The sequence below is a fragment of the Pseudomonas mendocina genome, assembly GCA_037482215.1.
Taxonomy (GTDB): domain Bacteria; phylum Pseudomonadota; class Gammaproteobacteria; order Pseudomonadales; family Pseudomonadaceae; genus Aquipseudomonas; species Aquipseudomonas mendocina_E.
In genome coordinates this window covers 2132198-2189868 of the sequence record CP148074.1, presented here as the reverse complement: position 1 = coordinate 2189868, position 57671 = coordinate 2132198, and the positions used below count along the sequence as shown (strand labels likewise).

50 protein-coding genes and 3 tRNA genes (2 of these 53 running past the window's edge) are annotated in these 57671 nt (G+C 53.3%); 23 read left to right on the top strand and 30 right to left on the bottom strand.

Going from position 1 to position 57671, the window contains the following annotated elements:
- Both WG219_09930 and WG219_09925 read right to left on the bottom strand, forming a co-directional pair.
- A protein-coding gene (locus WG219_09930) for a hypothetical protein (protein WXL27739.1) crosses the window boundary here: on the bottom strand, positions 1–382 show its 5' portion. Its footprint begins 212 nt before the window's first position; 382 of the gene's 594 nt are visible here — the first part of the coding sequence; it begins with the start codon at positions 380–382; its stop codon lies beyond the left edge, outside the window.
- An 11-nt stretch (positions 383–393) separates the two neighbouring features.
- Positions 394–600 carry a Cro/CI family transcriptional regulator gene (locus WG219_09925; GenBank protein WXL27738.1) on the bottom strand — a complete coding sequence of 69 codons (207 nt, stop codon included), beginning with the start codon at positions 598–600 and terminating at the stop codon, positions 394–396.
- A 103-nt stretch (positions 601–703) separates the two neighbouring features.
- Between WG219_09925 and WG219_09920 the strand changes: the two genes are divergently transcribed.
- From WG219_09920 to WG219_09910, 3 genes are read left to right on the top strand one after another with little or no spacing between them, the layout of a single operon-like run.
- On the top strand, positions 704–1417 hold the full coding sequence (locus WG219_09920) for a S24 family peptidase (protein ID WXL27737.1): 714 nt from the start codon (positions 704–706) through the stop codon (positions 1415–1417).
- A 42-nt stretch (positions 1418–1459) separates the two neighbouring features.
- A complete protein-coding gene (locus tag WG219_09915; protein ID WXL27736.1) occupies positions 1460–2434 on the top strand; it encodes a hypothetical protein in 975 nt (324 codons plus the stop codon).
- The gene (locus tag WG219_09910) at positions 2431–3126 is read left to right on the top strand and encodes an HIRAN domain-containing protein (GenBank protein ID WXL27735.1); all 696 of its coding nucleotides are present in this window, start codon (positions 2431–2433) and stop codon (positions 3124–3126) included. The genes WG219_09915 and WG219_09910 overlap by 4 nt, the downstream gene beginning before the upstream one ends.
- Positions 3127–4249: 1123 nt before the next feature.
- Here the strand turns inward: WG219_09910 and WG219_09905 are convergent.
- Positions 4250–4846 carry an ImmA/IrrE family metallo-endopeptidase gene (locus tag WG219_09905; protein WXL27734.1) on the bottom strand — a complete coding sequence of 199 codons (597 nt, stop codon included), beginning with the start codon at positions 4844–4846 and terminating at the stop codon, positions 4250–4252.
- Between the two features lie 3 nt (positions 4847–4849).
- Positions 4850–5176: a hypothetical protein gene (locus WG219_09900; GenBank protein WXL27733.1), complete on the bottom strand. Its 327-nt coding sequence runs from the start codon at positions 5174–5176 to the stop codon at positions 4850–4852.
- Positions 5177–6585: 1409 nt separating this feature from the next.
- Here WG219_09900 and WG219_09895 point away from each other — a divergent pair.
- The 9 genes from WG219_09895 to WG219_09855 all read left to right on the top strand — a co-directional run bounded on the left by WG219_09895 (position 6586) and on the right by WG219_09855 (position 13676).
- Positions 6586–6903, top strand: a complete 318-nt coding sequence (locus WG219_09895) for a hypothetical protein (protein WXL27732.1) — start codon at positions 6586–6588, stop codon at positions 6901–6903.
- Positions 6900–7040 carry a hypothetical protein gene (locus WG219_09890; protein ID WXL27731.1) on the top strand — a complete coding sequence of 47 codons (141 nt, stop codon included), beginning with the start codon at positions 6900–6902 and terminating at the stop codon, positions 7038–7040. Before WG219_09895 ends, WG219_09890 begins: the two co-directional genes overlap by 4 nt.
- Entirely contained in the window at positions 7037–7846 is an 810-nt protein-coding gene (locus WG219_09885) for a PD-(D/E)XK nuclease family protein (GenBank protein WXL27730.1), read from the top strand. Before WG219_09890 ends, WG219_09885 begins: the two co-directional genes overlap by 4 nt.
- A 21-nt stretch (positions 7847–7867) precedes the next feature.
- On the top strand, positions 7868–8833 hold the full coding sequence (gene recT / locus WG219_09880) for a recombination protein RecT (protein ID WXL27729.1): 966 nt from the start codon (positions 7868–7870) through the stop codon (positions 8831–8833).
- Between the two features lie 6 nt (positions 8834–8839).
- Complete coding sequence (locus WG219_09875; GenBank protein ID WXL27728.1) at positions 8840–9040, top strand: hypothetical protein; 201 nt, start codon at positions 8840–8842, stop codon at positions 9038–9040.
- Positions 9041–9049: 9 nt separating this feature from the next.
- Positions 9050–10105, top strand: a complete 1056-nt coding sequence (locus tag WG219_09870) for a DNA translocase FtsK (GenBank protein ID WXL27727.1) — start codon at positions 9050–9052, stop codon at positions 10103–10105.
- Between the two features lie 5 nt (positions 10106–10110).
- On the top strand, positions 10111–11871 hold the full coding sequence (locus WG219_09865) for an AAA family ATPase (GenBank protein WXL27726.1): 1761 nt from the start codon (positions 10111–10113) through the stop codon (positions 11869–11871).
- A 60-nt stretch (positions 11872–11931) separates the two neighbouring features.
- Entirely contained in the window at positions 11932–12549 is a 618-nt protein-coding gene (locus tag WG219_09860) for a 3'-5' exonuclease (protein ID WXL27725.1), read from the top strand.
- A 71-nt stretch (positions 12550–12620) separates the two neighbouring features.
- Positions 12621–13676 carry a site-specific DNA-methyltransferase gene (locus WG219_09855; protein WXL27984.1) on the top strand — a complete coding sequence of 352 codons (1056 nt, stop codon included), beginning with the start codon at positions 12621–12623 and terminating at the stop codon, positions 13674–13676.
- A gap of 75 nt (positions 13677–13751) precedes the next feature.
- On the opposite strand, the gene WG219_09850 is transcribed toward WG219_09855, so the two are convergent.
- Positions 13752–14111, bottom strand: a complete 360-nt coding sequence (locus WG219_09850; protein ID WXL27724.1) for a hypothetical protein — start codon at positions 14109–14111, stop codon at positions 13752–13754.
- 108 nt (positions 14112–14219) lie between these two features.
- On the opposite strand from WG219_09850, the gene WG219_09845 reads away from it, so the two are divergent.
- Positions 14220–15236 (top strand): DNA cytosine methyltransferase, encoded by a 1017-nt coding sequence (locus tag WG219_09845; GenBank protein ID WXL27723.1) that lies wholly within the window; start codon positions 14220–14222, stop codon positions 15234–15236.
- A gap of 539 nt (positions 15237–15775) precedes the next feature.
- Here WG219_09845 and WG219_09840 read toward each other — a convergent pair.
- Positions 15776–16744 carry a hypothetical protein gene (locus WG219_09840; GenBank protein ID WXL27722.1) on the bottom strand — a complete coding sequence of 323 codons (969 nt, stop codon included), beginning with the start codon at positions 16742–16744 and terminating at the stop codon, positions 15776–15778.
- A 727-nt stretch (positions 16745–17471) separates the two neighbouring features.
- On the opposite strand from WG219_09840, the gene WG219_09835 reads away from it, so the two are divergent.
- Both WG219_09835 and WG219_09830 read left to right on the top strand, forming a co-directional pair.
- A complete protein-coding gene (locus WG219_09835; GenBank protein ID WXL27721.1) occupies positions 17472–17684 on the top strand; it encodes a DUF4224 domain-containing protein in 213 nt (70 codons plus the stop codon).
- Complete coding sequence (locus WG219_09830; GenBank protein ID WXL27720.1) at positions 17685–18716, top strand: tyrosine-type recombinase/integrase; 1032 nt, start codon at positions 17685–17687, stop codon at positions 18714–18716.
- 70 nt (positions 18717–18786) lie between these two features.
- Here the strand turns inward: WG219_09830 and WG219_09825 are convergent.
- The 8 genes from WG219_09825 to WG219_09790 form a co-directional block, all read right to left on the bottom strand.
- Positions 18787–18873 (bottom strand) — tRNA-Leu (locus WG219_09825).
- A gap of 111 nt (positions 18874–18984) precedes the next feature.
- Positions 18985–19058, bottom strand: a tRNA-Cys gene (locus WG219_09820).
- A gap of 39 nt (positions 19059–19097) precedes the next feature.
- A tRNA-Gly gene (locus WG219_09815) sits at positions 19098–19173 on the bottom strand.
- A 66-nt stretch (positions 19174–19239) separates the two neighbouring features.
- Positions 19240–19800: a CDP-diacylglycerol--glycerol-3-phosphate 3-phosphatidyltransferase gene (gene pgsA, locus WG219_09810; protein WXL27719.1), complete on the bottom strand. Its 561-nt coding sequence runs from the start codon at positions 19798–19800 to the stop codon at positions 19240–19242.
- A gap of 33 nt (positions 19801–19833) precedes the next feature.
- Positions 19834–21675, bottom strand: coding sequence for an excinuclease ABC subunit UvrC (uvrC, locus tag WG219_09805; GenBank protein WXL27718.1), 1842 nt, complete (start codon positions 21673–21675; stop codon positions 19834–19836).
- Entirely contained in the window at positions 21662–22306 is a 645-nt protein-coding gene (gene uvrY, locus WG219_09800; GenBank protein WXL27717.1) for a UvrY/SirA/GacA family response regulator transcription factor, read from the bottom strand. Before uvrY ends, uvrC begins: the two co-directional genes overlap by 14 nt.
- 326 nt (positions 22307–22632) lie before the next feature.
- Positions 22633–23286 (bottom strand): response regulator transcription factor, encoded by a 654-nt coding sequence (locus WG219_09795; GenBank protein WXL27716.1) that lies wholly within the window; start codon positions 23284–23286, stop codon positions 22633–22635.
- Between the two features lie 327 nt (positions 23287–23613).
- Positions 23614–24627: a zinc-dependent alcohol dehydrogenase family protein gene (locus WG219_09790; GenBank protein ID WXL27715.1), complete on the bottom strand. Its 1014-nt coding sequence runs from the start codon at positions 24625–24627 to the stop codon at positions 23614–23616.
- Between the two features lie 232 nt (positions 24628–24859).
- On the opposite strand from WG219_09790, the gene WG219_09785 reads away from it, so the two are divergent.
- Positions 24860–25777, top strand: coding sequence for a LysR substrate-binding domain-containing protein (locus tag WG219_09785; GenBank protein ID WXL27714.1), 918 nt, complete (start codon positions 24860–24862; stop codon positions 25775–25777).
- 16 nt (positions 25778–25793) lie between these two features.
- On the opposite strand, the gene WG219_09780 is transcribed toward WG219_09785, so the two are convergent.
- The 4 genes from WG219_09780 to WG219_09765 form a co-directional block, all read right to left on the bottom strand.
- Positions 25794–26495 carry a lipopolysaccharide kinase InaA family protein gene (locus tag WG219_09780; GenBank protein ID WXL27713.1) on the bottom strand — a complete coding sequence of 234 codons (702 nt, stop codon included), beginning with the start codon at positions 26493–26495 and terminating at the stop codon, positions 25794–25796.
- 2 nt (positions 26496–26497) lie between these two features.
- Complete coding sequence (locus WG219_09775) at positions 26498–27187, bottom strand: class I SAM-dependent methyltransferase (protein ID WXL27712.1); 690 nt, start codon at positions 27185–27187, stop codon at positions 26498–26500.
- A gap of 92 nt (positions 27188–27279) precedes the next feature.
- Positions 27280–28569, bottom strand: coding sequence for a HAMP domain-containing sensor histidine kinase (locus tag WG219_09770; protein ID WXL27983.1), 1290 nt, complete (start codon positions 28567–28569; stop codon positions 27280–27282).
- Positions 28559–29242, bottom strand: a complete 684-nt coding sequence (locus tag WG219_09765; GenBank protein WXL27711.1) for a response regulator transcription factor — start codon at positions 29240–29242, stop codon at positions 28559–28561. The genes WG219_09770 and WG219_09765 overlap by 11 nt, the downstream gene beginning before the upstream one ends.
- Before the next feature lie 369 nt (positions 29243–29611).
- Here WG219_09765 and WG219_09760 point away from each other — a divergent pair, with 369 nt between their 5' ends.
- Positions 29612–30334, top strand: coding sequence for a phosphatase PAP2 family protein (locus WG219_09760; GenBank protein WXL27710.1), 723 nt, complete (start codon positions 29612–29614; stop codon positions 30332–30334).
- A 62-nt stretch (positions 30335–30396) separates the two neighbouring features.
- Here the strand turns inward: WG219_09760 and WG219_09755 are convergent, their stop codons facing one another.
- Together WG219_09755 and katG are read right to left on the bottom strand one after the other, a co-directional pair.
- Positions 30397–30921: an ATP-dependent zinc protease gene (locus tag WG219_09755; GenBank protein ID WXL27709.1), complete on the bottom strand. Its 525-nt coding sequence runs from the start codon at positions 30919–30921 to the stop codon at positions 30397–30399.
- A gap of 192 nt (positions 30922–31113) precedes the next feature.
- On the bottom strand, positions 31114–33312 hold the full coding sequence (gene katG, locus WG219_09750) for a catalase/peroxidase HPI (GenBank protein WXL27708.1): 2199 nt from the start codon (positions 33310–33312) through the stop codon (positions 31114–31116).
- 358 nt (positions 33313–33670) lie between these two features.
- On the opposite strand from katG, the gene WG219_09745 reads away from it, so the two are divergent.
- Entirely contained in the window at positions 33671–34174 is a 504-nt protein-coding gene (locus tag WG219_09745; GenBank protein ID WXL27707.1) for a disulfide bond formation protein B, read from the top strand.
- 25 nt (positions 34175–34199) lie between these two features.
- Here WG219_09745 and WG219_09740 read toward each other — a convergent pair whose 3' ends face one another.
- From WG219_09740 to WG219_09700, 9 genes are all read right to left on the bottom strand, one after another.
- Positions 34200–35609 (bottom strand): efflux transporter outer membrane subunit, encoded by a 1410-nt coding sequence (locus tag WG219_09740; GenBank protein WXL27706.1) that lies wholly within the window; start codon positions 35607–35609, stop codon positions 34200–34202.
- Between the two features lie 5 nt (positions 35610–35614).
- On the bottom strand, positions 35615–38722 hold the full coding sequence (locus WG219_09735) for an efflux RND transporter permease subunit (GenBank protein ID WXL27705.1): 3108 nt from the start codon (positions 38720–38722) through the stop codon (positions 35615–35617).
- On the bottom strand, positions 38719–41817 hold the full coding sequence (locus WG219_09730) for an MdtB/MuxB family multidrug efflux RND transporter permease subunit (GenBank protein ID WXL27704.1): 3099 nt from the start codon (positions 41815–41817) through the stop codon (positions 38719–38721). The genes WG219_09735 and WG219_09730 overlap by 4 nt, the downstream gene beginning before the upstream one ends.
- A complete protein-coding gene (locus WG219_09725) occupies positions 41817–43061 on the bottom strand; it encodes an MdtA/MuxA family multidrug efflux RND transporter periplasmic adaptor subunit (protein ID WXL27703.1) in 1245 nt (414 codons plus the stop codon). Before WG219_09725 ends, WG219_09730 begins: the two co-directional genes overlap by 1 nt.
- Positions 43062–43219: 158 nt before the next feature.
- Entirely contained in the window at positions 43220–43720 is a 501-nt protein-coding gene (gene tpx / locus WG219_09720; GenBank protein WXL27702.1) for a thiol peroxidase, read from the bottom strand.
- Positions 43721–43831: 111 nt separating this feature from the next.
- The gene (locus WG219_09715; GenBank protein WXL27701.1) at positions 43832–45175 is read right to left on the bottom strand and encodes a sodium:alanine symporter family protein; all 1344 of its coding nucleotides are present in this window, start codon (positions 45173–45175) and stop codon (positions 43832–43834) included.
- Positions 45176–45455: 280 nt separating this feature from the next.
- A complete protein-coding gene (locus WG219_09710) occupies positions 45456–49115 on the bottom strand; it encodes a translocation/assembly module TamB domain-containing protein (protein WXL27700.1) in 3660 nt (1219 codons plus the stop codon).
- Positions 49112–50839, bottom strand: coding sequence for an autotransporter assembly complex family protein (locus tag WG219_09705; protein WXL27699.1), 1728 nt, complete (start codon positions 50837–50839; stop codon positions 49112–49114). The genes WG219_09710 and WG219_09705 overlap by 4 nt, the downstream gene beginning before the upstream one ends.
- Positions 50840–50917: 78 nt before the next feature.
- Positions 50918–51556, bottom strand: a complete 639-nt coding sequence (locus WG219_09700) for a GNAT family N-acetyltransferase (GenBank protein WXL27698.1) — start codon at positions 51554–51556, stop codon at positions 50918–50920.
- 144 nt (positions 51557–51700) lie between these two features.
- On the opposite strand from WG219_09700, the gene xthA reads away from it, so the two are divergent.
- The 4 genes from xthA (at position 51701) to WG219_09680 (ending at position 55353) form a co-directional block, all read left to right on the top strand.
- Positions 51701–52513, top strand: coding sequence for an exodeoxyribonuclease III (gene xthA / locus WG219_09695; GenBank protein WXL27697.1), 813 nt, complete (start codon positions 51701–51703; stop codon positions 52511–52513).
- Positions 52514–52617: 104 nt separating this feature from the next.
- Positions 52618–54000 (top strand): phosphate ABC transporter substrate-binding/OmpA family protein, encoded by a 1383-nt coding sequence (locus WG219_09690; protein ID WXL27696.1) that lies wholly within the window; start codon positions 52618–52620, stop codon positions 53998–54000.
- Positions 54001–54198: 198 nt separating this feature from the next.
- A complete protein-coding gene (locus tag WG219_09685) occupies positions 54199–55176 on the top strand; it encodes a TerC family protein (protein WXL27695.1) in 978 nt (325 codons plus the stop codon).
- Between the two features lie 6 nt (positions 55177–55182).
- The gene (locus WG219_09680) at positions 55183–55353 is read left to right on the top strand and encodes a hypothetical protein (protein WXL27694.1); all 171 of its coding nucleotides are present in this window, start codon (positions 55183–55185) and stop codon (positions 55351–55353) included.
- Between the two features lie 51 nt (positions 55354–55404).
- Here the strand turns inward: WG219_09680 and WG219_09675 are convergent, their stop codons facing one another.
- A complete protein-coding gene (locus WG219_09675) occupies positions 55405–56634 on the bottom strand; it encodes an acyl-CoA dehydrogenase (GenBank protein WXL27693.1) in 1230 nt (409 codons plus the stop codon).
- Between the two features lie 154 nt (positions 56635–56788).
- Between WG219_09675 and WG219_09670 the strand changes: the two genes are divergently transcribed.
- Positions 56789–57671: the 5' portion of a LysR family transcriptional regulator gene (locus WG219_09670; GenBank protein ID WXL27692.1), read on the top strand. It continues 29 nt past the right edge of the window; 883 of the gene's 912 nt are visible here — the first part of the coding sequence; the start codon lies at positions 56789–56791; its stop codon lies off the right edge, out of view.

Sequence of the window (57671 nt, the reverse complement as noted above, 5' to 3'; positions counted from 1 at the left end):
TTCCGCCTGGTCCCGGAAAACCCTCGTCAGGACGAATGATCTCGCGCAGAGCAGCTACAAATGGCGGCACCTGTTCTGTCTGTTTGCTGATTTGTAACCCGTCGTCCTTGCTCAGCCGCCAAGCTGGCTGGTCAGCAGTAACCGCTGATCGGCCCCTGGCCACAAATTCATCCAGGCTGATCACTCGGTCGCTCTCAAGTGTCGCTTGTGCTTCGAGCCAAGCGGCCTTGTCCTCATGGCTCATCTCATCTGGCCACACAACAAATGGCGGCCGTTCGCCTCGCAGCACCGCCTCGGCTTCCAGCATTCGCTTGGCGTGGCCAGATGGATCGCTGCTGCGTCCTGCTGCCTCCAATGCAATTTCTTTTTCGCGGGGAGTCATTTGGATTCCTCCTAGGCTACTGATGCCTTGGCTAGTACCTGAGACGGAAATGGCCTTAGCTCATCGGCTGAAAATGTGCCGTCGTCATGCTGATTCACATGAATTTCGCGCTTCATGCGCAAGGCTTTGCTGATCGCACCCTGCGTGACTCCAAGCACTACAGCCGCGTTGATTTGGCCGCGCTCAGCAACAAACTCATTCAAAGGGGTACGTTTCATAGCCCTCTCCACTCTGTTAGTGGCAAAAGTATTACCCGCGGTCTTTATTAAATCAAGCCCTGCGGTATTAGACAGTTATTACCGGCGGGAATAGAGTCACAAGATGAATATGAACCCGAAAAAACGCCCACTGACCGACCTTGAGATTCGCGAATGCGCGGCGCTCAATGCCATCTATAAGTCGAAGAAGAAAAGTCTTGGAGTGACCCAGGAAAAAATCGCGATCGAGGGCTTAAAGGCAAAAACCCAGAGTGCGGCGAGCCACTACCTGACGGGCAAGAATGCTTTGAATGCTGAAGCAGCCTCAGTGTTTGCTCGCTATTTACAAGTCCCTGTTAGCGACTTCAGCCCTAGGTTGGCTGAAGAAATTGCTCGGATGGCTGATGCATCATCAACCGTCGAGCCAGGCCCACCAATTACCTCCCAATTTCGGGCAGTCAGGATCGTTGGCACTGCGCAAATGGGGCCAGAGGGGTACTGGTCAGGACTGGATGACTGCGAAGGAGTTGTGGACGTTCCGTCCAGCGATCCAGGCGCTTATGCACTTCGCCTAAGAGGCGACAGCATGGCCCCTGCTATCCGCTCAGGATGGATCGCAGTGATTGAGCCAAACCGCAGCGTTGTACCAGGTGAGTACGTCATGATTCGTCTTACTGATGGTGAAAACATGCTCAAGGAGCTGCTTTACGCAAACGACACCGAAATCAGCGTCATGTCGATCAATGATGCGTATGGTAGACGTACGATCCCAGCAGAGAAGTTAGAACACATTCACTACGTTGGGGCGATTGTGCCGCCGAGCAAAGCAAGAACATAGATCCATCAGATAATAATATTAGTCGTCATAGGGATATCACCATTGGTATCTACAATCAGAGTACAAGACGTCGTAATTGATATTAAAGACTGGCCTGAAGATGCGGAGTTCTCAGCTGCTTACCCTGAGGGCGCGCGCCCTAAAAGAACTGTTTTTTCACCTTTGGAGCCTGAGCAAGATTTTATTCAGCCCGATTGGCGACACATGTTTAAGCGCTCTGATAAAAAATACCCAGAACAATACTGGGCCGAAATAATAGCTTACCAAATTGCAGTATTACTTGAAGTTAACGCACCTCCTTGCTATGCAGCTATAGACTCTACAAAGAACCAAAGCGGCGCACTCAGCCCATGGTTTTATAGTGAAGGTAAAGAGTCATTTTTCTCTGCAGGTAATTTCTTATACAAGATAATTCCTGACTTTGACAGAGAAAAGGGCACACAGCACAACATAGTTGATGCCGATTCATTTAATAACCGCGTACTTGGGAGAAATCAAATATATGAATTCTGGAGCATGATGCTCTTCGACGCTCTCATAGGAAACACTGATCGCCACCAAGATAACTGGGGGCATATATTGAGAGCTGTTGAAGTTTCGAAAAGCGTCGCCAGGCGACGTGGAGAAAAATTTGATATCAAGTGGCGATTTGCCCCGTGGTTTGACAACGGAACCAGTCTAGCGCACGAGCTGCTCGCATCAAAATTCACAAAATGGGATCAGCCTGCACTAGACAGATACATCTACAGAGGTCGACACCACCTCCGGCACAATCGGAAGTCGTCCGACAGAATCGGGCATCTTAGTGGTTTTGACCTGCTTGAAAAGCTCCCTGAGGTCAAATCACTCCTGTTGAAGAAGCTTAAGAAATTTGACTTTTCTGCGCTTGAGGCGGCTCTCGATCAGATGGTTGCCATCCAGACGCTAGAAGGTGCTAATCTCACCCCAGAGCGTGCTGGTTTTATTCTTAAACTGACGAAAAGGCGCGCAGTGTTACTTATGGAAAAACTGGCATGAGCGTAATCGAACATATTTATGAGCCATCACGACTTTTGCTTGTTTGGCATCACTCTGATGAAACCAAACCTCGTCATCGGCGGGTGGTTGGTGAGCTAATTCGGAAAGGTGACGACGCCTTTTTTAGATACCTAAAAGGCACTGTCGACTTTGAGGCAGCCTTAAATGAAGGATTTCATGAGTTTCCTGCCTTCGAAGACGGCAAAGCAGAATCGCAGCCAAGGGCATTAGATGTTTTCTTGCGCCGAATACCGCCAAGAAAGCGAGAGGACTTCAACGAATATCTAGGGCAATACAATTTGCCAGAGAATTTCTCAGGCTCACCTTTCTCGCTATTGGGTTATACAGGGGCACGCCTCGCAAGCGATACATTCGAATTATGCCCGGACTTTACTGATGCCAAAGCACCCTTAGACTTCATTATCGAGTTGTCAGGTGCACATCACTACGTTAAACCACAGAACAATATTGCCGAAGGGGATGCGGTAGAATTCGTGCTGGATGAGAACAACGAGCATGATGAGAACGCAATCAAAGTTGAGCACAACAACGTGGTTATTGGTTATATCAATAAGGCAATGACTCCAGGATTCAAAAAACTTTTAAATGAAGGCACTGTGAAAGGCACCATCCTTAAAAAATACTTATTTAAGTCAAAGATCGGAATTATTCTTTTGGTTAAATATTTATAGCAGCCAGTACTGACGCCATATTAAATAGTCCCCAAAACAGATGCCAACCTGCAGGAGAGGAGCCTCCTTGCAGGTTTAGGCTCTAGCCCACCAAGCCGGCTATTGCGGGCTTTTTGAAATGGCTAGTGGTGCCCCTTCCGCTTGCATCCACACATCAAGCATTTACTGTAGCTGCCATATCTGCCTGTTAGGTGGCGCATTGTGCCTCCACAGCTATTGCAGCCACCAAGTGGCTCGCCATTGCTCCATCGAAACGCCAAGTAGGCACGCCACGCAGCCCATACCATCCCCGATAGGCACAGAAGAACTGAACCAATGAAACAGTACTTCATGACCGCACCGAGCGCCGCCTTAATCCCAGATGGGCTATGCCCCCAATAACCCGCCAAGCACATCCCAACTCCACCGAGTAGTACCAATAGTAATGGCTGGATATATAGTCGAAGGCTTCGCTCTATTGCTGAAATATGTATATACACTTGCATGCCTCTACAGGAATAAATGCGGGTGGTGTCTCAGCACCACCCGCAAGAATCAGAACAGATAAAGTTGTCCTGGATGTGACCGCCAATGCTGGCAAACGTCTTCCCACCTGCCAAAACGGAACCGGCGGTAACGACGAACCCACACGCTTTTCGAATAAGAACGAAACATGACACGTTCCTCACAAAAATGTGGAGGGGTTTTGGCTTGCCCTAATCCTGTGCGAGCACTACACTGCAGAAGTCTTCCCCAAGACATCTGAGTATGATCAGGGTGGTTCGGTAGACCCCTGTTCACCTCACCAAGGCTCAGAAGTGTTAGCCGCACTCCTGGGCTTTTTTATTGCCTCTCGATCTAGGCTTTAACCAAGAAGCACCAAGCTTCATGGCCATAGTCCCAAGCGTCGAGCATGCGATCGGAGTTTTTCACTCGGCGATAGCGGCAACATACCCAACGAAAGCCTTTAGGGGCCGGTTTTTTGGTCATAGCTCATTTTCACCTCCTTACGAGAGCATTTTTTCTTGCTTTCTGCGAGGAAATGGCTAACCTTTCCGCCGCAGCCACACTGCAAGGGTAAGCAGCTCTCATTGTGCCTACCTTCGTAAATTGAAGCGCCAACTTCAATTACACACACTTCAAGTCATTGCCAGAACAGATGCCGCTGTCCCGCAACTCTTCCATTCCTAACGAGGTTATCCAGCCGGAACGTTGCACTCTGCACACTAGTTCCACACATTTCTGCAAGCACAGCAGGCTTTCCAGCTGCCTCTCTACATGCCTGAATTGGCATCATAATCGCTGCTGTCAACGCTTTAGCCTGCCACTCGGAATCTTCATAAAATTTGTGTTTGCCGAGCTGCGCTCCACGACTGAGCGTTACGGCATGCTTCAGTACAATGTGGGCCATTTCGTGCACAACAGTACTGCGCCCAAAGACGTTATCTCTTTGGAGCATTTCGTAGATATCCTCACGAAACACTACCAACTCCATTTCTGGAATCGTGAAAGCCGCACATTCATCTAGGTCTACACTCTCCACAATTTTGTAGTTAAACCCAGCCTGAGGTAGCGTCTTTTCGAGGATACGTTTGCAGTCCAAATTGAATGGCTGTCCCTGCTGCAGAGGTAGCGCCCCTCTAATTCCGTCGGCTACCTCCTCAAGCGAAGCGTAGCTCTGTGCCTTAACTTTAAGGCCTGAAGGGCTCTTAGGCCCTACGCTAGTTAAGAGCGTTGTCAATGCTCATTCTCCTCTGCCTTTTCGTGCATTAATCCACTCTCTGATTTCATCAGAAGGAGCGGCTCCCTCCTGCAGCCTCCTGGCAAAAGCAGCCACCAACCCCCGCGCATCTGCATCCAGTTCCGCAGTGTTCACAATATCTTTCGACTGCTCTGCGGCTATCTGCAAATCCATCAACTGGTCTTCACTCACCATGGGCCTGAAAAAATCTATTGCGGACTCAACATGCTTATCAGAAAGCCGCTTTTCGCCATATTCGATACCGCTCAAGTGGGCGGAACTGATGCTCATCGCCTCAGCCATCGCCTTCAGTGAAAGGTCGAACTTCATTCGAAGCAGCCTTGAAGCCTCTCCAAACGGTGTAAGTCTCATGTGCAAACCCTCAGAAGTGCATTCACTAGCACCACAGCCTTACCAAAAAAGAAACAAAGTTCTCTTTTTAGAGAACATATTAGCCATTTACTGATTATCAGTCAAGTCGGCCCTAATACAGGCATCAGCATGACTCCTAATAAGCTCACATTTATCGACTTATCAGCTCGCCCTCAACATCGACGTAGCCCGAGCTGGCGTGATCAATCCCCAACTTACCCACCTAAGCTGGATGTCATTTCCACCTAACATACCGAACCGGGCCACAACAGCTAAGCAACCAGAGCCCGGCGGGATCGCTTTCTCATGCCAGGCCTCCCCATACCAAAACTTTACACACCTACTTCAGAGTGGCCACTTGCTCCTACATTGCCGGATACAAATACAGCAAAAGCAAGGAAGTCGCTCACCCAGAACACAGAGTGCCTCTATCGCACCAGCGACAAATCTCCTCTTATCAGCACCTACCACGATGCGTGAATCACTTGCTCAGCACGCCGCAAGCTCAGATTGCGCACCAGGTGAGCTTGATCCCCCTCCCCCCGCTGATTTCCTGCAGACTGGGATCGCCCGCTCGAAGAAATTGAGCATGCCAACAACGCCACGGTAGCGAGACGGCCAGACTGCAGCGTTTGTGCATGTTGGACACGCGTAATGGATTAGCCCCCTCAACCAGCATGCTCAGCTTCTAAGCAGCACATACGGGAGTTTAAATATTACCGCGAATAAATAATTAATACCGCAAGTCTTGACGATTAATATTACCGCAGATATTGTTACATCCATGCCGCCCTACAAATGGATGGTAGCCTTAACAAGCCGGACACACCGGCTAGCACGGGACAGGCGAAGCGATCCCCCAGCCCCTAGTCAAGGGATCGACTGGCTCCGTATGGAGATGTTCTTTGACATTTATCGAAGCTGCGCAAGAAGCCAGTAGCTGAGCGTGGCGAGTAACTAAAGCTCTCACTGAAGCGCCTGGGCGACCGGGCGCTTTGGGAAAGAACCTCACGAATACACCCAAAGCAGCGCGCCCCGTAAACGGGAAGCTGGCATAAGCCTACAGCTCGGTCTGTGGGCAGGTGCCGCCGGGCAGCAACCGGCACCTATTCGCATGGGTTCTACTGTCTGTGCGCAGGTCACGGCTCACACATACAGATAGTCGGGAGAAGAAAGGCCGAACGTGCGGCGACGCATCGACTATTAAGAACCCAGCCAAATAAGCATCCCTCCCTGCCCGCTTGGGCAACCATTCACCCCGGTTCGCCGGGGTTCTTTTTTCTTACTCAATAATCGCACCGGCAGACGCCAGCCCGGCTAATCGCCCCTGCTCTGGCGGCTGACCAGTGCGATTTGAGGTATCAATCATGAATCACGCAATCAGCAATGCTGGGGCGCTTGAGGCCGTGTATTACACCTCGATAGCGCGTGATGAAGATGCAAGCCGGTCTTTCGATCTTCGATCTGATCAGGCTCGCGATGAACTGGAATGGCGCGACATTGAGGACGCCATGTGCTGCGCTCCTGTAGCCCAGCGCAAAGAGTTCTGGACGCAACTCATGTCCCTGCTGGACGTAGAGCCGCGCTTTATGGCCAGGCAAAACGTGTCGCTAATCGCCGGGCCGCTTCAAGAGTCGGTTGCGCTGGCTATTGATCAAAAGGTTCGAAAGGAGTTCGGACAATGAAATCACACACTCACGAAATAGCAGGTAAAACCAAAGCAATCGCCATGGCACTGGCAAAGCGTCATGGCTACGGCGAGCCAACATTCATCATCTACAGCGGTGGACTGTGTGTCTTGCGGTTTGAGGCAAGGTCGTGAGTACCACTATTACCGTGCGAGCCTCGTCGTGGGGATCGCTGTTCGACTGCGCTTACCGCTGGGAAGGGGTTCACCTGTTGGGTATCAAATCACCTAGTAGCCCACGCGCCCTGCTAGGGACTGCTATTCACGCTGGCACCGCAGCATTCGATATCGCACGCGTAAACGGACAGGACGTGTCGGCAGACGATGCGGCCGAGGTTTTCGTCCAGACCCTGCGCCACCCCGAGTTCGATGTTGACTGGCGAGGTGCAGACCTCACACCACGCGATGCTGAAGCTACCGGCCTGGCCCTCCACATCCGGTACTGCAACGACATTAGCCCGCACTATGAGTTTGTCGCGGTAGAGATGGAAACCAAGCCGCTTGAGATCAACTGCGGCGACGGCCAGATCGTTCGGCTGACCGGCACGCTCGACCGTGCCCGCATTCGTCGACATGGTGAAGGCGTTGGTATTGCTGACGTGAAGACTGGTACCGCGGCGGTAACAGCCGAAGGCGTGGCCAAAACAAAAGGCCACAAGCCACAGATTGGCACCTACGAGCTGCTGTATGAGCACACCACCGGCCAGCGCTGCACAGCCCCGGCTGAGATCATTGGCCTCAAGACCAAAGGCAAAGCCGAAGCCGCTACCGGCGAAATCATCGGCGCACGTGAACTGATGGTCGGCAGTGAAAGCTTCCCCGGACTGATCCAGTTCGCCGCAGACATGTTCCGCAGCGGCCACTTCCCACCGAACCCGCAGAGCATGCTCTGTAGTGCACGGTACTGCCCACGCTGGGCGACTTGCCCTTATCACGATTGACCACCTCACTAGGAGACAGCCATGTCCCAAGCAACCCAGCTCGCAGACCTGCGCACTACCTCTAAGCAGGTGGCGAAAGATGCCGGTATCGGCAACGTTAAGAAGTTCTTCGAGAGTCAGAAAGCAACGCTGATGGCCGTGTTGCCGCAGCACGTTAATGCCGACCGCATGCTGAAAATCGCCCTCGGCGCCATGCGTACAACACCAAAACTAATGAATTGCACTGTTGAGTCACTGTTCGGCGCCATCGTTCAGTGTTCACAGCTTGGTCTGGAGCCAAACACTCCCCTTGGTCACGCCTACCTAATCCCGTTCGACAACAAACGAGCGGGTAAGACCGAAGTGCAAATTGTCTTCGGCTACAAAGGCCTGGTAGACCTTGCTCGACGTTCCGGGCAGATCGTCAGCATCTCGGCACATGAGGTGTGCCAGAAGGACCAATTCGAGTACGAGTACGGCCTAGATGAAAAGTTGATGCACCGACCGGCTCTCGGTGCACGCGGTGACGTGATTGCCTTCTATGCGGTGGCCAAATTGGTCGGCGGCGGCTACGCCTTCGAGGTCATGAGCCGCGCACAGATCGAGGAGATCCGCGACGCCAGCCAGAATTACAAATTCGCCCGCGACAAAGGCAGCACAGTCTGGGGCCAGCACTTCGTGGAAATGGGCCGCAAAACCGTTCTGCGGCGACTGTTCAAGTACCTGCCGGTTAGCATTGAGCTGGCCACTGCTGCCGCGTTAGACAGCAAAGTCGATCACGACACCCAGTCACTCGACGCCGTGCTGAGCGGCGAATACCAAGTAGTTGATGATGACGCGCCCACCGGCGCTGACGATGATCAGCCGTCCTTGTCGCATACCCCTGACGAACAAGTGGACCTGGTGAGTGGCGAAATAACGCGCACGTCCGAAACCACTCCGGCAGCCCAGCAACCGAAACAAGCTCAGCCGCAGGCAGGCGAATCCGAAGAACTGGACATGGGGTAACCGCTCATGGTCGCACGCACAGTTATCGAGCAATTTACCCGCCTAGACGAGTTCACCTCACTACTCGCAGCAGCCGAACTCAACGCCTCCAATAACTGGGAAATCAAATTCACCACCGATATCAGCGCGAACTACCAGCGCTGGCGTGGCGAGATGTACCTGAGTGATTCCCAGCTGGAAAACCTCGAACGCATCGCCAACCTGTGAGACCTACCCATGACAAAAGCAGCCGCAGCAGTACGCGCCGAACCTAAAACCGTCCAACAAGTCACCGAGCAGGTGGCCGAGTCCTTGACCGAATCGGTCGAACTAACTGACGAGCACCCCAAACTCTCCCCTGTTCAGTTGTCGAGCGAAACCCTGGGGCGCGACTTGCTGCAAGTGCTCCTTCAAGAGATCCGTGCGCTACCGGACGTCTGGCCGAAGTTGAACGAGAAGAAGCAGGCAGCCGTGATTGAACGCCTGACCTCCACCGTCACCCGCGCCACCACTCATGCTGTAAAACTGATCGCTGCCGGTGGCAACCCGACTATCAGCGGAATTCTTGAGTCAGTCGCCATCAAGGAAGGAATCAAGGCCACATTCAAGGTCAGCCAGTTTGACCCAATGCGCCATGAGCTGATCGACAGCCAAGGCAAGGTCTGCTTGCTGGTGGTGGCCAATGCAGCCGACCACCTCGGGGGCATGGAGGAAGTGAAACCCGATCCTGATCAAGGTGAATTGCTGGGCGAGCAGCAAACTGGCGACTTTGAAGATGACGTAGCCAACGCGGAAGCTGAAACCGGGCCAGGCAATCAAGACCCGCTCTACACGGAAGCCATACAGTTTGTGATACGTGAGCGCCGCCCGGCTATCAGCGTCCTTCAGCGCGAGCTGAAAGTCGGCTACAACCGCGCCGCGCGCATCATTGAAGCCATGGAAGCCGACCGTGTTGTTGGCCCTGCTGACGAGAACGGCACCCGCCGAGTACTGGTATCCGCACCACCAGAAAACGAGAGCGGTGGCCAAGCCAACCCGACCGGTACACCACCGGCAAAGTACGGCAGCTACAGCTACAGCGACGTAAAAGCACTGCTGGCTAAAGCATCCCCAGAGGTCACTTTTGACTATCTGCAAAGTCGCCTGGCCATCGACCAGGCAACAGCTCAAGGGCTGTTAATCCGCATGCTTGACGACGGCACCATTGTTCTTCAGAGCGAAGCCGCAGTGCCCACAAACAACACCTACCGGGTCGCCATTTCACTGGACGACTTGGAACTCAAAATGGACTGATTGCCATGCGTATCTCATCTATCACCATTTCCAACTTTCAGGGGCTGCGTCATGCGGCCCTTGTTGTTTCTGAGCCTGTGCTGCTTGTCTCCGGTAACAACGGAGCGGGTAAATCCTCGCTGATGGATGCCATCAGCATGGCTCTGACTGGCGAACCTCGCCGCGTATCAAAGAAAAAGGATCTGCCCCAGCTGATCACCGAAGGTCAAAAGAAAAGCGAATCCCACATCACTTGGATCGACCCAAACGGTGATGAACAGGCATCCTGGGCCATGCTGCCCAAGGGCAACACCGCGCCTTTGATCGACACCCCATACCTGCCATTTGTGCTCGATGCGTCCAAGTTTGCCGCCTTGGATGGCAAAGATCGCCGCAAATTGCTGTTTGATCTGACCGGCTCCAGCGCTAGCCCAAACGAAGCGGCCAAGCGCTTGCTCGCACGCGGCGCAGACGCCACTTTGGTCGAGAAAATCAAACCCATGTTACGCGCAGGCTTCCCCGCTGCTGCCGAGCAAGCCAAGGAATATGCCGCCGAGGCGCGTGGTGCCTGGAAAGCAATTACTGGTGAGGCCTACGGCAGCGAGAAAGCCGAAGACTGGGAGCCGGAAGCAATCCAGATCAGCGGTATAGACCAGGCACAAGTTGATCAGGCGTTTGAGCAATTAAATGTCATCAACCAAGACATGGCCGAGGCCCAACAGACCCTCGGCGGTCATCTGGCCAACGCAGCCTCAGCAGTCCAACGCCAACAACGTATCGACCAACTGCGCACCCTGGTCGACCAAATGCCACGCCGTAAAATCAAGCTGGCCGAAGACGAGAAGCATCGAAACGAGTGGGATGCCAAGTTGGCTGGAGCTCGGCGTGCTGCCGAAACGAGCCCTCTGCTTACTCCGTTGGAATGCCCACACTGCAAAGGTTCGCTGGAGCTGCATCGAGCAGCAACTGACGAGCACTTCAGCCTCCGTGCCTACGTTGAATCAGAGAAAGTCGCTGATCCGGAAGCGGCCAAGCGGGTGGCCGAATACAACGGCTATCTGGAAAGCGCTCTGCGTGCAGTGCAGAACAGCAGGCGTGACCTAGACGAGTGCACCAGTGCCGCAGATCAACTTGCCGTCTTGGAGCAAGAATCTGCCACAGCGCCAACTGCTGAGGCTATCGCCAACGCCGAACAGATGATCAACGAGCTGCGCCAGGAACGCGACAAGCTGAGCGCCAAGCACCAAGCTTTGCAGGACGCCATGGCCCTTAACATCGGGCGTGAAACGATGATCGCAAAAGCAACATCGCATCACGAACAGGTCAAAGCCTGGGTGAAAATCGCTGAGGGTCTCGCTCCTGATGGCATCCCCGGTGACATCTTGAAATCAGCTTTGGAACCAGTAAATACCATGCTCAGCACCATATCCGACATGGCGAAATGGGCTCAGGTGCATATCCGCGACGATATCGAAATCACCTACGGAGGCCGCCTATATGGCCTGCTCAGTGAGTCCGAAAAATGGCGCTGTGACGCACTGCTGGCCGTAACCATCGCCCGCCAGTCTGGCCTGGGCATCGTGACCTTGGATCGTTTCGACGTACTTCAGCCGTCAGCACGTCCGCAGATTCTTACTCTGCTGCGCAACCTGACCCAAGCCGGAGAAATGGATACCGCCATCCTGACCGGGACCATGAAAGAAGCCCTACCCAAAGTCCCAAGCGGCATCCAGCAGGTCTGGATCGAAGGCGGCCAGATCGCAGCACCAATTAGTGCAGCCGCGTGAAATAGCATTGAAGCAACTCATCGCACGGATGGCATCCCGCCAACCGGAAAGGAGCAAGACATGAGCCCTACCGACAATCTCAACATCTTCGACACTGAAACCACCGGTTTTCCACTCTGGAAAGAACCGAGCGAAGACCCACGTCAGCCCCACCTAGTGGATATTGCCGCCCTGCTCTACAGCCCATCCGGCGAGCTGATCGACAGTTTCGAGACCATCATCCGGCCCGACGGCTGGGTGATCCCCGACGAGGTAGCCGCCATCCACGGCATCACCACAGAAATAGCAATGGATTTGGGTATTCCCGAAGCTGATGCAGTGGAGGGTTTCCTGGCCATCCACGAACGTGCAGGTCTACGCGTCGCCCATAACTGTAGCTTCGATGACCGCATTCTACGTATTGCACTTATGCGGTACCGTGGCGAAGAGGCCGCCAACGCTTTCCGGACAGGCCCCAGCTACTGCACCGCCATTAACGCAAAACCGATCTGCCAGTTACCACCAACCGAGGCCATGCTGCGCTCGCGCTTTCGCAATCAGTTCAAGACTCCAACCCTGGCAGAGGCCCACCAGCACCTGCTAGGTGAGGAGCTGGTCGGTGCCCACCGTGCCCGTACCGATACCGAAGGATGTGCACGCGTCTATTTCGCTCTTCAGCACCGCCTCGCCGCTGCCTAGCGCCACACCAAACCAATCCCTCAGACCTCAGCACTAGCTGCAGTTTGCTGGCGCATGAGCTGGAGAAAGACGTGAACTCCTCTCATCAGATATTGATAGGCGACTGCTTAGAGCTGCTTCGGGACATGCCCGACAAGTCTGTCCAGTGCTGTGTCACAAGCCCACCGTATTACGGGCTTCGGGACTATGGTGTAGATGGTCAGATAGGTCTTGAGCAGACACCGGCAGAATTCATTGCACGCCTGGTCGAAGTTTTCATTGAAGTGCGCCGGGTGCTTCGTGACGACGGTACTGCATGGGTGAATATGGGCGACAGCTATGCGGCGAAATCAACAGGAAACCTTACCTTCCGGCGAGACCGTGCAGCTTTATCGCCTGACAGGAAGCCAGTTCCCAACGGCATTAAGGTGAAAGACCTAATGGGTATGCCGTGGCGCTTAGCATTGGCCCTCCAGGACTCAGGCTGGTACCTGCGCCAGGACATTATCTGGAACAAGCAGAACCCCATGCCCGAGAGCGTGCGCGATCGCTGCACCAAGTCTCATGAGTACATTTTCCTGCTCAGCAAGAAGCGCAACTACTACTTTGACCAGCAGGCAATCCTTGAACCATGCTCGCCAAATACACACGCCCGGCTTGCGCAAGATGTTGCCGCCCAAGTCGGTAGCCAGCGAGCTAACGGTGGCGCGAAGACAAACGGCAACATGAAGGCAGTAGCCAGAAAATCCAATGGCGTTGGCTGGGGGCACGGTACCGACAAGGAAGAACGTAACCGAGGCCGGGTAAAGGACAACGAGTCGATGGACTCGGCATTGGCAATCATGCCGCAGGAACGCAATAAACGCAGCGTCTGGACTGTGCCAACCCACAGTTTTAAGGGTGCACACTTCGCAACATTTCCGCCCGACTTGATTCGCCCCTGCATTCTTGCTGGTTGCCCGCGTGGTGGCCTGGTGCTTGATCCGTTTGGAGGTGCTGGCACAACCGCTTTGGTTGCAATGCAGGAAGGAAGGCGTTCAGTTCTATGCGAGCTCAACCCAGATTACGCTGGAATGGCAAAGGCTAGGCTGCGCCAGGCTTGGCAGGACGGAGCAGCTCAGATGGATGTCTTCCTCGATATCGCCTAAAGCTACCAAACCAGCCTTCCCAGCCCGACACAACCTGCAAGCAACCAAGAATCACGAAACCTTACAGGTTCTGCCCTATGTTTCACCTTGTACCCAAAGGGCATTTCTTACCGATACGTAATGATCGAACAGAGTAGATATTTTTGAGGCTGCCAGATCGGCGCTATCAATCAATAAATTATCCATACGACCTACTAATCCACTGCCATCAAGCATCGATTTTTTATTCGCAAACTCATGGTGAATCAGCACTATGGCACTCCAAAGCTCTTGAGCATGGTCTTTGAGAAACGGATCATTTTCCTCTGGCATTCTGAAATAATCCCAGTCAACTAGCGCGTACTTCCGGCGTTTAAAAATAGCAACAGCTACACCTACCTTCCTTACGATCACTATTGCTACCACCTCATTTTGGTTTATCCCGGCGACAACCATGAAGCAGGTGATTTTCCTTTTCAACCTGTTTTTTACAGTTATATCAAATACTTAATTCAACGAATTGTTGAATTTTCACTAATGGCGTGCCACTTGTGAGGGATCACCGTGCCTGCTTACTACAACGAAATTGCACCCTACGCCGCCCAGTGGCTTCAAAATCTTATCGCTGCCGGACACATCGCTCCTGGTGATGTGGATCAGCGCTCAATAGAGGATGTGAAACCTGATGACCTACGCCCTTACACCCAATGCCACTTCTTTGCAGGAGTCGGCGTCTGGAGTCTCGCTCTACGTCGAGCAGGATGGCCAGATGACCTTTCTGTTTGGACCGGAAGTTGCCCGTGCCAGCCTTTCAGCTCGTCAGGCAAAGGAGCTGGGTTTGCTGACGAGCGGCACCTATGGCCGCACTTCTTTCATCTCATCAGCGAGTGCCGACCTCCAGTCGTTTTTGGTGAACAGGTTGCGAGCAAAAACGCTAACCATTGGATCGACCTTGTATCGGCTGACTTGGAAGGATTGGGCTTTGCCTTCGGGGCGATTGCTTTCCCGTCTGCGGGCGTCGGTGCCCCGCACATCCGAGACCGAGCGTACTGGGTGGGTCACGCCCATGGCGAGGGACTGGAAGGACACACCGGGAATGACGGCAAAAAGAGACGGCGAGGCGCGGATAGATCAGCTTCCGAGACAGGCATATCTAGCCGGATGGCCTACGACACAGGCGAGCGACAGCTCCGGTGGAGGACAAGCGAAAAGAGCAATGGGACCAACCCGCCACGGGGCGAATCTAAACGACTTCGTGATGCTGTCAGGCTGGCCGACTTGCACGGCAACAGACGCAATCAAGCAGGGCAATGTTCAGCCGCGACCCGGAATGATGGGGTTATCAGAAACGGTTTCGCTGCTTCGCGGAAACCCACAGCCAGCCCGACTAACGGCTTCTGGTCAAATGCTGATTGGCTCCTCTGCCGGGATGGAAAGTGGCGGCCAGTTGAACCCGGCACATTCCCGCTGGCTCATGGGACTCCCGCCCGAGTGGGACGATTGCGCGCCTACGGAAACGCTGTCAACGCGCATCAAGCGCAAATCTTTATCGAAACCTACTTAGAGGCAGTGGGCACCTAACAGCGCACTCGGCGAGGATCGCTCATGCCTATTGTTTATGCATCGATATGCAGCGGCCTTGAAGTCGCAAGCGCACGCTGTGTTGGCGAGCTGAGTGGTTCGCATAGAAACGAATCCCAAGGGGAAGTGTTTCACGCAGAACGGGCAGAGGTTTTACTTGAACTTTATCAAGGCAGCTCCCAGCAGCAACCAGCCAAATGCGAAGCAGGCTAATGCCAGTTGGCCTATTAGCAAGCGCCTCAGCGGAGATGGGAAATCTCGAATTTCAACTGGGCTTAGTTTGCCCGCCCGGATACCAGGCCCAGGGCATACGAGTAAACCGCTAATCATTGTCAGGAGTACTATTCGCCCCCCGACCCCCTGCTTACGTAAGCCAGCAGACCATGTAGAAACGTAAGAACTACCCTTCAGGCGCTCCAGAACGGCCTCAAGGTGATATCGGATGAGGTATAGGTCGATACTTAAGACTATGAGGGCCAGTAATATAGGCCCCACCATAAAGAGCAAGGCAACCAACGGTGGCCATTCATCAATACTGGTCACGGCGATGTTACCTCATAGACTTTCTCGCCGGTAAACTCACCTACCCCTGTTCCTGCGCTCGTTCCAACCCACGTCCCTGATCCCACAACAACGGCAACACAGGCTACCCCCCCAAGTCCAGTAGATAGTCCAAGGGCCAAACATAAAGGGCCACTAGCAGCGATCCCTAGTTTCCCGCCTAGGTAACCTCCTGCTACGCTTCCAACAAACTTTCCCCCTTCAGTGAGTTTAATTTTCTCACAGGCCTTGCTGCTAGGATCAGCGCTACAGACATCCTGTATTGCCAGCCCTGAGGAAATACCTCCGATACCAATAGCTATGTAACCACCAGCCGACATGTACTTGGCGGCACGACCTATGCTGTCTACATGGGTGGCATATCCTGGTATTTGGCCCGGAGCACCAGCTTTATCCCAGTGGTAGACCAAGCTTTGGCTTGAAATACCTAGAGTCGACTTGAGTTTAGGGTGATCTCCCAAGGTGGTTTTAGCCCGTACACGCGCTGAATTCAGCAGATGTGCATCCAATTGAGTGAGCAGTCGCCTACGCTCTTCGAAAAACTCAGGAGCCTTGAGATGACCATATAAACGGTAGTTATCCTGATGCAGGGTTTCAATTGCTTGCAGGGTTCCGCGCAAGTTGTCTAGGTGTGCCCCAAGCGTTGCAGTACTTACCCCTCCCCAAGTCGAAACTTGGCCAGTAAAACTGGCAATTTCAGCCCGGTGGCGGACCATGAAATTTGCTTCATCGGGAGTCAGCGTGGAAAGGGCCACTTTGACCTTCTGAGCAGCCTGCATCAGCTGGGCTTCTTGATATGTGCAGGAGGTATTATTTGGATCACTCAGCACAATCATACTGCCAGCTTTAATCGTTCCCTCTAAGCCAGGGTTTAGTGCACTGAACTTCACCATTGCTGCTGGTGGAATTGCATCGAACAAATTTCGGTGCAGTTCAGCTGGGGTCATACTACGCGGAACAATATAGAACCCCGGCTCCACCATGCTTACCGGTGCACTATCTTCTCGCACTGTAATAGATGCCTGGGATGACTTACTTGCTGGCTGTGGCGAGCCAGGATTTGCAGGTCTGGTTGGGAGAGGCACCGGCACACGCTCGCCCCGTGAGTCTGTTGAGTATTTTATTTCAGTCACTTGCTCATTCCTTGCTGGAGGCTGCGAGCACTCTGCCTTAAGCCTCCCATCCATATGAACTGGCCGCCACTTATTAAGCGCGCCGTCTAGGCAAGATAGTTTACACATCTACCGAGCCGTGCATGATTAACTGCGTACCAACAATATTTCTTCCGCCATAGGTCATGTGCGGAGGAGCACACGACAACAACTCCGCCCGTCATGGTCGGATCACCGTCCCTGATTATGAAACTCTACCAATCTCTTGTCAGGCGACTGTTTCTCGATCTTACCCTGCTATTTGGTAGGAGGCCTGTACGGAACAGTATCTCTTTCCCCTCCTACAATCCCTCTTAACGGAGAGATTCAGAAATTACTGAACGAAACATCGAGCTAATCGAAAGTTCGTACCCGCCGAACTCGTGGAGATCTTCCACACCTTGAAGCAGTTTCTCTGCGTCAAGAGCTGAACCATTTAAGGCTCTAACCGGGCCTCGCAGTCCACCGTCCCCACCGCCAACATACACTCCGCGCTTACCGCGCGGGCAGCGAGGTACTGCCCATGAGTTCTATCGAATTTCTGAGCCATGACCAGGTGTGCGAGCTGACTGGCGCACGCACAAAGGCCGGTCAGATATCTGTCCTGAAGAAGAACGGCATCCGCCACACAATCAAACTCAACGGCTGGCCGAGCGTGACCACGCAGGCCATCACCAGTACCGGTACAGAAACACCTGATATCAAATCCGCCTGGCAACCAAGGAAGGTAGGATAAATGGGACGACGTCCAACTAAACCCGGAAGCATCCCGCGCCTGCGTGAGCGCAAGCGCGGGAACACCACCTACTACTTCTACGATCTTGGCGGTCGGCCGAGAAAGGAAAAGCCCCTAGGCACAGACTACGGCCTGGCCATAATGGAGTACGCCAAACTGGAACGTGATCGGGCATCTGCCGATAAGGTCAGAGAGGTGCTTACGTTCAAATATGTGGCAGACCAGTATTTCCTGGAGGTGGTCCCCACAAAGGCACCGGCAACGCAGACCAAGAATCGACAGGAACTGAACCGACTGCTGGAGTTCTTCAATGCCCCCCCAGCTCCGTTGGAAGCAATAGAGCCGCAGCATGTAAAGCAGTATCTCCGGTACAGAGGCAAAACTGCACCGGTTCGCGCCAACCGTGAGAAAGCCCTGCTCAGCGCAATATGGAACTATGCACGCGAGGTCGGCTACACCTCTTTGGCTAACCCGTGCGCGGGCGTGAAGGGACACAAGGAAACAGGACGGGACGTCTACATCGAGGACGCCCTATACGATGCGGTGTACGAACACGCTGACGAGGGGCTACGGGATGCGATGGACCTAGCTTATTTGACCGGGCAACGCCCTAGCGACACCCTACGAATGGACGAGCGCCACATCAAGGAAGACAGCCTGGAGGTCGCCCAGTCTAAGACCAAAGCAAAGCGGCGCATCAGCATTGTCGGCGAACTTGCAGAACTCATCTGCCGTATCAAGACCAGAAAGGCCAGCAGCAAAGTGTATTCGACACGCTTAATTGTTACCGAAGGCGGCGTGCCGATGACCCAGTCGATGCTGCGCACTCGTTTTGATAAAGCAAGGAAGCTAGCTGGCATACCGAAAGCTGAATTTCAGTTCCGGGATCTACGTGCCAAAGCAGGTACGGATAAAGCGGATAACAGCGGTGACATCATGAAGGTGCGCGATCAGTTAGGCCACACAACTGTGGCCATGACTGAGCACTACATCAGAAACCGTCGAGGCAAGAAAGTGACGCCTACCCGCTGAATTGCGGAACAACGTCAGAATTGCGGAAAAGATTTTAGAGATGGTCAAACTCTGAAACCCTTGTGAAATATGGTGCCCGAAGCCGGGGTCGAACCGGCACGAGGTTACCCTCGAGGGATTTTAAGTCCCTTGCGTCTACCGATTTCGCCATTCGGGCGGTAGCGCTGCATTGCGAATAAGGACTATATACAGACCGCCCACCTGTCGCAAGGCTTCCATTTACTATAAAAAAGCCTCGGAGATCATGGATCTACGAGGCTTTTTTAAATGGAGGCTGAGGTCGGAATCGAACCGGCGTTCACGGATTTGCAATCCGGTGCATAACCACTCTGCTACTCAGCCTTTAAACTAAACGGACCGTATAAACGGCCCGTTAAAAATTGGAGCGGGAAACGAGACTCGAACTCGCGACCCCGACCTTGGCAAGGTCGTGCTCTACCAACTGAGCTATTCCCGCTTGTCGTGTTGACGGGGCCATTCTATATCTTCAGAACGATACGTCAAGCCCTTGATTCAAAAAAGTTTATTTCTTTTCAGTGGTTATCTGCAGATGGGGCCAAGCGGCTAACAAGTACTGAACCATGGACCAGAGTGTCAGCACGGCAGCAACCATCAGAAGCGCATATCCCAGCCCCACCCAAAGGGTCATGGCGGAAGGATTTGCAAGCAGGATTATGAGCGCAACCATCTGTGCAGCAGTCTTCCATTTTCCCATATTCGAAACGGCAACTTGAGCACGGGCACCAAGCTCCGCCATCCACTCACGCAACGCCGAAACGACGATCTCGCGACCAATGATGATAACAGCGGGTAATGTCAACCATAGATTTGAATGTTCCTCGACAAGTAAGACCAGGGCAACAGCCACCATCAGTTTGTCAGCGACAGGATCCAAAAAAGCTCCAAATGGCGTGCTTTGCTGCCATCGACGAGCCAAGTAGCCATCTAACCAGTCAGTAGCCGCAGCAATTGCAAAAACAAGACTTGCCGCCCAGTAGCTCCAACTGAACGGCACGTAAAACAGCAGAATAAATACCGGAATCAGCAGAACACGGAGAACGGTAAGTAAATTGGGGATATTCATCGGCACAACTTGATGTGGAGAAAGGCTGGGATTCTACTCGCTGTGAAGAGCATCATAAATCGTCTCAGCGAGCTTTTTACTGATGCCAGGCGCTTTAGCTATCTCATCTACACTTGCACGGGATAACTCCTGCAATCCACCGAAGTGGTTTAGCAAATCTCGCCGCCGCTTTGGCCCCACACCCACCACATCTTCCAAAGTCGAAGTTCTTCGGGCTTTGCCGCGGCGTGCACGATGACCAGTAATGGCAAATCTATGGGACTCGTCACGAATTTGTTGAATCAAGTGCAAAGCAGGAGAATGACCTGGCAAGGTAAACTCGTGCTGCGCGTCATTCAGATACAGTGTTTCCAGACCAGGTTTTCGTGTCGTGCCTTTGGCGACACCCAATAAAACCAGCTCTGGCACAGCAAGCTCCTCCAGCACCTCCCTGGCCATAGCCAACTGCCCCTTACCGCCATCTACAAGCAAAATGTCAGGTAACTTGCCTTCTCCATCCATGATTCGACTGAATCGCCTGGTCAGTGCTTGGCGCATAGCCGCGTAGTCATCACCCGGTGCCACACCTTCTATGTTATAGCGCCTGTAATCAGACTTAATCGCCCCCTCCGGACCAAAGACAACACAGGATGCGACGGTTGCTTCGCCACTCGAATGGCTGATATCGAAACATTCTAGACGCTGCGGTATCTCGTCGAGGTCTAATGCCTGAGCCAGAGCCTCAAATCGAGCGGCAACATGCTGCCTGTTGGCCAATCGCGCCATAAGTGACTGCTCAGCATTCGTTACAGCCAATTGCTGCCAACGTGACCGTGTCCCACGCACACGATAGCTGATGCTTAACTCCTTGCTGCGCAACTCGCGAATGGCATCTATCAGGGTGGAAAAATCTTCGTTCTGGGCATTAACGATCAATTCAGCCGGCAAATCACGATCGAGGTTATTGAGATAGTACTGCTCCATAAAAGCCAACAGCACCGATGCACTTTCTTCCTCAATCGCCACCTGCGGGAAAAAGTTTTTACTACCGAGGACCCTCCCCCCACGTACACTAATTAAATGAACGCATGCACCACCTGGATTGACGATCGCGGCGATCACATCCACATCACCACTCCCGCCCTCCATACTCTGCTGGTCTTGGACGCGGCGAAGCAATGCAATCTGGTCTCGCAAACCCGCGGCCTTTTCAAACTCCAAACTCATAGCTGCTGACTGCATAGAACTTGATAGCTCATCAGCCAAAGCATTACTACGCCCCTCAAGAAACATCACTGAGTGACGAACGTCATTTGCATATTCAGCCTGGGTGACAAGCCCCACACACGGCGCCTTGCACCGCTTGATCTGATACTGAAGACAGGGCCGCGTGCGATTCTTGTAAAAGCTGTCCTCGCATTGTCTTACCTGAAAGGCCTTCTGTAACAAGCTCAAACTTTCTCGAATAGCCCCTGCGCTGGGATAAGGACCAAAATATCGCCCACGTGGTTTTTTCGCTCCGCGGTGAATACTCAGTCGCGGAAAATCATCATCTGACAGTAAAACGTAGGGGTAGGACTTATCGTCCCTCAACAAAATGTTGTAAGGTGGACGCCACTCCTTGATAAGAGTCTGCTCGAGCAGCAACGCCTCAGTTTCGTTAGCTGTGATCGTCGTTTCAATCTGCCCTATCCTTCGAACCAACGCTGCAGTTTTGGGCGCAAGACCAACCTGTCGAAAATAGCTGGCGAGCCGTTTCTTAAGATTCTTAGCCTTACCTACATACAACAAGGCACCGCCAGCATCGAACATACGATACACCCCAGGGCGACCGCTGCATGTAGACAGGAATGCACTTGAATCGAAAGAGTCGTTTTTTTCTTCAGTTTGTAGCATCAATCATGCCGTGGCGCACAGCTAACAAGGCCAATTCTACATCGCTGGTGATCGACATCTTTTCGAAAATTCGATAACGATAAGTGTTGACAGTTTTTGGAGATAGACAAAGGCGATCAGAGATAATCTGTACCTTTTGACAGCTCGCAATCATCAATGCGATCTGGATTTCGCGCTCAGAGAGCAGATCAAATGGTGATCCTGCACTTTGAGGCTGAAATGACTTCAGGGCCAACTGCTGAGCAATCTGAGGACTAATATAGCGCTGCCCAGAGAAGACCATTTTGACGGCTTGAACCATTTCATCAAGGGCAGCACCTTTGGTTAAATAACCAGCTGCTCCAGCCTGCAGCAAGCGAGTAGGGAACGGGTCCTCCTCGCAGGCTGTCACAGCTATGATCTTGATATCCGGATAACTGCGAATAAGTTTACGGGTAGCCTCTAGACCACCGATACCGGGCATCTTGATGTCCATCAAGACAACATCAGGCTTAAGCTCGCGCGTTTTTTTAAGCGACTCCTCACCTGAGCTCGCCTCTCCAATCACTTGCAGCCCGTCAATGTCTTCGAGCATGCGCGTGATCCCGGTACGAACCAGATCATGATCGTCAACAACCAGTACTCTGATCAAAAAAGCCTCCAGCTCGAGAAAGTCGCATAAACTGACACGTCAGCGAGAAAATCGGCCAATCTTGATCGACCCTTTCGTGAATGAGTGACAATTTAACCAATCATAGTACGTTTATGTTAACGGCTGGGAGCTGTTCAAGGAAGTGCCTATAGTGACGCTAATCCAACACCAATCATGCACCAAGGTTCAACTTTATCAATGGCAACTTGTCACAAACTAAATAATTAGCGACCAGCGGTTAAAAATTAACAACACCAACGACTCAAATTAACGCCTTGGCCAACATACATCTATCACCCAATAGCACCCAAATCAACGATTAGCGGCTACTGAAAGACATTCCGCTCCAAACAGAATTTCAACAGTGCCTGATCATTACTGACCTCCAGTTTACGCATTGTAGAAATTTTTTGTGCACTAACTGTTTTCACACTGCGATTTAACACACGAGCAATATCATTAACAGATAATCCACCTACTACAAAATGCCGCAAAACCTCATACTCACGTGCGGACAGTTTAGCTACACGTACTTGACTATCACCCTGTGCAAGCATTACGGCGCTACTTGACTGCGCAACCGCCCCTCGATATACCCGCTTTCTAAGTATAGTACCAAGCGCAACAAGTATTTCATTCAAGTCTCGCGCCTTATGCAATACACCCGACACACCCAGCCCGTATAACGTTGTTACTAAAGGGGCATTACTCAACATCGTCAATATCAATATCCTAGTATCTGGATAATGCCTCAAAAGATACTCAACTAGCTTTATGCCATCACCATACCTTACATCTCCTGGCATGTTATAATCAGTGATAACTACATCCGGTTTTAGCTTCTCATAGAGCTCAACCAACTCACTAGAGCTTCTAGCCTCACCTATCAACTCAAACCTCGAATCCCTTTCAATTACCTCACGGACCCCCATCAAGACAACAGGATGATCGTCCGCCGCCACTACTCTAATCTTTTCCATGTATTTGCACCCAGATTACAGATAAGGCCATTCCATCTCCCGAATCAAAAAACTAGAAATCAAAACTACCAATACATTTGATCAATATTAGTGGATGCGTATTGATTTTAAGCTAATTATTCAGCACAAAATTGACAATAGGAAAAGTTCTAAAAAGCAGCAAACAGCCGATTACAAACACGTAAGTGCGGATTAAAATCAATACCCCCCTAGCCCCCGAATAATATTATCTGGAGAATGAGCAATACACACAAATTAAGATATGAGAATTTTCTAAAAATATTTACACATTAGCAACGGTGAAAAATCTTGACCAAGATTATCGACCTATATAGTCAATACAACTCTCCCCCTGCTCGGACATCTCCCCATGTACTGGTGAGCCTCAATAACTTCCTCAAATCTGAATACCTTTTTGATACAAGGCCTCAGTTGAGAATCTTGAGTCAACTTATTAATACTTTCCAGAGCCCTATCAACCGCCACATCATCCCGCGGTATTCCCAGCAACACATTCCCAGTGAAGTTACCAATACAATGAATAAAAAAACGAATATTTTTCTTGAAAGCCGCGCAAGCCGGCAAAGACGTCTCATTGCCGCCATAAAGGTCGAATAGCACCAGGCGTCCTCCGGGGGCAATTGCATCGCCTAATAAACGCATATGGGGCCCACCCAGAGCATCCATAATGACGTCAGCCCCACGCCCTCCCGTTAGTCGCTGAACTTGCCCTACTAGATCTTCCTCGTCGGTTACAACAACATGATCAGCGCCCAGCTCCATAAGCCATTGCTTATCATCACCAACGGCTGTGGCGGCAATGACAATGCACCCTATAGCCTTGGCGACCTGCAGAATATATGGCCCCCACCCGCGACTTGCTGCAGTGAGCATTACGGTCTCACCTGCCTTTGCATTGGCCAGTTCAGTCAGACCGAGCCATGCAACCAACGACGGGAAATAATGTACGGCCGCCTGCTGCGCCGTAAGCACATCCGGATAGCAGACCAAAGATCCGGCGGGCAAAATAACTTCTTCGGCGTAACTACAGTGCTGGTTAATGTCGTGAGCAGGAAAACTGGCAACTCGATCCCCAATTTTGAGATGACTGACATTAGAGCCAACAGCCTTCACGACTCCCGCCATCTCATAGCCAAGCCCAGCTGGCAATTTAGCAACACTGGGCGCCAAATTTTGCCTCCACAAGACATCGAACCAACTGACTCCCACCGCCTCTACGGAAACGAGTACTTCGTCATCGGACGGAGCCGTAACTGGTTGTTCCTCGATCCTGAGTACAGAAGGATCACCAAATTCGTGGAATCTTACGATGCGAGCCATCAGGAACCTCTCGAAAACTCTAAGCGGCGATTATTGTCAAACACTTGCCTACTGAGTCGACAATTAAGTTCTAAAACCTTATCTGTACTCGTAAAGCATATCCAGACCGTTATGCTGATACTGATCATGCTCTGCGATAATGGTATCAACTAGTCAATCTGCTTCAGTACACGTGTACTATTCAGTATCTACTCAGCTGCGGGCCACTAGGAAGCTAAGAGGGTTGTAAAGGATGAATCGTAATGACCTTCGACGTGTCGATCTGAATCTGTTGATCGTATTCGAAACGCTTATGCATGAGCGCAGCGTAACACGCGCTGCTGAAAAACTTTTCCTAGGGCAACCGGCTATCAGCGCAGCGCTATCACGCTTACGTAACCTCTTCGACGACCCACTGTTTGTTCGCACAGGACGCAGCATGGAACCTACGAGCCGTGCACAGGAAATCATGTCACTGCTTGAGCCGGCCCTAGACTCGATTTCTACGGCAGTTAGCCGAGCAGCAGAGTTTCATCCAGAAACCAGCACGGCAGTGTTCCGCATCGGCCTATCAGACGACGTCGAATTTGGCTTGCTACCCCCTCTGATAAAACGGATCAGAGCCGAGGCGCCTGGTATTGTTCTGGTTATCCGCAGGACGAACTATTTATTGATGCCAGCGCTTTTAGCCTCAGGAGAAATATCTGTTGGCGTTAGTTATACAACCGACCTTCCTGCGAACTCCAAGCGCAAAGTGTTACGTAGAAGTAAAGCCAAACTCCTGAGGGCCGACTCGGCACCAGATGCGGTGTCAATGGATGAGTTTTGCTCGAGACCCAATGCGCTTGTGTCCTTTTCAGGAGACCTAAATGGATTTATCGATGTAGAGCTGGAAAAAATGGGACGAAAACGGCATGTAGTTCTCGCGGTCCCCCAGTTTCATGGCCTGGGGAGTCTGCTTGAGGGCACCGACATACTCGCTACCGTGCCTGATTACACAGCAGCTGCACTCACCGCTGCGGGCGGCTTACGTGCAGAAGATTTACCTTTTCCGTCTCCAAGCTTCGAGCTCCATATGGCATGGCGAGGAGCACAGGACAATGACCCAGCTGAACGCTGGCTACGATCCCGCATACAGATGTTCTGTGGCGACCCAACCAGCCTTGAATAGGTGGAAAACTGAACAATCAGTTAAGCATCAAATACTCATCGTGAAGGCGCTGAAGAATTAAAAGAGCCGCTAGCGGAATATTTCCACGATGTCGAATCAACTGATTCAAATCCTTTTCTGCAGCTTTTTTCACAGTCCAACGACGCCGACTTTTCTCCAGATCAAGCAGAGCCACATCAATCCGCACATTATCTAATACATCTGAACTTGCCTTTACGAATATGTGTTTCGGGTAGCAGCACCCATGCTGCCAACCAGATTCATGCATACGGGCTAGGGTTATCGCCAGTTCTTTGATCAGAAGATCATTCAGTTCCTTATCATGCAGGTCTGAGAACCACTGCTCAAGATTAACGTAGCCATCAAGCGACTCGGTTATTAGCAAGGCCTGCCATTCTCCATCGTACTTTCGTGCTTCGCTAAATATCATCCGTGGTGTTCTTACACCTATAGTTGAGAAAGTCTCATAGACTTCTTTCTCGCGCAGGATAGTTGGTCGACCTAGGGGATAACGCAAACTTCGATAAATATGGCCCGTTTGCTTTTTGATGTATACGGGTAAACAGCGCTCTTCAGATCGATGTAGCAACTGCACACCGCTTACGCCTCCTCTACGTTGGTTGGGTTCTTCAACCCAGCCCCCCTGCACAGCCCACCATTTTTCAAACTCTGCATTGCCAACCTTCGAAGAATATTGACAGGCCAATTCTTGAACCATATTCAAATCTCCTTCCGTAGCGTATAGGTTCGCCACATTGCGTATCCTGGAATGAAGTCTTGATACCCAATAACTCTCCAACCGGACTCAGCAAATTCTTGTTCTATTTCGTAGCGTGAAACTACGAAGCGATTTTCATTCTGCCCCAACCGCCCACTTTTAGCACGGCGACGCTCAAGACTTCGCCGCCTCCAAGATTTAAAGTTACCATCGACCCACAAGGAAACAACCAAAGTATCCCGACTGACGCGATGAAACTCACGCAATACCGCAAGTCGGTGCTCATGATTCTTAAAATGGTGCAAAAGTCGAATACAGAATATGCAATCTACAGCATTTTCATTCAAATCGATGGAGAAAGCAGATGCTTTAAATGTTTTAACCCGCGAAACAATGTCCGGAGATTGAGAAGCTCGCGCGACATTAATCATATCTACCGAGTTGTCAGCCGCAATAATCACCCGCTCCGGCTGCTCGGCCAGCACAGGCCAGAATCGTCCAGCTCCACACGGAAGATCCAGCACTAAGCCAGGATCACCAGCTGTCCGCAATGCCTTACGAGCAATCTGCTCATCACGCCAGTGAGAAAGCCTTCTAGATAAGCCATCTTGATGCTTGATGAAGTACTGCTGAGCATGATCCCGGTCATATTTGCGGGAAAACTCAAGTTCTATCGAATTTTTCTTTTGCATAGCCAAGCGTCCGTTTGAAGATACGCTTGGGAGAGTAGTGAGACGCGAATCAACTCCACGTCATCAAAATGTGAAAATTACGTTAGCGCAGACTACCCAACACTAGGAGGCAGTGTTTTTCCAGAAAGCTGAACCCTAAAACAAGCCCCACCACCGTTAATGGTCATAACCGATATGAGCCAGCCTTGCTTAACACAAATACGCTTCACCAGTGATAGCCCCAACCCTAAGCCTTCGCCACGGGCTCCCACGCCCCTGACAAAAGGCTGAAAAATACGCTCCTGTTGGTCAATGGGGATACCACTGCCACTGTCTTCGACACGCAAGCCACCTGTCTCGATAACCAGCCTGACAAAGCCATTATCAGTGTAATGGAGGGCGTTACGTAGTAAATTGGAGACCACAACCGAAAGCAATGTTGTGTTATAAACCCCAGTGTCCAGACCTTCTTTACTATAAATAAGCTCCAGCCCTTTGAGCCTAAATGACGCCCCCCAATGTGCAATCTGCTCTTCAGCAACAGATTCAAGGCTGCGTGCACTGACCGATGATGCTTCATCTGAACTGTCCCGCGCTAATTGCAGGAAAGTTCTAACCAAATCATGCATCTCCTCACTGGCCCGGATAATTCGTGCGAGCTGTTCCTTCTCCTTTGCCCCAAGCTCGCCCTCTTCCAGCAGCTCGCAGGTCGTAGCAATAACCATCAAAGGGGTGCGTAGCTCATGACTGACATCACTGGTAAACAGTCGCTCACGCTCAAGAGCCTGACGAACTTGCCCTAGCGTACTGTCGAATGCTGAAGCGAGCTGCCCGACCTCATCGTCAGGATATTGCGGTCCCAAAGCTGGTGCCAGGGCAAGCAACTGATCACGATGTCTAACCTGCATAGCCAGGCGGCTCACAGGGGCCATAATTTTCCGCGCTAGAATCAGCCCCAATCCCCAAGCACCGACAACGGTAAGTAGAAACCCTGCCAGGACCACATTGAACAAAACATGCTCACGAGCCTCGAAACCGTGCTGCCCCTGAACCAGCGTATAAATATTGCCGTCCACTTCCTCTGTATAGGCGTAGTAAGCATCAGCCCCCAGCACAACCTCAGAGAACCCCTTTCTTAGCCCGCTGAAGTCGGGCGGAGGCAGGAATTCTGGAATATTAGACGCGTAAAAATGTGTCGAGGGATCAAGGCGGGGAACACGGCCGAGCTTCAGATCCTCCTCAATGATGCCCTGCAGCTCATGTCCAAGTTCCAACGTTAGCAAGTGATCTTCTATAAAATGCACAACAGCAACAATACTCAGTGAGAACACCCCACTGACCAATGTCGTCATCAGAACAAACGCAATCAGGATGCGCCGCTCAAAGGGCTGCTTAGACAGCATGATCCAACTCTGCCAGCCGGTAGCCGACACCATGCAAGGTGTGCAATAAAGGCTTACTAAAAGGTTTGTCGATGACCTGCCGAAGTTGGTGAATATGGCTACGCAGACTATCACTGTCCGGATAATCATCTCCCCACAGTGCTTCTTCGAGTACCTCTCGCCTAACGACAGATGGGCTTTTCTGCATGAGTACCGCGAGAAGCTTCAGCCCCAAGGGGTTAAGCTTGATGGCCTGCCCTGCTCGAGTGACATTCAGTGTGTCCAAATCGTAGAACAGGTCCGCTACCTTTAATTGTCGCGTTCTTTGCCCTTGGCTGCGACGAAGAATGGCCTCCACACGAGCTACCAACTCAGACAAAGCAAAGGGCTTAACGAGGTAATCATCTGCACCTGCACGCAGCCCCTTCAGGCGGTCATCCAGTGCATCTCGTGCTGTCAGCATCAAGATAGGAACGTCGTTTCCACCATCATCACGTAACCGTTGACACACCTGATAGCCATCAATTCCAGGCAGCATGATGTCCAGAATAATTAAATCAAAATGGCCAGTGGTAGCGAGGTGGAGCCCAGTTAACCCATCTTGGGCGCAATCGACCGTAAAACCCTTGAGCTGTAGATAATCAAGGATATTCGCCAGAATATCTCGGTTGTCTTCAATTACTAAGATGCGCATGTGAATCCTTTGCAACCGGGCCGATAACGTTTTTTTCACAAATCTTTGACACTTCCCTGACTTGGGATAGCGCAAGCTAAGTCAAACTAAACCGAATAAGGTTCCACCACCAGTCACATTGCACGATCGCTCTGATAACTCTCCCAAACTTCAGCACTCCGGCTCATTTTCTTGAAACAGGCAAAACCATTAAGAGCACGAACGTCACCTGAGAGCAGCTCAATCATTGCTCATTAATGCTCACCACCAGTGCGCAGGGGCAACTAAAACTTTGAGTGTGTTTCATATTGCCGGGCCTACAAGCACTCGCCTTTTCCCCAACCAAGCCTTCGACAACGCGGCATGCACAGCGCAAGTTAGGAGAACTCTATGGCTGCAGCCCAAATACAAACGCTTAGTCGTTACTTTAATTTTCGCCTAGCTCTGTTGATCCCCCTGGCTGTGATGGCAATCTTGTTAGCAGCGGATCCGACAAAGCTGGACTTCAGCTTGGCCTACCCGTTTTATCAGCCCGGCGTCGGTTTTATTGGTAAACAACACGCGTGGATTGAAGACATTCTGCATGACAAGGCCAAACAGGTCGTCATCGTATTCGGTGTTTTAGCGATTATCGGCTTTATTGTGAGCCTCTTCTTTAAGCCCTTGAGACAATACCGCCGTGCTTTAGGCTACCTTGTACTGGCATTGTCCTTGTCAACCAGCATCGTGACGCCTTTAAAGGCACTGACTGCGGTTGAGTGCCCATGGAGCCTTAAGGAGTTTGGAGGAAAGGAGACCTATACACCGCTGCTGCATGAGCGCGCTCCAACCGACAAACCAGGTCGATGCTGGCCTGGTGGACATGCATCAGCCGGCTTTTCGCTGATTGCACTTTTCTTCGCCTTGCGTGATCGCCGGCCACGACTGGCACGGTTTGCCTTAGGGTTTGCTCTCACACTAGGTACGGTATTTTCGGTCGCGAGGATGTCGCAGGGAGCACACTTCTTCTCCCACAACCTGTGGACCTTACTGTTTGACTGGTTGATCTGCGTGATCGCCTACCGGATAGTGCTCTATCGCCCAATCCAGTCTTCAAGGGCTGAAGCCACCTGAAAAGAAAATAATGGCAGAGTCAGCGCCACCCCAGCAGGGGGCACTGACAGAGCACAGTACTTTTAGCTGGTCTGGCCACAGCTAGGCTGACCGGCAGAGAACTTGTGATTGGGGCTCACTGCTGCATTCATTTCTTTAAGTACAGTAGAACCGATGAGCAGCGGGAACTTGAAATCGCTGCGATCAGTCAGGTTAACCTCAATATTCTGCAGCTCATCGCCAAGACAGATATCCATGGCGACAACGGGGCGCTCGGTATAAAGCTCTGCGTCCCCCTCTTCACGATCCCCTGCACGGCGCTTGATGTAGCTCATACGAACCAGTGGCTTTTCCAACACATGGGCCTGGCTTGGATTATCCAACCCCAACTGGAAACGCACCCACTCCCCGCCGTCCTTTTTAAACACCTCGATATTTCGGGCGCTGAGAGAGGCTGTCTCTGCACCAGTATCAAGCTTCGCCGGCAGTTTTACCTGCAGTTCATGCAGATTTACATACTCATGCAGCCCATAAATTTGCGGTTCCTCAGCAGCGATTACCGATACTGGCATCAGCGCGGCCAGCGCAATCCAGGTGACACGTTTCATTCATACCCCACACATTAGTTTCGAAGAACGGATCCTCTCTGACCGCTCAGAGATACTGCCTTCATCCGGTGTTAATCAATTTTAGAACACCAAACTTAATTAACGCTTAAGTTTTAAAGCACAAGGCCCGACAGCGCAGTGCACTGCCGGGCCTTGCTTAATGACTAACAGGAGATGAGTCCGCGTTGTTACTCAGACCAAATCAAAACGGTCAAGGTTCATTACCTTAGTCCAAGCCGCAACGAAGTCAGTGACAAACTTCGCCTGCGAATCACTCTGTGCGTAGACCTCGGCAAGTGCACGCAGCTGAGAGTTAGAACCAAACACCAGATCCGCAACGGATGCAGTCCACTTCACCGCCCCGCTCTTACGATCACGCCCCTCGAGCAGACCAGCCGTTGTAGATGGCTGCCACTGAGTCCCCATATCCAGCAGGTTAACGAAGAAATCAGTGCTGAGGGTCTCAACCTTGTCGGTAAAGACACCGTGCTTGCTCTGATCGAAGTTGGCGCCCAACACACGCAAGCCACCCACAAGGACTGTCATTTCCGGCGCACTCAACGTCAGCAACTGAGCTTTGTCGATTAGCATCTCTCCCTGTACAGAAGCACGCTCTGGACGGAAGTAGTTGCGGAAGCCATCAGCAGCCGGCTCCATTGCTGCAAAAGATTCAACGTCTGTTTGCTCTTGAGAAGCATCAGTACGACCTGGCGCAAACGGCACGACAACTGCCTGCCCAGCTTTCTTCGCAGCAGCCTCAACAGCTGCGTTACCCGCTAAGACAATCAAATCTGCCAGCGATACTTTTTTGCCGTCAGTCTGCGCCGAATTGAATGCCTGCTGGATAGCTTCAAGCTTGGACAACACCTGAGCTAGCTGGGCTGGCTGGTTAACGGCCCAATCCTTCTGCGGTGCCAAGCGGATACGCGCACCGTTAGCACCACCGCGCTTGTCGCCGCCACGGAAAGTCGACGCCGAGGCCCATGCAGTGCTGACCAGTTGTGAAATGCTCAGACCAGACTGCAGTACTTGAGCCTTCAGCGCCTCAGCATCTTCAACAGTGATCAACGGATGATCGACTGCCGGAACAGGGTCTTGCCATACCAGTTCTTCCTGAGGCACCAGCGGGCCAAGATAACGGCTACGCGGCCCCATATCGCGGTGAGTCAGCTTGAACCATGCACGGGCGAACGCATCAGCAAAGGCCTCATGATCCTGATGGAAGCGACGTGCGATCTTCTCGTAAACCGGGTCAAAACGCAGACCTAGGTCGGCAGTCGTCATCATCGGTGGGAACTTCTTGGATGGATCATGCGCATCCGGAATCATCTGCTCCGGCTTAGGATCCTTCGGTGTCCACTGTTTGGCACCAGCCGGGCTCTTAGTCAGTACCCACTCGTTGCCGAACAGAACTTCAAAGAAGCCACCATCCCATTTTGTCGGGTTGGGTTTCCATGCACCTTCGATCCCACTGGTAATGGTGTGTACACCCTTACCGCTGCCAAACGTGCTGATCCAACCCAGCCCCTGATGCTCAAGTGCGGCGGCTTCAGGCTCACGCCCCACCAAGCTAGCATCACCAGCACCGTGGGCCTTACCGAAGGTGTGTCCCCCTGCAACCAGGGCGACGGTTTCTTCGTCGTTCATACCCATGCGGGCGAAGGTTTCGCGGATATCACGAGCAGACGCGACCGGATCTGGATTTCCGTCCGGGCCTTCCGGGTTTACATAGATCAGCCCCATCTGCACTGCAGCCAGCGGGTTTTCCAGATCGCGATCACCGCTGTAGCGACTGTTTGGCTTGTCACTGGTTGCCAACCATTCAGTTTCGGCACCCCAGTAGATGTCTTTTTCAGGCTCCCACACGTCCACGCGACCGCCACCAAAGCCGAAGGTTTTGAAGCCCATGGACTCCAGTGCGACGTTACCCGCCAGGATGAAAAGGTCGCCCCAGGAAATGTTGTTGCCATACTTTTGTTTGATCGGCCACAGCAAGCGACGAGCTTTATCCAGGTTGGCGTTATCCGGCCAGCTGTTCAGCGGCGCGAAGCGCTGGTTACCGGTACCGGCACCACCGCGGCCATCATGAATACGGTAGGTTCCGGCAGCGTGCCATGCCATACGGATCATCAGACCACCGTAATGGCCCCAGTCTGCAGGCCACCAATCTTGGGAGTCAGTCATCAGCGCATGCAAATCTTTGACAACGGCATCCAAATCAAGCTGTTTGAATGCCTCGGCATAATCAAAATCCTCCCCCAGAGGATTAGATTTTGCTGAGTGTTGGTGCAGGACGTCGACCTTCAGCTGGTTCGGCCACCAATCTGTATTTGTCGGTGCAGTTGTACGCTTACCACCACCCGAGAAAGGACACTTCGACTCGTTTGACATGACCTACTCCTATTCGTCTTTTTGCTACTAGATGGAACCAGAATGGTTGCAGCGCCCCAAACTGACCAATTAGTTTTCAATATGATTGTGATAGCTCCTTGGTCATAGCCCTATACAAGATTGCTAGGCTAGGCCGCTCCACGAGCTCTCCACATCTACCTGTGCCTCTGGCACGATGTTTTGCGACAAAGTAACTGACGGTTATGAAGCCTAGATGAAACCAAAGAACCAAATCACAATACCTAGGCACACCCCGTGAAACCGGATAACGCTGCATCTGAAATCGGTTAGCCAAGCAACTTTGATGGGCTGTCCACGTCTGATGTGACATCAATCCTTACCCCCTTTGCCGGAGCACATGATGCAGTCCAACCGTTCAATAAAGCCTTTATTGATAATCATCATACTTACCAGCTTTGGCATGCTTGCTGGAGCGCTATCCGCGCAGCATTGGCTTGGCTGGGAGCCCTGCACACTGTGCGTACAAATCCGCCTTTGGCTGGTGTGCTCTGGTACAGCGGGCCTCTTAGTCCTTATGGCTGAACAGTTGGGTATACGCTGGGCGGGTCTCCCCTTCCTTGCCGTCCTACTGGTAGCCAGCGGGATGGCTGTCTATGACAACGTCCATCTGTTACTGATTGAAACTGGCGTCATCGAAAGCACCAGTTGCTCACCTTTTCCGTTTTACGCGTTCTATTTCCCACTGCATGAATGGATGCCAGACATCTTCATGAGTGCTGGCGTTTGTGGCGAGAATGATTACAAAATTTTCGGACTGCCATTCAGCGTTTGGACCTGCTTAAGCGTGACAGCCCTGTTCGTATTCGTTGTTTATACCCTGATCAAAGCGCTCCGCCGTTGATCAAGGACAACTGCATAACGTTCTTTTACTTTTGCGGGAGCAGTTGTGACTGCTCCCAGCCTCCACCCAGAGCCGCGATCAATTGAACACTTGCTGTTAGACGGCTGCCTAACAAGTTCAGGGTCGTGCGCTCATTAGCCAAAGCGGTTGCCTGAATGTTCACGACGGCGTTGTAGTCGACAGTCCCCGCACGGTACTGATTGTCAACAAGACGCAAAGACTCACGCGACGCTTCCAGGGCCTGTTGTTGAATTTGAGCTTCTTGCTCCAACACGCGCAGTTGTACTAGGTAATCTTCCACCTCGCGGAAGCCATCCAGTACAGACTGTCTGTACTGAGCAACGGTTTGATCATAGGCTGCGTCAGCACGCTCCAGCTCCGCACTGCGTGCACCGCCATCAAACAGCGTTACAGCCAGTTGCGGGCCCAAAGACCAAACCCTATTCGGTAGCTCAATCCAATCTGCAAAGCTGCTACCACGATAGCCACCGCTGGCAGAAATACTCAAATCAGGAAACCAGGCCGCCTTGGCCACACCGATATCGGCATTAGCAGCGATAACACGGCGCTCTGCCGCTGCAATGTCCGGTCGGCGCTCCAACAGCTGCGAGGGCAAGGCAACGGGGACTTGTGGCAGTGTGGGAATTTCCTTGCGTGAGGCAATAGTCAGCTCACTGGGCGGCACGCCTACCAACACTGCAATGGCATGCTCGAGCTGAGCACGCTGCCATTGCAGGTCAACCGCTTGGGCTTGAGTGCTTCGCAACTGGGTCAATGCCTGACTGACATCTGACTTGGGCACGATGCCGGCATTAAACTGATTTTCCGTCAGCTTCAATGAGCGTTCATAAGCACTGACAGTCGCATCCAGCAGACGGCGCTGTTCATCCATCACCCTTAATTGCAGGTAGTTTTGCACCAGCTCCGATTGCAGGCTCAACTTGAGTGCAGCCAGATCTGCGGCACTCGCCTCGTACCCAGCCTTACTGGACTCCAGCGACCGGCGTAGCTTGCCCCAGATATCCAGCTCCCAAGCGGCATTAAGTCCAAGGTCGTAGGTTTTACTGACGGAGCTGCCTTCAGCCCCTCCCTGAGCACCACGTGTGACACCGACGTTACCTGACAGATTCGGGTAGAACGCAGCCCGCGCGCCTTTCACAAGAGCACGAGCCTGACGGTATTGCGCCTCACTGGCAGCCAGATTCTGGTTGGAAACATTAAGTCGCCCGACCAGCGCGTTCAGCTCACTGTCACCATAGAGTGCCCACCATTCGCCCTTCTCGAGCGCATCACTGGGCGCAGCCTGTGTCCAACCCTCAAGCTGCTTGAATTGAGCCGGAGTCTCCAGAGTCGGGCGCTCATAATCAAGACCGATGGCGCAGCCACCCAGAGCCAGGCTCAGCGCCAGCAGCGTGGGTAAATGATTGAAACGCATCAGCTTCATATCCTTGTATCCAAAGCAGTATCAGTTTGTACGCCACGCCAGCGATTAACACGCCGACCCAGTCTGTCGAAGTACAAATACACCACTGGCGTGGTGTAGAGCGTCAGTAACTGGCTAAGGACCAGTCCACCGACAATGGTGATGCCCAGCGGCTGACGCATCTCTGCACCCTCGGCAGAACCCAACATCAACGGCAACGCACCGAGGATAGCTGCCAGCGTAGTCATCATGATCGGGCGGAAGCGCAGCAGGCAGGCCTGGCGGATCGACGCCTGCGGGCTCATGGTGCCTTGCCGCTCTAGTTGCAGAGCCAGATCGATCATCAAAATCGCATTCTTTTTGACGATACCGATCAGCAAAAACAAACCCAGCAAAGAAATCAGGCTGAATTCAACCTTCATCAGCTGCAGGGCAAGCAGTGCACCTACGCCTGCAGAAGGTAATGTCGACAAAATCGTCAACGGATGCACATAGCTTTCATAAAGCACACCCAGAACGATATAGACGACAACTAGCGCCATAAGGATCATCAACGGTTGATTTTTCTGGGTCTGCTGGAACGCCCCACCAGTGCCCCCCATCATGCCCTGGACATCAGTTGGCAAGCCAATACGGGCCACGGCCTTATTAATTGCCTCAGTAGCCTGGTCCAAGCTGACACCCTCGGCCAATGCGAAACCGATGTTTTCTGCAGCAAACTGGCCCTGATGACCTACCCGGTCCTCTTCGAGGCTCAGTTCCCAGCGGGCAAAGCTTGATAGAGAAACCCTGCCCCCATCTGCGGTGATCACCTTGATTTGCTCTAACGATTCAGGGTTTTCAGCAAACTTAGGATTAATCTCCATCACCACGCTGTATTGGTTCAATGTGTCGTAGATCGTAGAGATTTGCCGCTGACTAAACGCATTGTTGAGCACCGCCGTAATCATGCTCATATCAACGCCCAAGCGTTTAGCAACCTCTCGGTCGATGACCAAGCTTATCTGCTGTGCGCCATCTACCTCTTTTGCATCGATGTCAGTCAGTTCAGGCAAAGCTCGCAGCGCTTCACGTACCGGAGGTAGCCACTTGCGTAGCAACTCCAAATCCCCAGACATGAGCATGTACTCGTTCTCCGAGCTGCGCCCTTCACGGCCGCCGATCTGTAAGTCCTGATCAGGCATCAGGAACATACGCCCACCGGGAACCTTAGGCATGTTGTGACGCAAACGTGCGATTACAGCTTGCGAGCTGTCTTTCCGCTCTTTAATTGGCTTTAAGCGGACGATCAAAAACGCATTACTGATGCCACCGCCACCACCAATAAAACCCGCAACACTCTCAACAGCTGGATCAGCCAGAATGGCGCGCCGGTAGATTTCCATCTTCGGCTGCATGACTTTAAACGACAGGCCATCATCGCCCCGGATCATGCCGATCAATTGCCCGGTATCTTGCTGCGGCATAAAGGTTTTCGGCACGCTGATAAACAAAAACACATTCAGTGCGATGGTTGCTAGCAGGCTGAAAACCATCAGCAATGAATGGCGCAGTGCCCAATCCAGCGTTTTGCCGTAGAAGGTCAGCACCTTGGTCTGAACGACTGCCCCCCAGCGCTCCATCAGACCAGGCTTGCGTGCTATGTCGTCAGGTTTCAGCCAACGGGCGCAGAGCATCGGTGTCAGGGTCAGCGAGACAACCAGAGAGATCACAATAGCCACAGCGAGGGTGATGGAAAACTCGCGGAACAGCCGCTCGACAATGCCTCCCATAAATAGAATGGAGACAAATACCGCCACCAACGAGAGGTTCATCGCCAGCAGTGTAAAGCCGACCTCCTTAGCGCCTTTGAAGGCCGCTGACATCGGACTTTCACCCTCTTCGATGTAACGCGAGATGTTCTCCAGCACCACGATGGCATCGTCTACCACCAGCCCTGTGGCAATAATTAGCGCCATCAAAGACAAGTTGTTCAGGGAAAAGCCCAGCAGGTACATCACCGCGAATGTCCCAACCAGCGACACCGGCACTGCCAGAGCCGGAATCAACGCGGCTCGCCAGCGGCCCAAGAAGGCAAACACCACCAGAATCACCAGCCCTACCGCCATCAGCAAGGTCTGCTCTGCCTCATGAAGGGTGGCACGGATAACCGGAGAGCGATCCATCGCTACTTGCAAATCAACACTGGCAGGGATCACTGCCCGCATCTCAGGCAGCTGAGCGCGGATTTCATCAATGGTTTCGAGAATATTGGCGCCGGTCTGGCGGTTAATCACCAGCAGCACGGCTTGCTGATCATTGAAGAAACCACTGTTGTAGCGATCCTCTACCCCATCCGTGACCGTAGCCACGTCGCCTAAGCGCACCGCCGCGCCATTCTGATAACGGATGATCAGCGGGATGTAATCAGCTGCCTTTTCCAGCTGATCGCTGGCCTGAACCTGCCAGTGCCGATCACCATCTTCAATTGCCCCTTTCGGGCGTTTGACGTTGGCATTGCTGATGGCCTGACGCACTTCATCCAGAGCGATGCCGTGGTGATCCAACAACCGGGGCTCAAGTGCTACGCGCACAGCAGGCAAGGAGCTACCACCAACCTGTACCTCCCCCACGCCCGCAATCTGAGCCAACTTCTGCGCCAAAATCGTCGATGCAACGTCGTACAGCTGACCTTTATCGAGAACCGGGCTGGTCAGTGACAACACCATAATCGGTGCTTGCGATGGGTTGACCTTGGCATAGGTTGGCATGGTGCGCATGCCACTCGGTAGCAACTCGCGGGAGGCGTTGATTGCCGCCTGCACTTCACGGGCCGCACTATTGATATCACGGTCCAGATCAAACTGAATCATGATCCGCGTACTGCCCTGACTGCTGCGGCTGTTCATCTGGCTGATGCCGGCGATGGTACCCAGCGACCGCTCCAGTGGTGTCGCCACACTGGAAGCCATGATCTGCGGACTTGCCCCAGGCAGGCTGGCCTGAACCGTGATAGTCGGGAAGTCCATTTGTGGCAACGGTGCAACCGGCAGCAGGCCAAAGCTCACCCCACCGAGTAACAGGATGGCCAAACTCAGCAGTAAAGTAGCTACCGGGCGCAGGATAAAGGGAGCCGAGAGATTCATTGGCTGACCACAATTCCTGACGCGCTACGGCCTGTAAAGCGACGTGCCCAGCGGTCGAAATACAGATAAATCACGGGCGTGGTAAACAACGTCAGCACCTGACTAACCAACAGCCCACCCACCATCACCAACCCCAGAGGCTGACGCAATTCAGCACCCGAGCCGGTTGCCAGCATCAGCGGAACTGCGCCAAAGAGTGCAGCCAGTGTGGTCATCAGAATCGGCCGGAAGCGCAGAAGCGCAGCCTGATAAATTGCAGCGTCCGGTGACATCCCTTGATTACGCTCGGCATCGAGGGCGAAGTCGATCATCATAATCGCGTTCTTCTTGACGATACCGATCAGCAAAATGATGCCGATGATGGCGATCAACCCTAGCTCGGTTCCCGTCAGCAACAACCCCAGCAACGCACCAACACCCGCAGATGGCAATGTAGAAAGAATGGTGATCGGGTGGATGTAGCTTTCGTACAACACCCCCAGCACGATGTACATGGTTACAACAGCAGCAAGAATCAACAGCAGCGTGCTCGACAGTGACGCGCGGAAGGCCTCGGCAGCACCCTGGAAGCGGGTCTGGATCGCCGCCGGTACGCCAATTTCCTGCTCCACTTGCTCAATAACCGCCACGGCATCGCCCAACGAAACGCCCTTTGCCAAGTTGAATGACAAGGTGGCCGCCGGGAACTGGCCGATATGGTTAATCAGCAAACTGGCCGGACGCTCTTCAATTTGTGCCAGTGATGACAGCATCACCTGCTGCCCGTCAGCTGCCCTGACGTGTATCTGCCTTAGCGCTGCGATTCCTGCACTGCCTATATCCTGGCTTTCCAAGACCACCCGGTACTGACTGGATTGGGTGTAAATGGTGGAAATCTGCCGCTGGCCAAATGCATCGTATAAAGCGTTATTGATATCTGCCACATTGATCCCCAAGCGCCCGGCCATATCGCGGTCGATCTTGAGATAAACCTGTAAGCCTCGGTTTTGCAGATCACTGGCCACATCCGTCAGCTCTGGACGCTCTCGCAGCGCGCTGACCAGCTTTGGCACCCACTCTTCAAGCAGCGTGATTTCCGGCGTTTCCACGCTGAACTGGAATTGAGTACGACTGACGCGATCCTCAATACTCAAGTCCTGAACAGGCTGCATGTACAGATCAATACCTGGCAGGCGGGCCAACTCAGGACGCAGTCGTTCGATCACCTGACTGGCGGTTACATCACGCTCGTCACGGGGTTTCAGGTTGATCAGCAGACGCCCGCTGTTCAACGTCGGATTGTCCCCGTCAACACCAATATAGGAAGAAAGGCTGTCCACCGCCGGATCTTTCAGGATCGCATCCGCCAGCATTTGCTGACGCTCACTCATCGCGGAGAAGGATATAGACTGAGGCGCCTCAGAGATCCCTTGAATCACCCCTGTGTCTTGTACAGGGAAAAACCCCTTAGGCACTGCCATATACAACACAACCGTCAAGCCCAGAGTGGTCACAGCCACCAGCATCGTCAGCGGCTGGTGCTTAAGCACCCACTGCAACCAGACGCCGTAACGATCAATCATGCGGTCCAGCACAGCGCCGGCGGCATGGTAGAAACGCCCTTCTTTCTCTGGCTGCTCTGGTTTGAGAAGCCGTGCACACATCATAGGCGTCAGGGTTAGCGAGATAACCAGCGATATCAAGATCGCTACCGACAGGGTAATCGCAAACTCACGGAACAGCCGCCCCACCACATCCGCCATAAACAACAACGGAATCAGTACCGCGATCAGAGAAATAGTCAGCGATACCAGGGTAAAACCAATCTGCTTGGCACCCTTCAGGGCTGCGTTGAGCGGTGTTTCCCCCTCCTCCAGATGCCGAGCAATGTTTTCCAGCATCACGATGGCATCGTCGACCACAAAACCGGTGGCGATGGTCAAGGCCATCAGGGTCAGGTTGTTAATGGTGAAGCCTGCCAGGTACATCACGGCGAACGTACCGATCAACGACAAAGGCACCACAACTGACGGAATAATTGTGGCAGTCAGCTTGCGCAGAAACAGAAACGTCACCAACACCACCAGCGCGATAGCCAGCACCAACTCATGCTGGACACCTTTAACGGCAGCACGAATTGTCTCAGTCCGGTCAGTCAGGACCACCACATCCAAGCTGGCGGGCAAACCCTGAGTCAGGTGAGGCAACAGCTCTTTGATGCTGTCGACAACCTCAATGACATTGGCGCCAGGTTGACGCTGAACGTTGACCAGCACCGCCTTGTTACGGTTCGCCCACGCGGCAAGACGCTGATTCTCGGCACCGTCGATGATCGTGGCAACGTCCTTCAACCTTAGCGCTGCGCCATTTTCATAATCGAGGATCAGCTGCTGATACTCATCCACTGACGTTAACTGATCGTTAGCATCCAGCTGGGAAATACGCGTAGGCCCGTCAAAGTTACCTTTAGGCTGATTAACGTTACTGGCAGTAATCAGGCTGCGAACATCACTCAGGTTCAGTCCATAAGCTGCAAGCGACTCAGGATTAACACGCAAGCGCACGGCTGGACGCTGCCCTCCCGCCAAGCTGACCAGACCCACGCCACTGGTTTGTGCGAGTTTCTGAGCCAAGCGCGTATCGACCAAGTCATAAACCTTAGGCAGCGGCATGGTTTCAGAACTGATCGCCAGCGTCAGGACGGGCGTGTCAGCCGGGTTGACCTTGTTGTACACCGGCGGTGACGGCAGATCGTTCGGCAGCAGATTGCTAGCGGTGTTAATCGCAGCCTGCACCTCCTGCTCAGCCACATCCATGCGCATGTCCAGGTTAAAGCGCAAGGTAATGACCGAAGCCCCACCGGAGCTGGTTGACGACATCTGCTTGAGTCCCGCCATCTGCCCCAGCTCACGCTCAAGCGGCGCAGTGACAGCACTGGTCATCACATCCGGACTGGCGCCCGGGTAAAGGGTCATCACCCGAATAGTCGGGTAATCCACCTCTGGCAACGCAGAAACAGGCAGCAGTCGGTAAGCAATAAGGCCACTGATAAAGATCGCCGCCATGATCAGCGTGGTGGCGACCGGCCTCAGAATAAACAGACGCGATACATTCATTATGGGCGTGGTCCACGCGGGCTTTCGGCGTTTTCACCGGAAGGTACAGTTTGCTGAGCGTCAGCGGGTTTTCCATCGGTGACGACTTCAACCTTGTTACCGGAACGCAAGCGATCGGTTCCCTCCAGCACGACCCGCTCACCACCCTTAAGGCCCTGTTCAACAACTGCGGTCTGACCGTTACTGGTCCCTACAGAAACAGGGGTCAACTGCACCTTGTCTTCATCATCCACAACATAAACGAATGTCCCTTCACCACCGAATTGAAGCGCGGATGCAGGCATCAGGACGGCGTCGTCAAGGGTTTTGACACGCAGTCGTACATTTACGAATTGGTTAGGGAAAAGGCTTTGATCAGCGTTTTCAAAGCGGGCCTTGAGTTTGATGGTGCCGGTAGCGGTATCAATCAAGTTATCGACGCTTTCAAGCTCACCTTCTGCCAGCTTGTTAACTTCACTGCGATCCCAAGCCTCAACCGCCATCTTTTTGCCTGCGTGTAACTGTTCCATAACCGCAGGGAGATCACCTTCAGGCAGGGTGAACACAACACTGATTGGCAGCGTCTGGGTGATAACCACCAGCGGCGTGGTGTCCCCAGAGTTGACCAGATTGCCTACGTCGGCTTGGCGAATACCCAAACGTCCAGTAATAGGGGCTCTGACTTGGGTGAAATCGAGGTTCAACTGCGCGCTTGCAACGTTAGCCTGCAAACTCTGGGTCGTGCCGCGTAGTTGATTAACCAAGGCTTCTTGTGTGTCCAATGTCTGCTTAGCAATGGAGTCCGCGGCAAACAAGCCACGGTAACGTTCCAGATCAACTTCTGCGTTACGCAGCTGGGCCTGATTCTCCTGCAACGCACCTTTAGCCTGTTGCAAAGCGATTTCGTAGGGACGCGGGTCTATCACCGCCAACAATTCACCTGCCTTGATTGGCTGGCCATCTTTGAAAAGAAGCTTGACCAGCTCGCCATCAACCCTGGGTCTCACATTCACCGTGTTGTACGCGGTGACCGTCCCCAGCGCCTTGAGCTCAACATCAAAGCGCCCTTGTGTGACAGGAGCCAAACGCACGGGTATAGGCCCGGCATCACCAAACGGGCCGCGCGGCATCCCCGCCGGTGGTCCCTCAGGTTTCGACGGCCAGAACCACCACAAAAGAATGATCAGAATGACTAAGGCAACTGTGCCAATAAGCCATTGGCGTGATGGTTTTGAGTGACTGTTTGGGGTAGGCATAGCAGACATGGCAGCGATCAGTTTCCTTGGGAGCGTGAACGATATGCAGAATCAGTCCCGCTGCAAAGCCCGCAGCGCTGTATTTACCATTTCCTTACGTAACTAAGCACCTGATCCACAAATAAAAACGGCCTGCGAGGCAGGCCGTCTGATGCAGCTGGCACAACTTAGCTAAGAGCAGCCAGTGCAGCAGCATAGTCTGGCTCATTGGCAATTTCGCTGACCAATTCGCTGTGAAGCACTTTATCGTTTTCATCCAGCACGACTACTGCCCGAGCAGCAAGGCCAGTTAGCGGGCCGCTGGCGATAGCGACACCATAATCCTTGAGGAAGTTAGCGCCACGCAGCGTGGACAGATTCACCACATTCTCAAGGCCCTCAGCGCCACAAAAGCGCGCTTGAGCAAATGGCAGGTCTGCTGAGATGCACAGCACAACGGTGTTTTCCAGTTTGTCCGCCTTGGCATTGAATGTGCGCACGGAGGTTGCACAGGTCGGGGTATCAACGCTCGGGAAGATGTTCAGAATCTTGCGCTTGCCAGCCAGGCTCGCCAGGGTGACATCGCTCAGGTTGCCAGCAACCAGAGAGAATGCAGGCGCCTGCTGACCAACCTGCGGCAGTTGACCCGCCACTTCGACCGGGGAGCCTTTGAGAGTAACGTTTGCCATGGTGAAGTCCTTCAACAGATTGATATTTGAAAGCGGCTGTACGCACTGTCACACAACAGTGCGTACGCTTGGCCTAGCCTGTCAGCTTAACCATTCGACAGGATTACCAGGTTATTTATTCGCGAAGTGATCGCGCGTCAGCTTGACCACTACCGGGCTGAGCAGCAGCAATGACAACAAGTTTGGTAGCGCCATTAAGCCATTCAATGTGTCCGCCACCAGCCAAGCGAAATCAAGCTGAGAGATTGCGCCGAATGGAACTGCAATCACCCAAAACAAGCGGAACGGCAGAATAGCCTTCGTTCCGACCAAATATTCCCAGCAGCGTTCACCGTAATAGCTCCAGCCAAGGATTGTGGTGAAAGCAAAAATCACCAACGCCAAGGTCAGAATGTAACCACCGAAGCCCGGCATAGCAGACTCAAACGCGGCCGCAGACAATACCGCCCCACTCTGCCCGCTGGTCCACACACCTGAGCAAATGATCGCAAGGCCGGTCATGGAGCAGATGATGATGGTGTCAATGAATGTACCGATCATGCCGATCATGCCCGAACGCACAGCACTGTTGGTGGTACCTGCGGCTTGAGCAATACCAGCCGTACCAAGACCCGCTTCGTTCGAGAAAATGCCACGAGCTACACCAAAACGGATGGCAGCGATTACAGCAGCACCCGCGAAGCCACCGGTGGCAGCAATAGGTGTAAAGGCGTACGTGAAAATGGTCTCAAACGCTGCCGGAATCTTGTCCGCGTTGACAATCAGGACCACCAGCGAAGCGATGATGTAGGCCACACACATAAAAGGCACCAGCGCAGCGGCCACTTTACCAATACGCTTAATGCCACCAAGGATCACCAAGCCAACCACAATCATAGTGGCGACACCGGTCAACCACAGTGGAATGCCGAATGAACCTTGCAAGGCAGCGGCCATGCTGTTGACCTGCACCATGTTACCGATGCCAAAACCTGCAAAACCACCAAAGATGGCAAATGCAGTACCCAGCCACATCCATTTTTTACCCAGGCCATTTTTAATGGCATACATGGGGCCGCCGACGAACTCACCACGCTCGTCCTTCTCGCGGTAATGCACGGCCAGTACAACTTCGCAGTACTTGGTCGCCATACCCACGAGCGCCGTGCACCACATCCAGAACAATGCGCCCGGGCCACCTAAAAAGATTGCCGTTGCAACACCGGCAATATTGCCGGTACCTACAGTGGCGGCCAGACAGGTCATCAAGGCCTGGAAAGGGCTGATTTCACCCGTAGACGCGTCACCCTTTTGCCGCCCTTGCCACATCAAACTGAAGCCCGCTCCGATCTTGCGAATCGGCATAAACTTCAAGCGCAGCATCAGGAAAAAACCGGTGCCGAGAATCAGCACCAAGATGGGCGGGCCCCAGATCAGGGCGTTGACCTGGTTTACGAGGGTATTCAGAAATTCCATGCTCATATCCTTATTCTTGTAGTGAACGCGAGGGGTAATTCGCTCGACCAGATGCCGGGTAGGCAATGCTGCTAATACTCAGACCTGTAGGCCTGATGCACTCACAGCAATTTGGTGCCTGTCCTCACTTAGACATCAGTGCAGACAAACCGAAGCTAGTATAGGAAGCCGATAGCAGAAAAGTTCACTATTTAGGGCCAAAAGCCCAGTGGATTTGGGTTACCAAGTTATTAAAACCCCTTTAATCCCTCGGAATCCAGAAAATATCCTGACTGCCCAGTTAAAAATCGCGTCGATAAAAAATATCCAGAGAACTGGCCAAACCACTGGCGGCTTCCAAATACAGCTTACGCGTCAACTCATAGCGCAATGCAATCGTGTTGGCGGGTTCAAACACACCCACGCCATAGCGCAGGCTGAGCCGTTCTGAGAGGTTACCGCTGGCCACCACACTGGTCGTCGCACCAGAACCCTGGGTATCCAACTGGAAGTCCTTAATCCCCAAACCTTCTGCCACTGTACTAAGCACAGGCGCGCTGCCCGCCATACCCAGCGCCAAAGCTGCCTGAGCCAGCATATTGTTGTCGCCAGCGTTTTGACCCAGTGGACGTCCCAACACAAGGTAAGACAGAGCCTGCTCCTGACTCATTGCTGGCTCTGAGAAGACCTCAGTTGTTGGTTGCATAGCATTGCCCGTCAGACGCAGCCCTGCCGTGACATCATCGACCTTGCGCACCGCCTCAATATCCAAAAAGGGCTGATCAATCGGGCCTGTAAAGAACACGCGCGCCCTGCGGATATTCAAGCGCTGTCCGTAAGCACGGAAACGACCGTCTTTAAGATTCAGATCTCCCCGTGTGTCGAGATCGTTGCCAATATGCAGACGCCCAAGGAGATCCGCCGTGAGGCCAAATCCTTTAAAGGTTAGCTTTTCCTGCCCGACCTCTACGTCAATATCCATGGCGATGGCGGTAGCTGGCTTTTGCGTTTGCTCGGTGCCAATAACCTGTGCATCGCCAGAGACCTGAACGGTAGATGGCGGTAGCTCGCGAACCTCTATCGCACCTTTTGGAATCGCCACTTTACCGGTGACAGACACGTGATCATTGAGCAAGACCAGTTGCAAGTCGGGCTCTACATCCAATGCTGCGTAGGGCTCGACATTAACCGGCAGGTTAGTGCCTTTCAGTCGCCAATCAGCAGCCAGACCATTCGCCCAGCTCAGGTCACCCTGCAACTTGCCCTGCCCCAGCTCACCGCTGCGCCAGCCGCCATCCAGCCGCAGACGCTGGCCATCTATCTGCGCCAACAACTGCAAAGACTCCAGATTCATAGGCAATTCGCCGCCCGAGACTTCACCATCTGCAATGCGCAATGAGCCATTCACCTGTGGAGAGAGCAGAAAGCCCGAAAGCATCCCCGAACCATTCAATTGTCCGGACACTCGCTCAACCATAGGCGCGAAAGGTCGAACGACTGCCAGATCTAGCCCGTTAAGATCAAAGCTCCCTCGCAGAGGCTTAGTGCTAGCCCGCGGATCTAGCTGGAATTGAACGAGCATTTGGCCAATTTTCGGACCACTGAGTTCAATACGGGTGTCGACCTGCTGAGGTTTGAGTTGCGAGACCAAGCTAAGGTTTTCGTAGTTGAAATCAACCCACTCATCTTGCTCCTTGACCCTCCAGACACCGCGGCCAGCATCCAGACGAATCCGGCCGCTCGGCCCAGCAGCCGGAACATCCAGTTTCAAGTCAGCATTGAGCTCGCCCTGCCACTGAAAGCTATCCGGCAGCCACGGTTTGAGACTTGCCATAGGGAAGTCACGAAGCTGGAAGTCGAGTTTCGGCTGGGGCATCAGTTGCTGCTTAGCCCCACACAAACTGGCTTGACCAGAACGCCAGCAGTGCGCACCAAGCTCCAGACGGCCGTTTGCCAGGTACTCAATGCTTGCGGGTTCTTGCAAGCGCCAGTCCTGCCCGCCACCTTCGAGCTGAGCACTGCTCAGACGCCCCCGCCAGTTGCCGTTGCTCAGCCCACCGTCGATTGCCAGCTCGCTGTTGAGCAGCGGCCCCTGTAAGGCCAACTGCACGCGATGCTGCTCCAGCGTACCGTCACCGTTGACGGTGAGGCGGCCGACATCTGTATCCCCTGAGCGAATCCCCTGAGCATCCAAGGCCAGTTTGGCGCGTTTACCTGCATCCAGGGCAGCATCAAGCGTCAATTGCCGGATGTACTGCCCATCAAATGCGAGTTTGTTACCTTGCAAGACAGCCTTGGCCGAAGGTGCCTGTACAGTACCAGTCAGGTTGATCTGTCCATTGAGCTGCCCCTGCAAGCCCGGCCACAGCTGTCCAAGCCTTGGCATCGCCAACTGCAGCTGTCCGCTCAGGGTTTCACGCAGAGCAGCCTTACCCTTGATGCTGTTATCACCCAGTTGAACGTCCAACGCGCTCAGCTCGCCCTGCTCCAGCCCACCGTCGTACTGCACCAGCACTTTTGCAGGCTGAGCACGCAGGCGGCCATCTAGGTTGATATCCGCTTTAAACTGCTTGAGATCACCCTTGCTGTTAATCGCACCAGCCAGCGTGCCCGGCATCTCTGCCAGCCAATAGGCCGGATCAAGCTGACTGACCTGCAGCCGAACATCCCAGTCGAGCTGATCAGCAAATCCTACGCTGACCTGCCCCTGGGCAAGCCCCTCTCCGGCTTGCAACGCAAGATCAGGCAGGTACACCCGATGCAGATTCCCGCTGACCGGGCTTTTCAAACTGAAGGCTCCAGCTGGGCCGTCCAGCGCAGCGGCAAAGTTACCGAGGTAGTCGCCATCACGGTACGCCACTTCAGCATCCAATGTTTTGAGCACGACCTCTGGCGGCTGCTCAAGCGGATACAGCCGCAGCCAGGGAAAGTCTTGCCACGCGAGCTTACTGTCGAAACTCAGGCCCTGGCCCCAGTCGACATTACCGCTCAACTGAACGTAATGCTCAGGGCTCGCCGTTACATTCAATGTATTGATGACGGCGCCGTCAGCCTTTACCACCCCGGCAAGCGTTAGCGCTATAGGGCCATCGGTTGCAGCAAGATCAGACTTACCTGCCACCATATAGCCTTTATCCAGATCACCTTCGGCGTGCAGGTCGAGCCGCTGCAGTGTCAGGGTATCGGGTAAATCTCGACTTGCTTTGAAAGAAGGCACTTGCAAGCGCAATGAGGCAGGCAAATGTTCCGCTAATGGCTGGACAACACCACTCAATGTACCGGCGAGGTAACCTTGGCTGTTGGCGTTAAGGGTCAGTTGATCACGCAGATTGCCATCCAGCTTCAGCTCAAGCGTCCAAGGCTGCTGATCAGGCGCCGGCAGCGTCAACTGCCCCCGCAGCTCCAACGGCCATTCTCCGACAGGCAACAATTGTCCTTTTACGTCCAGCGCAACGTCGCCGGACTTAACTCGAAGGGTTTCGATCAACAGCCCCTCAGTGCTCCAGCGAGCGCCGAGCTGTGCGCCCTGTACCTGGTCACTGCCATTAAAACGCACACCCGCAATGCTGATATCGCCCAACTCAAGCGCAACCGGCAGATTCAGATCAGGCAAGCTGAAAGGCTCCTCGCTGGGCGCTTCATCTGTCGGCGGAAAATCCAGAATAATCATGCCGCTGTGCAAACGTCCGATGCATAGGGTCATTCGCAACAAACAAGCGGGGCTCCACTCCATATTAGGCGCCTCAACCAGCACCTTATTGTCACCCTGCGTCCAATGCAGCTGGTTAGCTTTCCACTCTCCAGCGAGCTGCCCTTGAAATGCCTCGACCTCCAGCCCTGGGATCAACCCCAGCGCCCAACGACTACCGGCCTCAGTTTTGAGCAGCAGGCCGACCGACACCAATGCGAATATCAGCAGCGCCAGCAAGCAGGAAATAGCAATCAAAAAACGGCGCTTCACAGCTCAGGCCCCATGGAGAAGTGAAAGCGAATGCCGCCGTTATCATCCAACGGATGGGCAAGATCCAGACGCAGCGGCCCCAACGGTGAGACCCAACGCACCCCGACGCCCACAGCGCTCTTCAATGAAGGGAAGTCCAGGGAGTTGAAGCTATTCCCCGTGTCATAGAAGCTGGCCAGACGCCAGGAGTCAGTCAGGCTGTACTGGTATTCCGCGCTGGCAGCTACCAAGTATCGCCCACCGATTTTGTCACCTTTGCTGTTTTCCGGAGAGAGGCTCTGGTAGTCGTAACCCCGCACGCTCTGATCACCACCGGCAAAGAACCTTAGCGACGGCGGTACGTTGCCAAACCCATCAGACTCGGTCCCCCCAAACTCAACTCGCCCCAACAGTCGATGCCTGCTGAACACGGTCGTTAATCCCTTAAGCTGCACATTACCGTGAATCACATTGGAGTCTGATAACACGCCTTCCACTGCCCCGGACAAGCCGAGCTGCACACGATAACCGTGGTTAGGATCAATCTTGTTGTCACTTTGCAGGTACGAATAGCTGAAACCTGGCATCAAGAGCGTACTCAGGCCTGAGTCACCGCCTAGGTTGTACTCTTCTCGTAGCATTTTCACCGAAAGCACCCGCTGCCAGCCGCTTTCCAACTGACTGTGCCATTCAGGTCCGAATGTGAGCAGACGGCTCTTAGTATCGGTGTCGGCCAGGTCCTCAGCTTGATAGCCACCCGCAATACGCAGTTTGTCAGTCAGTGGCGGGTCCAGTGGAATGTCATACCACAACCCCACATTCTGCCGTGGCGCGGAAAGTTCAAACTCAGCACCGTAACTGTGTCCTTGGGGGTTGGCATAGTGACGTGTCCAGTTTGCCCGGCCGCGCGGCCCCACATCTGTCGAAAAGCCCAGACCAAGGCCCATGCTGCGGGGCTTGCGTGCCTGGAGCTGAACCTGAACCGGAATACGCTGCTCATCCGCAGCAGTCGGGTTGGCATCAACCTGAACGGTTTCGAAATAGCCACTGGAACGCAGTGCCTGATACAGCTCATTAATCAACGCCGCGTCATAGGGCGTTTCGGGCTTAAAAGGCACCATACGTTGCAGAAGTGACTCATCAAACGGTGCGTCCCCACTGAAGTTGACCTCCCCCAACTGGTAACGCGGACCACTGTTGTAGACCAGCTCGATATCAGCGGTCTCCGCCTCAGGGTCAATAACAAATCGCTGCTGGGTAAACCTGCCTGAGAAAAATCCAAACCGTGAGGCTTGGTTCTGAATATCGCGCTTTGCAGACTCGTAATGGCCATGATTCAGCTGGGCTCCAGCTTTTAACCCTGGCTCATCTGGAATGCGAAAACGCTTGAGCTCACTGGCCGGTCCTTCAATACGAATCACCACATCGCGAAGCCTGACTGGCTCGCCCGGCTCTACCTTGACGCTCAGCCGTGGTTTTTTTCCATCTGAGACTTCAGTGGTGATGTGCGCATGGTAGTAGCCAAGCGCCTGAGCTGCTTTGGCTGCCTGAGCCTCAGCGACCCGACGGAAACGCTGGAGATCCTCAGCATCGCGCTCCCCCAAATCCCCTATATGCCCCTCAATGTTCTTTTTCAGATCACTGTTAGAGGGTTCAACACGGACACGCAATTGAGCCTCTGCCAAGGCGGCAGAACTGAAGAGGAGAAGCGCAATAAGAGCAGAAACATTAACAAAAACAGGCATTAAAAGATGCTAACACAGGGTACGAACGAACTTGGATGTTAGGCCTGTCAGTAAGTTCGTACTAACAGGCCATGAATGTCACCCGGCAACAGTTGCAGGCTGCGGGTTAGGATGGAAGAACACATGCTCAATCACAGGCCCGATTGCGACCTCACCTAGTTCCTCATAACCATGACGCTTATAGAAATCCAGGTAATGGCTGTTTCCTGTATCCAGCACAATGCCTTGGGATGAAGCATCTGCCGCGCACCAGGCATGCAAATTCTCTAGAAGCTGCTCGCCAAGGCGCTTGCCCTGATACTGCGGGTGCACACCGAGCAGTGGTAAAACATGGTACTGACCAGCTGGCAAACAGGCGATTACTGCCTCGTGGTAAGCCAGGTAGCGCTGCGTACAGCGATATCCGGTTGAGAGCAACATCCGCAAACGCCACCCCCAGCTTTCGGTAATGCCTAAACGCCGAACAGGGGGAGCAATCAGCGCAATACCCACCAAACGATCCTCAATCAGCAGACCGATAGCGGGTAGTTCTTCAGCAAAGTGCTGATGCACCAACTCGCGAACCGTAGCCCGAACCCGCTGGTCGTAGCCAGGCCGCTCGGCATCAAACAGATAGGCGAAAGTGGGGTCATGCCGGTAGGCGTGGTAAAGCAACGAGCGGGCTTCACGCGTATAACCACTGTCCAGCATACGAACTTCTGCATGGGTATCCGGCATTCATCTGACCTCTTTTGTTTTTAGAGTGGATCGGCCTTCAGCCAAGTTAGCACCGCTCGCCGTCCCTCGCCACAGACTGGCCGTAGAGCAGCCTGATCGGCTAGGATCGAAAGCTTTCCATAGCAAAAGCCAAAATCGCCGACCATGAAGATTGTCTCCTTCAATATCAACGGCCTGCGCGCACGCCCACATCAACTGGCAGCGCTGATCGAAAAACACCAGCCGGATGTCATCGGCCTTCAAGAAACTAAAGTCGCTGACGAACAGTTTCCCGAGGCTGAAATTCGCCAACTGGGCTACCACGTTCACTACCACGGCCAAAAGAGCCATTACGGCGTTGCTCTGCTCTCCCGCCAAGAGCCCATCAGCATCAGCAAAGGCTTCCCTGATGATGAAGAGGACGCCCAGCGCCGATTTATTTACGGCACGTTTGCCGATGCCAACGGCAACCCAGTAACCGTCATGAATGGGTATTTTCCGCAGGGTGAAAGCCGTGATCATCCACTCAAGTTTCCGGCCAAACAACGCTTCTACGCGGATTTACAGAAACTTCTGACCACTCAATACACGCCAGAACAGCCACTGGTAGTGATGGGCGACATCAACATCTCCCCCCAAGATTGCGATATTGGTATCGGCGAGCCCAACCGTTTGCGCTGGCTGAAAACCGGCAAATGCAGCTTCCTACCGGAGGAGCGCGAATGGCTGGAAACCTTGAAGAACTGGGGGCTTGTAGACAGTTTCAAGGCATTGCACCCTGAGGTGAATGACCGTTTCAGCTGGTTCGACTACCGCAGTCGCGGTTTTGAAGACGAACCTAAGCGCGGCCTGCGCATTGACGTTATTCTGGCTTCATTAGCGCTCCAGGGACGACTCAAAGAAGCCGGTATCGACTACGAGCTGCGCGGCATGGAGAAACCTTCAGACCATGCGCCCATCTGGCTTGAACTGAGCTGATCAAAGCTCCGCTGTAGGCTCTAGCAGGTGACTGTCATTGTTCAGTCACCTGCTTGTCTTAATCTCTGCGTCTGCCTACCAACCCTTCATAAGGTTAATGACGCATGTCGCGTGCTTGTACACTGTCCGGCCGGGAAAACTGGACTCACACCATCGCTGTATTGATCCTTGCCTTTGTTTTTTACTCGCTGCCCATTTCTGCTTTCGCCGCTCTCCCCCCGACAACAAGTGACCACGCCACTCTTCGTATTCATGGCTCAAACACCGTAGGTGCACGCCTGGCCCCCGCCCTAGTTCGTGGTCTTTTGGAGGAACAAGGTTTCCAATCCATTTTGATCAAAGCAGGAGCGCGCGATAACGAGCAACTGGTTCAAGCACAAAGTCCTGACGGCAACACGATCATTATCACCGTTGCAGCGCACGGTTCTGGCACTGGCTTCGCTGCTCTGGCAACTGGAGAGGCTGATTTAGCCGCGTCGTCCAGGCCGATAAAAGCAGCAGAACTTGCAAGTCTTTCCGCACTCGGCGATCTGAGCAGCGCGAATGCCGAACACATTATTGCGCTCGACGGGCTCGCCATCATCCTGCATCCGCTCAACCCACTGACGAGTTTGACCACAGAGGAGCTGGCCCAGATTTTTGCCGGTGAGGTGAGCGATTGGGGCGAGCTTGGCGCGCCACCTGGCCCGATTCACCTCTACGCGCGGGATGATAAATCCGGCACCTATGACACCTTTAGCGAGCTCGTACTCAGTGCTAATGCCAAACAACTCGCTGCGACAGCAAAACGGTACGAGTCCAGCGAAGCACTGTCTGACGCCGTAAGCCGTGACAAACACGGCATTGGTTTTATTGGTCTGCCTTATATTCGACAAGCCAAGGCAATAGCCATCGGCTCAGGTGATGCCTTGGCCATGTCACCTAGCCAAACCCAGATCGCGACAGAAGACTACCCGCTGTCTCGACGCCTTTATTTGTATAGCTCGCCACATTCACAAAACCCATGGGTGCAGGCGCTTGTGGACTTTGCCCAAAGCGCACGCGGCCAGGCCATCGTCCAACAAACCGGTTTTATTCCGCAGACCATACAAACCGTTGCAACCGAACTGCACGAAGACATGCCCGCTAACTACCGTGAATTGGCACAAAACGCACAACGCCTTTCAGTGAACTTCCGCTTTCAAGAAGGCAGTGCCACCCTAGACAATAAGGCCAAGCGCGACCTGAACCGCCTCAACGATTTCCTCACACCCCATGCCAAGACGCAGGGCAATGTGGTGCTGGTTGGCTTTGGTGACACCCGCAATAACCCTCAGCGCACCGAGCTGTTGTCAAAACTGCGCGCACTCGCTGTCAGGAGAGAACTGCAACGCAGCGGCGTCAGGGTGCGGGACTTCATCGGTCTGGGCGATGGTTTGCCAGTGGCCTCTAATCAAGCTGCAGACGGTCGTCTTAAAAATCGCCGGGTAGAGGTTTGGGTTTATTGAGTATCAGGCGCCCGTGTCAGGCACAGGCAAAGCTGCAACCTATTGATACAGCATCTAAATGACATCACTTGCGAAAATTTAGCGTCAGGACGATCCTTAACACTGCGTGACGCCGGGCCCCTCTGGCGGTGAGTTCCTCACCGTGATGTCGGAGTCACTTGTGACCCCAACTTAAACCGACACTTAGAGGTGGCTCAAATGGAAAGCCTATTAGGCATCCTTAGCACGTCCTTTTTTGGTACCCCTGGCTGGTTCTGGCTGGCCTTCGTTATCATCATCATCGCCTTGCTCGCCCTTGATCTGGGCGTGCTGCACCGCGATCAACATGAAATCGAAATGCGCGAAAGCCTGCTGCTCTATGCAGGCTATTTCAGCGTTGGCGTGGCGTTTGGCGGCTGGATCTGGCTCCAGCTTGGCGCCACCAAAGCACTTGAGTTTTACACCGGCTTTCTGGTCGAACAGTCGCTTTCAATGGACAACGTGTTCGTCATGGCCATGATCCTAAACTTCCTCGCCATCCCCCGCCGCTACCAGCATCGCGTGTTGTTCTGGGGCATCCTCGGCGTGGTCGTCCTGCGCGCCATCATGATCGCCCTTGGCACGGCCTTGGTGCAGAACTTCGAGTGGGTGTTGTATATCTTCGGTGCATTCTTGTTCTTCAGCGGCATCCGCATGCTGTTTTCCAAGGAAGAAGCACACCCAGACCTTAGCCAGAACAAGCTGCTGCTGTTCCTGCGCCGCCATCTGCGTATTACAGACCGCTTGCATGAAGGGCATTTCCTGGTGCGCCAGCCTGACAAAACAGGGAAAGTCGTGTTGTTTGCCACCCCACTACTGCTGGCGCTGGTGCTGATTGAACTGGCCGATCTGGTGTTCGCTGTAGACAGTGTGCCGGCCGTGCTAGCGATATCTCAGGACCCGTTTATCGTCTACACCTCCAACATCTTTGCAATTTTGGGACTGAGGTCTCTTTATTTCGCCCTGGCAGCCTTGATGCACCGCTTTGTGTACCTGAAATATGCCCTGGCTGTAGTGCTAATCTACATCGGCGGCAAGATCTTCCTGCATGAGTTCGTCAAGGTTCCCGCAGCGCTTTCGTTAAGCGTTACGCTCGGAGTGCTGGCAGCAGGTGTGATCTTGTCTCTGATTAAGACCCGAGCCCAAAATGAAACATAACTCTCTATGTCACAGCCCGTTGTCACGATTGAAACCCTGCTGAAACACAATCAACAGTTTTGGCAGGTTCGTATGGGTAAACGTTGCCTGACGTTCAGCAACGAACGTGCAGCCCGCTCTTTTGCCGCGCAGTTGCACATGCGTGTTCAGTGGCTAAATGGCCAGACAAGCCACTGAATGACTAAAAAACAAAGCCCGCATTAGCGGGCTTTGTTTTGGCCTTCGACGTTAGCGAGCGCTTTTCAGCAGTTCCTTAGGCACATACTTACCCAACTCGAACTTACCAATGGCCGCACGATGCACTTCGTCGGGGCCATCAGCCAAACGCAGAGTACGCTGCATGGCATACCAATAAGCAAGCGGGAAGTCACCGGAAACGCCTGCTCCACCGTGCATCTGGATCGCCCGGTCAATCACCTTCAGGGCAACATTGGGTGCCACCACCTTGATCTGGGCGATTTCACTCGCTGCGATCTTGTTGCCGACGGTGTCCATCATGTACGCCGCATTAAGCGTCAGCAGGCGCGCCATGTTGATCTCCATGCGCGACTCGGCGATCAAATCCAGATTGCCCCCCAAGCGCGCCAGAGGCTTACCAAATGCTGTACGGCTAACTGAACGCTCGCACATCAGTTTTAGAGCGCGCTCCGCCATACCAATGGAGCGCATGCAGTGGTGAATCCGGCCTGGGCCAAGACGCCCCTGGGCGATTTCAAACCCACGGCCCTCACCCAACAGCACGTTCTCATAGGGCACTCGCACGTTCTCGAACAGCACTTCGGCATGACCGTGAGGCGCATCGTCGTAACCAAAAACAGGCAGCGGGCGGATGATCTTCACGCCGGGGGTATCTGTCGGCACCAAGATCATCGAATGCTGTGCATGGCGCGGTGCATCCGGATTGGTCAGCCCCATGAAGATCATGATTTTGCAGCGCGGATCACAAGCCCCGGACGTCCACCACTTACGGCCATTGATCACCCACTCATCACCCTCACGCACAGCGCGGGCTTGCATATTAGTGGCATCACTGGAGGCCACAGCTGGCTCGGTCATGGCGAAGGCTGAACGAATCGTGCCGTCCAGCAGCGGCTTGAGCCACTGCTCTTTCTGCTGCTCGTTACCATAACGCACCAGCACCTCCATGTTGCCGGTATCTGGAGCTGCACAGTTGAACGGCTCCGGGCCGATCAGGGAGCTACCCATGATTTCAGCCAGTGGCGCGTACTCGGTATTGGTCAACCCAGCGCCGAGTTCCGACTCAGGCAAGAACAAGTTCCATAGGCCCTCGGCCTTAGCCTTGGTCTTCAGCTCTTCCATGATGGCTGTAGGTTGCCAGCGGTCACCTTCATTGACCTGCCGTTCAAATACGGATTCAGCAGGGTAGACATGCTTTTCCATAAAAGCAGTGACCCGCTGGCGCAATTCCTGAACCTTTGGTGAGTAGGCGAAATCCATAGGGGTACCTTCTTGTTCGTTCTGGAGTGTTCGGTGGAGTAGCAATAAGACTTGAACTGAGCATAAGATTTACCCAATCTATTTATTACGACCACAACTATTCACAAAACATATATTAGCCATTAATGCTAGCTGCATACGGAGCGAACCGGAAATGAATCTGAACAAGGTCGACCTCAACCTTTTCGTCGTCTTCGATGCCATTTATACCGAGGCCAACCTGACTCGCGCAGGACAGATCGTTGGCATCACCCAGCCTGCCGTATCCAACGCCTTGGCGCGCCTGCGGGAAACCTTCAATGACCCGCTGTTTGTTCGCACCGCCCAAGGCATGGTGCCCACACCCATGGCGCAAAACATCATTGGCCCTGTGCGCAATGCGCTCCAGCAGCTGCGGATTTCAGTACAGGAAAGCCGCATCTTTAACCCTGCGCAAGCTAACAAGATCTTTCGCATCAGCATGACTGACCTGACCGAAGCCGTCGTGCTGCCACCTCTGTTCCAGCGACTACGCCGGCAAGCGCCTAATGTGAAGATTGAAAGTATGCTAGCTCGACGCCGGGAGACCACTAAGGAGCTGGCCGCCGGTCGCCTCGACTTTGCCGTAGATGCCCCGCTCAACATTGACCCGCAGGTGCGTCACGTCAAACTCATGGAGGATCGCTACGTTTGCGCCATGCGTCAGGGGCACCCGCTGGCCAAAGAGAAAATCACGTTGGATGAATACTTGGGACTCACCCACATCCACATCTCAACTCGTCGCAACGGGCTCGGCCACGTTGACCTGGCTCTTGGTCGGCAGGGCCTGCAGCGCAATATCGCCTTGCGCTCACAGCATTACCTGATGGCGACCACCGTGCTTGAAACCACCGACATGGCCATGACCGTGCCTGAACGCTTTGCCCACCGTAACGGGCTGCACTTTGTCGAATTACCTGTTAAAGACATGCAGACGCTGGAAACTCACCTGTACTGGCACGAAAGCACAGATCAGGACCCGGCCAACCGCTGGATGCGTGAGCAGATCATTGAGATTG

Bases quoted from the DNA above. Each gene is read 5' to 3' on its own strand.
- WG219_09925 (WXL27738.1), bottom strand. From the start codon at position 600: ATGAAACGTACCCCTTTGAATGAGTTTGTTGCTGAGCGCGGCCAAATC.
- WG219_09920 (WXL27737.1), top strand. From the start codon at position 704: ATGAATATGAACCCGAAAAAACGCCCACTGACCGACCTTGAGATTCGC.
- WG219_09910 (WXL27735.1), top strand. From the start codon at position 2,431: ATGAGCGTAATCGAACATATTTATGAGCCATCACGACTTTTGCTTGTT.
- WG219_09900 (WXL27733.1), bottom strand. From the start codon at position 5,176: ATGAAGTTCGACCTTTCACTGAAGGCGATGGCTGAGGCGATGAGCATC.
- WG219_09895 (WXL27732.1), top strand. From the start codon at position 6,586: ATGAATCACGCAATCAGCAATGCTGGGGCGCTTGAGGCCGTGTATTAC.
- WG219_09890 (WXL27731.1), top strand. From the start codon at position 6,900: ATGAAATCACACACTCACGAAATAGCAGGTAAAACCAAAGCAATCGCC.
- recT (WXL27729.1), top strand. From the start codon at position 7,868: ATGTCCCAAGCAACCCAGCTCGCAGACCTGCGCACTACCTCTAAGCAG.
- WG219_09875 (WXL27728.1), top strand. From the start codon at position 8,840: ATGGTCGCACGCACAGTTATCGAGCAATTTACCCGCCTAGACGAGTTC.
- WG219_09870 (WXL27727.1), top strand. From the start codon at position 9,050: ATGACAAAAGCAGCCGCAGCAGTACGCGCCGAACCTAAAACCGTCCAA.
- WG219_09865 (WXL27726.1), top strand. From the start codon at position 10,111: ATGCGTATCTCATCTATCACCATTTCCAACTTTCAGGGGCTGCGTCAT.
- WG219_09860 (WXL27725.1), top strand. From the start codon at position 11,932: ATGAGCCCTACCGACAATCTCAACATCTTCGACACTGAAACCACCGGT.
- WG219_09850 (WXL27724.1), bottom strand. From the start codon at position 14,111: ATGGTTGTCGCCGGGATAAACCAAAATGAGGTGGTAGCAATAGTGATC.
- WG219_09840 (WXL27722.1), bottom strand. From the start codon at position 16,744: ATGACCCCAGCTGAACTGCACCGAAATTTGTTCGATGCAATTCCACCA.
- WG219_09835 (WXL27721.1), top strand. From the start codon at position 17,472: ATGAGTTCTATCGAATTTCTGAGCCATGACCAGGTGTGCGAGCTGACT.
- WG219_09830 (WXL27720.1), top strand. From the start codon at position 17,685: ATGGGACGACGTCCAACTAAACCCGGAAGCATCCCGCGCCTGCGTGAG.
- pgsA (WXL27719.1), bottom strand. From the start codon at position 19,800: ATGAATATCCCCAATTTACTTACCGTTCTCCGTGTTCTGCTGATTCCG.
- uvrC (WXL27718.1), bottom strand. From the start codon at position 21,675: ATGCTACAAACTGAAGAAAAAAACGACTCTTTCGATTCAAGTGCATTC.
- WG219_09795 (WXL27716.1), bottom strand. From the start codon at position 23,286: ATGGAAAAGATTAGAGTAGTGGCGGCGGACGATCATCCTGTTGTCTTG.
- WG219_09790 (WXL27715.1), bottom strand. From the start codon at position 24,627: ATGGCTCGCATCGTAAGATTCCACGAATTTGGTGATCCTTCTGTACTC.
- WG219_09785 (WXL27714.1), top strand. From the start codon at position 24,860: ATGAATCGTAATGACCTTCGACGTGTCGATCTGAATCTGTTGATCGTA.
- WG219_09780 (WXL27713.1), bottom strand. From the start codon at position 26,495: ATGGTTCAAGAATTGGCCTGTCAATATTCTTCGAAGGTTGGCAATGCA.
- WG219_09775 (WXL27712.1), bottom strand. From the start codon at position 27,187: ATGCAAAAGAAAAATTCGATAGAACTTGAGTTTTCCCGCAAATATGAC.
- WG219_09770 (WXL27983.1), bottom strand. From the start codon at position 28,569: ATGCTGTCTAAGCAGCCCTTTGAGCGGCGCATCCTGATTGCGTTTGTT.
- WG219_09765 (WXL27711.1), bottom strand. From the start codon at position 29,242: ATGCGCATCTTAGTAATTGAAGACAACCGAGATATTCTGGCGAATATC.
- WG219_09760 (WXL27710.1), top strand. From the start codon at position 29,612: ATGGCTGCAGCCCAAATACAAACGCTTAGTCGTTACTTTAATTTTCGC.
- WG219_09755 (WXL27709.1), bottom strand. From the start codon at position 30,921: ATGAAACGTGTCACCTGGATTGCGCTGGCCGCGCTGATGCCAGTATCG.
- katG (WXL27708.1), bottom strand. From the start codon at position 33,312: ATGTCAAACGAGTCGAAGTGTCCTTTCTCGGGTGGTGGTAAGCGTACA.
- WG219_09745 (WXL27707.1), top strand. From the start codon at position 33,671: ATGATGCAGTCCAACCGTTCAATAAAGCCTTTATTGATAATCATCATA.
- WG219_09740 (WXL27706.1), bottom strand. From the start codon at position 35,609: ATGCGTTTCAATCATTTACCCACGCTGCTGGCGCTGAGCCTGGCTCTG.
- WG219_09735 (WXL27705.1), bottom strand. From the start codon at position 38,722: ATGAATCTCTCGGCTCCCTTTATCCTGCGCCCGGTAGCTACTTTACTG.
- WG219_09730 (WXL27704.1), bottom strand. From the start codon at position 41,817: ATGAATGTATCGCGTCTGTTTATTCTGAGGCCGGTCGCCACCACGCTG.
- WG219_09725 (WXL27703.1), bottom strand. From the start codon at position 43,061: ATGTCTGCTATGCCTACCCCAAACAGTCACTCAAAACCATCACGCCAA.
- tpx (WXL27702.1), bottom strand. From the start codon at position 43,720: ATGGCAAACGTTACTCTCAAAGGCTCCCCGGTCGAAGTGGCGGGTCAA.
- WG219_09715 (WXL27701.1), bottom strand. From the start codon at position 45,175: ATGGAATTTCTGAATACCCTCGTAAACCAGGTCAACGCCCTGATCTGG.
- WG219_09705 (WXL27699.1), bottom strand. From the start codon at position 50,839: ATGCCTGTTTTTGTTAATGTTTCTGCTCTTATTGCGCTTCTCCTCTTC.
- WG219_09700 (WXL27698.1), bottom strand. From the start codon at position 51,556: ATGCCGGATACCCATGCAGAAGTTCGTATGCTGGACAGTGGTTATACG.
- xthA (WXL27697.1), top strand. From the start codon at position 51,701: ATGAAGATTGTCTCCTTCAATATCAACGGCCTGCGCGCACGCCCACAT.
- WG219_09690 (WXL27696.1), top strand. From the start codon at position 52,618: ATGTCGCGTGCTTGTACACTGTCCGGCCGGGAAAACTGGACTCACACC.
- WG219_09685 (WXL27695.1), top strand. From the start codon at position 54,199: ATGGAAAGCCTATTAGGCATCCTTAGCACGTCCTTTTTTGGTACCCCT.
- WG219_09680 (WXL27694.1), top strand. From the start codon at position 55,183: ATGTCACAGCCCGTTGTCACGATTGAAACCCTGCTGAAACACAATCAA.
- WG219_09675 (WXL27693.1), bottom strand. From the start codon at position 56,634: ATGGATTTCGCCTACTCACCAAAGGTTCAGGAATTGCGCCAGCGGGTC.